Consider the following 57,671-nt stretch of genomic DNA (forward strand, 5'->3'; position numbering starts at 1 on the left):
GTTGCTATGAAAGCGGGGCGAGCTGGTGCCTATAAAGCTGGCCGTGGTTACCACCCTTTTATCCTGCTTTACAATGGCTTCTACTTTTTTTACTGCTGCCTCTGTAGCATGAATATCTGTGCCATTCTGCATCCATACCTCAATGTTAAACTGGTTGCGTTCAGCAGTAGGAAACAGTTCCTGATCGGCATGACTGCCAGCCACAACGGCCAGTACTACGGAGAGTATGCCGGCTATAAGCGTTGTTTTAGGCCAGCGGAAACAAAACTCTACCGCGCTGTTATAAGCATCCTGTAAATGATCCAGCACATTCTTTTTTGCGGGCCGGTTGCTTACTGTATGTTTTAATCCCTTTTTCAAAAAAAGAAAACACAGGTAAGGGGTAAGCAGCAATGCTACCAGAAAGGAGGCAAACAGCGCTACACCCACCGCCACAGGCAGGGCCTGAATAAATTCTTTAGCTATACCATTGAGGCAAAAGGCCAGCGGAAGAAAGGCAAAGATGATGGCAGCAGTGGCGGTGAATACCGGCACCATCAGCTGTGTGGCGCTTTGCCAGCCTGCTGTCCAGCGTGGTACGCCTTCATCCAGTTTTTCAATATAGTTATCTACAATTACAATGGCATCATCCACCACCATGCCCAGTACTATAATCATAGCCGCCAGGGTTACCTGATGAATTTCTATACCAATCATATTCAGTATACCAAAAGTAACCGCAACAGATACCGGCGCTGCAATGGCAGAAATGGTGGCAATGCGCAGCGGTAGCAGCAGCATTACTACAATAATTACCGAGGCAATAGCAATGGCAAACTCTACCATAAAATGGCTTACCCGCTCCTTCACCACTTCCGGTTGGTTTACAATAATGCTAACCTGCACATCTTCCGGCAGGGTGCGTTTTACTGCTTCCAGTTTCTTGTCCAGTTCTTCACCCAGGGCTACAATGTTGTTGCCCGGCTGCATTTCCACCGTAAGCATCATTACATTGTTGTTGTTTACCTGTATAAAGCTGTTCAGCTCTTCATACCGGCGTTCTATACGGGCCACATCTTTCAGGCGCACTACTTTTCCTTCCGGGTTACTGTAAATAATCTGATTGCCTATTTCTGCTTCAGAATGGTAGCGGCTGTTGGCAAATAGGGGAATGCTGCTGGCTGAGAGGGTAATATCGCCTGTACGGTTGGTTACATTTTGTGCCTGCAGTACGTTGGCAATGGTGGCAAAGTCAAAACCATACTGGCGCAGCTTTTCATCTTCCACTGTTACATACACCTGCTGGCGCTGCCCACCGTAGCGCTTTATTTTAGACACGGCAGGAATGGTTTTAATACCATCTTCCAGCTTGTCCAGATACTTCTCCAGCTCTGCATAGCTGCGGGCGGGGGCTGATACCGTAATCATCTGTGCCACCACATCTCCAAAATCACTGTTTACCATGGGGCCTTGTACACCTGCGGGCAATACGCCACGCATGTTAGTGTTAAGGCCGTGTTGCAGCGTACTCCAGAATTTTTTGGGGTCTTTTACATTCTCATTCAGTTCGGCGGTAATTACGGTAAGGCCTTCCCGTGTTTCAGACTTTGTTTTGGCTTTTCTTATTTCTTCAAAGCTGAACAGGTATTGCTCTATTTTATTGGTAACCTGCTGCTCCATCTGAATTTCATCGGCACCAGGGTAACTGGCTATTACCAGCCCCTGCCTTACGGTAATGCGCGGGTCTTCGCTCCGCGGCATGGTTAACAGGGCAATAATGCCGGTTATTACCAGCAGGCCGGTAATAATCAGCGTTATCTGCCGGTACTTCATCGCCGCCTCTATAATATTGATCTTTCTTTTCTTCATGGTTGTATAGAATAAGGGAATGAAAGTGGATTACAGACTTACAGACTGCCCGTCTTTTAACTGGGTTTGCCCCTGTACCACTACTTTGTCGCCGGTTTGCAGCCCTTGTGTAATCAGTACTTCATTGGCCGATAACCCTCCGGCCACTATTCTTTTGCGAATGGCTTTATGGGCTTCGTTTACCACAAATACATAGGTAAGGTCATCTGCATCTCTTATCACTGCTTCAGCAGGTACGCTAACCGCATTTACCTGTTTGCCGGTGTGTATGGTTATATCGCTCATCATACCAGGCAACAGGCGGCCGTTGGGGTTAGCCAGTCTTATTTTTACCGTAAAGGTGCGTGTAGTAGCATCTGCCTGTGGGTTAATAATGCTTATGTTGCCTTTACAGCTGTCGTTCAGTACCGGTATGCTTATACTGGCGTTTTTGCCTACGGTTAATTTTCCTATTTCACTTTCTGTAACGGCGGCTCTGGCATATACCACATCTGTTTTTAATAAGGTGAATGCGGCAGCACCGGGGGCAGCCAGTGTACCTTTTTCAATGCTTTTAACAGATATGATGCCTGCAAATGGAGCATACAGGCGCGTATCGGCCAGGCGTTTGGCAGCAGAGCTTTTATTGGCTATTGCCTGTGCCTGGGCTACTTTGGCAGTAATAAAATCGCGCTCAGGTAAACTACCTTTGCTATGCAGTTCTTCATAGCGTTTAAAGTTGTCCGTTGCCTGCTCCAGGCTGGCCGCAGCTATCTGCAACGCATTCTCGTATTCAGTGGTTTCAATGGTAGCCAGTAACTGGCCTGCATGTACATGCTCGCCTTCCTGTACGTTTACCTGTGTAACACGCCCGCTAACGGAAAAGCCCAGCGATACGGTGTTGTCTGCTTCTATAGTGCCGCTGTACGTAAGTGTTTCGGGTACACCTTGTGCAGCTATTTCTTTTACAATCACTTTAGGGGCAGGGCTGGCAGCGGCCGGCTTTTCTTCCTTATGGCCGCAACTGCTTAACAGAAGGATGCACAATGCTGCACAGGGCATGAAAGATAATTTCAATGCTGTCATAAATAATACTTGCTTTATATATTGTGTAAATGAATGCCGGAGATGGGCTAACTACAGGCGTATTGCTCCGGAAAGTATTGAAACAGCTGGTGGCTGTTTTCTGTTTGCCGGTGGTAGAGTTTAATAATATGGTCGCCGGTCATTTGCGGCGTGGCCGTATATGCGTCTGAACCTGCTACTGCAGGCTTTTCTGTAATCATATCTTTTACAAACAGGTGATAATACCTTATATTATAATTGCGCACTTCTTCTGATAGTATAACCGATAACTCCGTCTGGTTTTCTGTAAGCAGTCTTGTAAGAGAGGCGTAAGGCCGGTGTTCCAGCACATCCGCATTGCAAATGCTTACAAACATGCCGCACTGCTGCTCCTTCATCAGCTGCAGTGCCACCCGGCCGGTAATAAAGTGTGCCGTAATATTTTCATCTACCGCTTTCTGCCATTCCCGCAGATCTATATCCAGCAGGGGTTTGCTATGCTGGTTGTTGTTAAATGCTGCCACCACCAGGTGTACCCGGCCGTATAACTCCTGTATACAGTTTTTAATATCGTTTACCCGCCCGTAATCCATTACATCGGTAAGTATGGTTATCAGCTGGCCGCTGCTAACGCTTTCTGTTTCCTGCCGCAGTAGCCGTGCAGCATCGGCATCGGGTACGGGTGCTATTACCAGTGCGTTATGTAATAAAAAAGACTTCACTATTCCGGTTCCTATGGGCGTGTTTCCGCCTGTGACTACTGTAATAGCGCCGTTCATCTGCATGTTCATAAGTAATATGGACTATCTGTTATCTGTGGAGGATGACAGTGCAAAGCTGCTTACTATTCGCCAGCCTGAAAATGTCTGAATAGCTACGGAATATATCTAAAAGTCGTTTTTACTGTATATCAGAGTACAGAAGCTGCCTTACGGTATTCCGAGGGCGTAAGCCCCGTTTGGTTTTTAAAAAACTTGCTGAAGAAGAACTGATTACTGAAATACAGGTTCTCTGCCACCTGGGCAATGGTGTCTGAGCTGGTATGTAATAATACCTTAGCTTCTGTGGTTACCATTTCATCAATCAGTTCCCCGGCCGTTTTACCAATGGTTTCTTTAATGGTTTGTGTAAGATACTTGGGGGTAATAAATAGCTGGTCTGCGTAAAACTGCAGGCTGCGTTGTTCTTTAAAGTGCATATTCAGCAGGTTCAGAAAGGTGGCACTCAGTTCTTCCTTACGGGTTAGCTTCAACGGCATATGCTTTTGCTGGCGTGCAAAAAAAGAGGCTATTTCAAACAGCAGCAGACTAAAGCAGTGGGTAAGCCGTTCTATGCGGTAAGGGTTGTTTTCTTCCTCCATATTGCGCAGGTACACCATTTGCATCAGCTGATTCAGCATCAGTGCTTCGGCTTCCGTTAGTTGTATGTGGGGAGATTGTTTGGTAGATAGGTAAGCAGAGGGATCTACGGAACTTTTTGCAATGCCCGTTTTCATAATAAAGTCCGGTGTAAAACACATACAGGATATGTTCAGGTCTTCGCTCACCCTCACAAACTGCCGTATGGTATGGGGCGATATGAATAAAAACTGATTCTTCTGTATCCGGTGGTTCACCAGATTAATATTCAGTTCAGCTTCTCCGTTCAGTACCAGAAAGAACAGTGGAAAGTCCATACGGTGCGGATGCAGCACAGGTATTTCGGGTGCCGGACCGTGCTGTATAAAAATGTGTATGCCTTCCGGCTGCCGGGTTTGCCCCAGCGCTTCCAGCAATTCATTGCTCGTATGCCTTAACACTGCAGTGGTACTCATGAAGGGGTATGTTGCAGCAAAGCTACAACTGTTTACAATACCGTTAGTGCGGCTGCCCCTGGTGCGCTGCGCCGCCTTTTTTCTGAAAACTATAAATGAGGTAAAACAGGGCAGGCAATATAAACACACTACCCAGCAGTAAAGCCATGCCCAGCGCCTGCAGGGTTTTCTGGTGGCCATGATGCTCCATCAGCGAAAGATAGCCGCCGCCTTTCAGTATTACAATATTAGGGAAGTGCTTATACGTGGTGGTGATAAGTATCATGGTTACCTGAAAACCTGCCAGCACACGCAGTATCTGCGTTTTGCCTTTCTGCAGCCAGTACCATAACAAAAACAGCGAAATGCTGGCGGCAGCAATAGCGGTAATACCCACTGCGTTACCAAATATCCATTCCACCAACGGAACGTTTTCTACCTGAGCAGCAATAAATACCATAGCGCCAAATACTACGGCAGCAATATTGGCGGTACGGGCTTTTTGTATAAAACGGCGCTTTTCATCTTCCGTATCTGTTTCGCCAATCAGGTAAATAGCGGCCAGAAAGGCACAGATGGCTACGGTAAACAAACCTACTGTTACCGAGAACCAGCTGAGCCAGCTGAATACATAGGCATCCAGAAAATTAGTGGCTTGTGTATCAATAGTGCCGCTTACGGTGCTGCCCGCAATAATGCCCAGAAACAGCGGTGTAATAAGGCTTGACCAGGTGAAAATGCGGTTATACACCACCTGCCAGTCATCTACCACCGCATCATAGTGCCGGAAGGCAAAAGCTGTACCCCTGGCTATAATGCCCAGCAGCAATACCGTAAGTGGAATATGCATGTTGATAGACATGGTGGTATAAATAGCCGGAAAGCCCACAAACAATATTACAATGGCAATAATCAGCCACATATGGTTGGCTTCCCACACCGGACCAATGGCCTGGTACATGGTGTCGCGCGTTTTAGCCCGGTTGTTCTGAGAGGTGAACAACTCTAATATACCTGCACCAAAATCAGCGCCGCCTAACAGAAGATACAGCCATATCGATGCCCAGAGGAAACAGATAATTACGTACAGCATACAGCTTAGTGGTTGATGAGGAATGTGGATGAAGGAGTATCGTACAGTTTACCCACCATTTTAATCTGGCGGTATAACATAAAGGTTACAATTACCGCCAGTGATATATATACCGCACTGAACAGATAGAATGAGTAGTTAATACCCGGCATAGGCGTTACCGCATCTGCCGTGCGCATAATACCGTTGATAATCCAGGGCTGGCGGCCTACTTCCGTAACCGTCCATCCGGCTTCCACCGCAATAAAACCCAGCGGCGTGGCTATTACAAACAGCTTCAGCAGCCATTTGCTTTCCAGCCATTGCTTTTTCTTCCACAAACCTATAAAGTATAATACGCTTATCAGCAGCATTATCATACCCAGCCCTACCATTACCTGAAAGGCGTAGTGTGTAACAGCCACGGGTGGGTGATTCTCTTCTGGTATAGCATCTAACCCTTTTACTTCTGCATTAAAATCTTCTGCCACCATAAAACTCAGCAGGCCCGGTATTTTTACAGCATAGTCTACTTTCTTATTTTTCTCATCCGGTATACCACCTATAATCAGCGGTGCTCCTTTCTCTGTATGAAAATGGGCTTCCATAGCAGCCAGTTTAGCAGGCTGGCGGTGCGCCACATCTTTGGCAGATAAATCGCCACTCAATGGTTGCAATATAGCCGCTGCCGCAGCAAACACCGCTGCTATGCGGAAGGCTTTGGTATGAAAAGCCACGTGGCTGCCACGTACTATCATAAGCGCATGCACCCCTGCTACCGCAAAACCGGTAGCGGCAAAAGCAGCAATACACATATGTAACGCCTGCGAAAACCAGGCATCATTAAACATAGCTTTGATGGGATCAATATTCAGGTACTCGCCGTTGAGGTAATCAAACCCTGCAGGGCTGTTCATCCAGGCATTGGCGGCTACCACCAGTATGCCCGATACCAGGCCGCTAACACCTACCACTACACCAGTAAACCAGTGAAACCAGCGGTTAAAACGATTCCAGCCGTACAGGAAAAAACCCAGTGCTATGGCTTCAATAAAAAAGGCAGTGCCTTCCAGTGAAAAGGGCATCCCGAAAATAGGGCCGGCATGTTTCATGAACGTTGGCCACAACAGCCCCAGCTCAAAAGACAACACAGTACCACTTACCGCACCGGTAGCAAAAAAGATAGCCACGCCCTTACTCCAGGCTTTGGTAACATTCTTATACACATCCTTACCTGTTTTCAGATAGTAGTAGTGGGCTACGGCCATAAAAAAAGGCATTACCATTCCGATACAGGAGAACACAATGTGAAAACCGAGAGAGAGGGCCATTTGAGAGCGGGCTGCTAAAAAATCATTCATGAAATGATTGTTTTAATTCGGCACAAAGGTAGTGCTGCACAAATGGAAAGAATGCTATTTTTTACGGAATCTATGGTGTATATTAACCACCCCCTCTGTATACTATTATATACTACGTTCACGCATTAACCACTATTACAAATGGACAGAAGATCCTTTCTTAAAAACTCAGGCATCAGCACCCTGCCTGTTATTACAGGCCTTGGTGCAGCAGCCTTTCAGCCAGCAGCGGCCCCGGAAGCAGCTTTAAAAACCATCAACTTTGTACAGGACGGTATTGGTTTTACGCCTACAGAATATATTCAGCAGCTGGCTGAGATTGATAAGGTGCATGCTATTGAAAGAGATTACTATGCAGAGAAGGGCGTAGTGGATGCGTTGCTGAAAAAGTTTGCTGTCATTACCGGCAAAGAAGCTGCGATTTATATGCCTTCCGGCACCATGGCCAACCAACTGGCCATTCATGTGCTTTGCGGGGGCAGTACCAAGGTGTATGTGCAGGAAACCAGCCATGTGTTTCGCGATGAGGGCGATGCTGCACAGTCGGTGTATGGTAAGCGCCTGTTGCCGCTGGCGCGGGGAAAGCATTATTTTACTGCTGCGGAACTGGAAGCGGAGAATACTTACCTGGCGAACGGAGAATATTTTGCAGCTCCCGCAGGTGCAATCTCCATAGAAAACCCGGTAAGGCGTTGCCTGGGGCAGGTGGTGCCGTTAAGTGAGCTCAAAGCCATTGCCGCCTGGAGTAAAAAGAGAGGGTATAAGATGCATCTGGACGGGGCCAGGCTCCACCTGGCCTGTGCTTATTCCGGAGTAAGTGTAAAAGAATACGCAGACTGTTTTGATACGGTGTACATGTGCCTGTACAAATACCTGGGCGCCAACTCCGGTGCAGTACTGTGTGGCAGTAAAGCGGTGATAGATCAGATGCCGCACCTGGTAAAAATACACGGCGGAGGTATGTGGCAGAACTGGCACAATGCCGCTGTGGCGCTGCATTTTCTGGAAGGGATTGATGAAAGACTGCTGCGTGCGCGGGAAAGAGCAGCCTCGGTGTTTGCAAAGCTGAATCTGCTGCCGGGGGTGGAAATACTGCCCATACCGGAGGGTAGCAATGTTTTCCGGTTTCGCCTGGCAGCGCAGTACAATCCCCAAACGTTTTCCGGCACCCTGCGGGAGAAGTATGCCATACGTATTGCCGCCAGCCCTGAAGAGGATGGCTACGCACGCATACACGTAAACGAATCTATACTCCTGAGAGAAGAAAATGCTATCCTCAGCGCGTTTAAAGCTGCGCTGGGAGTGTAAATACCCGTTTTTGTTAACGGGATGCTAAAACCATGTACATTTGCCGCGTAAACGGTTCCGCTCCGGCTGTATGGCCGGAGGGATTAAAAGGGAAACCGGTGTAAACCCGGTGCTATCCCCGTAGCTGTAAGCTTAAGTGTTTGGCGTAGCCATACATGCCTGTTAAACAGGATACCACTGTTGTATAAGTACAACGGGAAGGTGTTAAACAGTAAGCGAGCCAGAAGACCTGCCGGGTACAAAATCCTTATAAAGAGCTTTCGGGTGAAAAGCTGCGGATGAAAACCATCTTACTGCAGAAGAGGCTTTCATTGCTGTCCGTATTCATGGTACCGAAGGCTCATAGTGAACAACTTAAATACTATGAGCATGAACAAATCAGTGCTTCCGCTGTCAGCATTACTGCTACTGGGCGTGAAGGCAGGTGCACAGGATTCCCTCCGCACCGCACGGTTGGACGAGGTAATTGTTACCGCCAACAAAATTGCACAAAAGCAAAACGCTACCGGCAAGGTAGTAAGCGTTATTTCCAGAGAACAGATTGAAAAAAGTACCGGCCGCACTGTAGCCCAACTGCTGAACGAGCAGGCAGGTATTACCATTAATGGTGCACTCAACAACCTGGGCACCAACCAGAGTGTATACATGCGCGGCGCTTCCTCTGGCCGTACCCTGATACTGGTAGATGGTATACCGGTGTACGACCCTTCTTTAAGCAACAGTGAGTTTGATTTAAACCTGCTGGCGCTGAACGATATTGAAAGAATAGAGATTTGTCGTGGTGCACAGAGTACTTTATACGGTTCCGATGCTATTGCCGGTGTTATTAATATTATTACCGTAAGGCAGGATGTAGATAAGCCTGTGAATGTAAAAGCATCCCTGGCGGGTGGTAGTTACGGCACCATCAGAGGCAATGCAAAGGTGTATGGCAAAGCAGGTAAGCTTAGCTATAACGCCGGATATGCCAAGCTGAAATCAGATGGTTTTTCTGCCGCTTATGACAGAACCGGTAATGAAGGTTTTGATAACGATGGTTATAATGGCGACGCCTTAAATGCATCGCTGCAATACCAGCTGAGCAATGAACTGCTGTTACGTGGTTTTAGCCGCTACAGCCGTTACAAAGCAGATATTGATAACAGTGCCTTCATTGACGAGAAGGATTATGTGCTGAAAAGCAAAAGCCTGATGACAGGTGGTGGTTTTACCTTTAAAAAAACAGGGGTAGTGTTGAATGGTAACTATCAGTACAGTGAGTTTACCCGTGGACAGATAGATGACAGTGTTTATATAAGCCCTGCAACCAAATACTTTAAACTGGATTATTTTGGTAAAGCGCAGTTTGCGGAGTTATTTGCCAATATAGAACTGGGTAAAGGCTTTAGTTTATTACAGGGGGCAGACTTCCGCTATAGCAGCATGAACAGCTACTCTTATTATATGAACCCCGGACCGGTAGATCCTTATAATCCTTCTGAGTCTACTTTTAAAGACACTTCTTTAAGCCAGTCTTCCCTGTATGGTTCTCTTCTCTACAGCGGTATTAATGGCAATCTGAATGTAGAACTGGGTGGCAGGCTGAATGTGCATTCCCGTTATGGCAGCAACCATACCTATACCTTCAACCCCTCTTACAGAATCAATTACCATTTAAGGGTATTCGGTAGTATAGCCACAGGCTTTAAAGCGCCTACATTGTATCAGTTATATGATGCATGGAGCGGGCAGCCCGATCTTAAGCCGGAACGTTCTACCAACTACGAAGGTGGTATACAATATCAGGCAAGAAACTTCCGCACCCGGGCTGTGTACTTTTACAGAGATATAAAGGATGGGCTGGATTACAATTACATCACTTACCGGTATTTTAATTTCGGCAGACAAAAAGTGGGTGGTATAGAACTGGAAGCAACTTTACAGCCGGCCAAAGGTGTTACGGTTACTGCTAATTATACCTGGCTGCATGCGCAGGAGCAGATTCAGAATCGTGTTAACCAGCAGGATACTACCTATAAGTACTTGTTAAGAAGACCTGACCACAATGTGAATGTAACCATTGGGTACAATGCAGGCAGTCGTTTATATGTAAGCGTAAGCGGTAAGTATGTAAGCAAGCGCTATGACATAGGCGCAGGAAAAGATGAGAAGCTGGATCCGTACTTTCTGTTAGGTGCTTACGCCGAATACAAATACAACAGCCACATTAAAATTTTTGCCGATGCGCAAAACCTCACCAACAAAAAGTTCTTTGATGTGCTGGGCTACCGCTCCATACCATTTATGTTTAATGGTGGTGTGGCTATCAACTGGTAATGTTATAAATTGTGTAACGAAAAGCGTATAAAGTATATGTCACTCACCAAATTTAATCCCCGCACCACCGTATTGCTGGTTACCATGCTGGTAACAGCAGTAATTCGTGTGTTATTAAGCTGGCAGCCTGGTATTTCGCCCATGTCTAATTTTACACCGGTAGGTGCTATGGCATTGTTTGGCGGTGCTTACTTCAGCAAAAGTTATAAGGCATACCTGTTTCCGGTATTAACCCTGTTTCTGGGAGATATTGTGCTGAACAAACTCGTTTTCTATCATGAATGGCGTTTGCTGTACGATGGCTGGTACTGGACCTACGGCTCTTTTGCATTGATGGTATTAACCGGCCAGCTGATGATTAAAAAGGTTTCGGTTACAAACGTGGTGCTGGCAAGTGTGGTTGCCACGCTGATACACTGGATCGGTACCAGTCCGGCCTGTATCTTTTTCCCCGGTTCTATGTATCCGAAAACTTTCAACGGCTGGCTCACCAGCCTGGTAGCCGCTATTCCGTACGAGCGCAATCTGCTGCTGAGTACACTTATCTTCAGCGGTATTCTGTTTGGGGAATTTGAGTGGCTGCAACGCCGGTTTACTGCTTTGCAATTAAAGCCTGCTTTATAAACAGGTATAACCAATAAACAACGGAGGGAGTGCTTAGTCGCTCCCTCTTTCTTATATACCATTCATATGATAGCATCCTCTTTTTTACCCGCTGCCACCCAGATGATTTACGATATGGGTTTGCAGCATTTATTACAGGGCATCACGTTTGAATGTCCGCCACAGGCGCTTACAGAAAAAGAAAAAGTAGTACGCTGTGTGCTGGAAGGAAAACAGTACAGCAGTCAGGAAATTGACCGTATATTCTCCGCTTCCAAAGCACAGGGTAAAAGCCTGTACTATGTAGATGATGCCTTATTACAAAGCATAGCACCGGATGTAATTTTTACGCAGGATGTATGTGAGGTATGCCAGATTGATACCGCCTGCACCGCAGCCGCGGTAGCCCGTTTGGCAAAACAACCCCAATTGGTAGCGCTTACACCCAATACGCTGAACGATGTGCTACAGACGGCAGTAACCATTGCCACCGCACTGGGGCAGGAAGAGGCGGCCTATAGCTATCTCTCCGGCCTGCAACAGCGTATGGATGCGGTAACAGATACCCTGCGTAAACACCGCGCACCACTGAAGCGGGTAATGATAATGGAATGGATGGAACCTATTTACAACTGCGGCCACTGGATACCCTATCAGGTAGCGTATGCCGGTGGGGTAGATATGCTGTCTAACCCCGGCGGCGACAGTATTGTTACACCCTGGGAAAAAGTAGTGCGTTATAACCCCGAAGTGCTGGTAATTGCCCCCTGCGGTTTTACCACTGCCAGAACCCGGGAGGAGTTATACCTGCTGACGCAGAAAAAAGAATGGGCAAACCTTACGGCGGTGCAGAACAATGCAGTATTCCTGGCCGATTATGATCTGTTCACCCAGCCCAGCGCGGGTACATTGGTAGATGGTATAGAGCTGCTGGCAGCCCTGTTTCACCCGGAAATATTTACCGTACCTGCACACCTGCAATCTAAATACGCATTACCTGAGCAAATGGGAGAACTGATTCATGCCCGCTAATATCATATTTATAACCGGCGGCGCCCGCAGTGGTAAAAGCCGTTATGCACAGCAACTGGCATTGCAGCACAGCAACGAACCGGTATATCTGGCCACCGCCCGCCATTGGGATGCGGAGTTTGAACAGCGTATTCAAAGGCATCAGGCAGACAGAGATGAACGCTGGACGAATATAGAAGCAGAAAAATTCATCAGTAAGGCTGCTATAGCAGGCAGGGTAGTGGTAATAGATTGTGTAACCCTATGGCTCACCAATTTCTTTACCGATCTGGAATACAATACAGAAGCCAGTCTTACCGCCTGCCGCCACGAAATTGATCAGCTGCTTACCCTGCCCGGCACTTTTATTATCATCAGTAATGAAATAGGTATGGGCGTACATGCGGAAACGGAAATCGGCCGCAGGTTTACCGATCTGCAGGGGTGGGTGAATCAATACCTGGCTGAAAAAGCCGGTAAAGCCATTCTGATGGTAAGTGGTATACCTGTAGTAATTAAAGATGTGGTTGTATGAGCAAAGCGTATATGAACTGGAGCGGCGGTAAAGATTCCTCACTGGCACTGCACCGGGTGTTGCAGCAACAGCAATATCAGGCAGGCTGCCTGCTTACCAGTGTTAACGCTACGCACAACAGAATATCCATGCACGGCGTAAGGCGTAGCTTGTTACAGCAACAGGCGCAGGCTATAGGGCTGCCCCTTACTACTATTGAATTACCGGAACATCCCTCTATGGAGGCGTATGAATCCACACTACTAGCCAAAGTACAGGAGCTGCAGCGGCAGCAATATACACACGCCTTATTCGGCGATATTTTTCTGGAAGACCTGCGTAGCTATCGTGAACAGCAGCTGCATAACGCAGGTATTACAGCCGTCTTCCCCATCTGGAAAGAAGATACCGCAATGCTGATGCAGGAGTTTTTACAAACAGGCTTTAAAGCAGTAGTGGTATGTGTGAATGAGCAGCATTTGCCTGCTGAGTTCTGCGGCCGTATTATAGATGAAGACTTTGTGCGCGACCTGCCTGCCGGTGTAGATATCTGTGGCGAGAATGGCGAGTACCATTCCTTTGTGTTTGATGGCCCCTTGTTCCGCCACCCCGTTGTTTATACCAAAGGAGAGGTGGTATATAAAACTTACCCCGGCCCCGGTTCTTCCGATTATGGGTTCTATTTTTGCGACCTGCTGCCTGCCTGATGAAGTGGGCGGCTGATGAATATGAATACTATCCACTCTTTACAGCAACAGCTGCAACAACTGATTGATGAGAAAACCAAACCTGTTGGCGCACTGGGTGTGCTGGAGCAGATTGCATTACAGGCAGGCCTTATTCAGCATACTACAAAGCCCGCTATAATTAAGCCGCACATACTGGTGTTTGCTGCCGATCATGGTATTGCACGCACCGGATTGGTAAATCCTTATCCACCCGATGTAACCGCCCAGATGGCGCTGAACTTTATTAACGGTGGTGCCGCTATCAATGTATTCTGCCGTCAGCATCAGATTGCTTTACAGGTAATAGATGCAGGTGTACAATCAGACGTAGCTGCTGAAACCGCCACTTTTATCGTTGCCAAAATGGGCTATGGCACGGCCAGTTATCTGGAAACAGAAGCCATGCCGGAAGCCACCGCACTGGCTGCTATTGCCAAAGGCAGAGAGCTGGTAAAACAGGTAGCCGGCACCGGATGCAATTGCATTGGCTTTGGCGAAATGGGTATAGGTAATACTTCCTCCGCCAGTCTTATTATGAGTGCTGTTACCGGCGAATCAATTGCAGCCTGCACCGGAAGGGGTACCGGTGTAAATGATGCGCAGTTGAGTATTAAAATAAAAACCCTGGAGCAGGTGGCTGAAAAGCATCAGCTGGCTACGTTTGCCCATAACCCGGTAGCGCTTTTAAGCAAAGTGGGTGGTTATGAAATAGCCATGATGGTGGGTGCTTATCTGGAAGCGGCTGCTCAGAAAATGATAGTGGTGGTAGATGGCTTTATCGCTACTGCTGCGTTGCTGCTGGCGAAAGGGTTACAGCCCGATGTACAGGCCAGCTGTGTGTTTGCCCATACAAGTGGCGAGCAGGGGCATGAAAAAATGCTGCACTGGCTAAACGCAAAGCCGCTGCTGCAACTGGGCATGCGCCTGGGCGAAGGTACTGGTGCAGCACTGGCTATTCCGCTGATACAATCGGCCGTATTGTTTTTACAGGAAATGGCTTCTTTTGCTTCGGCAGGTGTTTCTGAAGCGCATAACGCATAAATTGGCTATGGTGAAAAAAGAATTACGCATCTTCTTTACGGCGCTCATGTTTTTAACACGGTTGCCCGTGCCACGCTTTGCAGATCATTCGCAGGAATATCTGGAAAAGTCTGCCCGTTATTTTCCGCTGGTAGGCTGGATAGTGGCGGCAATCAGTGCAGCAGCTTATTTCCTGTTCCGCGAACTGGCCGGGGCAGATATCGGAATCTTTGCCTCCATCATCGCGGGCATTTTTACCACCGGTGCTTTTCATGAAGATGGGTTTGCAGATGTGTGTGATGCCTTTGGTGGTGGTTGGACCAAAGAAAAGATTCTGCTGATTATGAAAGACAGCCGCCTGGGTACCTATGGGGTAACAGGTTTAATTGCCATACTGGGCGCTAAGTTTCTGCTGCTGCGTTCCCTGCCGGTTCAACGGCCGGAGCAGTTTATATTGCTGCTGCTGGCGGCACATGGCTTCAGCCGTTTTATGGGGGTGCTTACTATTACTTTGTTCGATTATGTAACCGATACAGATGGCAGTAAATCCAAACCGGTTACTGCCCGTAAACCCACACCGGGCATGTTGGTTGCAGCGGCAGTATTTGCGTTGTTACCACTGGCAGGGTTGCATTGGCACCTGTGGCTGGCGTTACCGGTAATACTGCTGGCAGGCTATCGGCTGGCACGGTATTTTAAAAAATGGATAGGAGGGTATACGGGCGATTGCCTGGGCGCTATGCAGCAGGTGAGTGAGCTTACCTTTTACCTTTGTGTACTCATCATTGAAAAATATTATCCACCGGCTTTCTAAAAAACAGATGATATGGCTGTTTATCTGATAAGGCATACTGCCCCCGCTATTGAAAAAGGCATCTGTTACGGACAGGCCGATATTGGTGTGCTGGACACCTTTGAAGCAGAAGCAGCCATTATCAGCAGGCATTTGCCACAGCACATTACACGTATTCACAGCAGCCCGTTACAACGCTGCCGACGCCTGGCAGATCATCTGTTTCCGGAACTGACTATTGTAAACGAGCCACGCCTGAAAGAGATACATTGCGGAGAATGGGAGCTGCAACATTGGGATGCTATACCCAAAGAGGTGATAGACCCGTGGATGAATGATTTTGTAAACGTGCAGATACCCGGTGGTGAAAGCTATGTGCAGATGCATGAAAGGGTAGTGAATTGTTTTAATCAGCTGGCGGCGCAGGAGGGTACAGTAGTGCTGGTAACGCATGGCGGTGTTATCCGAAGTATTTTATCACACATTACACAAACCCCGCTACAAAACTCTTTTGGTGTATTTGCCATTCATTATGGCTGTGTAATAAAACTGGAAAAGCATAACGGCGTGTTTACTTATGAATCACTTTCCAATATACCCACCGGAAAAGAACAGCACAAGCCCTCTGCTAAATAGACTGCTGCTGAACTGGTAGCTGTTATAAGCCGTTTACTGCTGCATACGCTACAGGCTGTTTGTGTAACTAACCAGTATCAGTACGGGATAAAAAAGAGCCGGTGATTAAACCGGCTCTGAAAATGAACTATTTGAAGATGGTAGCAAAGAATGCTTTCATATCGTTAAACGAAGCGGTATCCGCTGCGCCATTGTAAGTAATAGGCATGTTAAACTTCTTGCCTTTTTCGGTAGCATTCGGGTTGGTAAATGCGTGCGTAGCCCCTTCATATACTTTAAAAGTATAAGCAGTACCGGTTGAGTCCATCTGCTTTTTAAAGGTAGCCACCTCAGCCTCAGGTACAAAGTTATCAGCACCACCGTGGCATACCAGTATCTGTGCTTTGGTTTGCCCTTTTACAGGGGTAACACCTGCCAGTCCGCCATGGAAGCTTATTACGCCATTTACCGGTAAACCCAGTTTGGCGCAGTTAAGTACCGCTGCACCACCAAAGCAATAGCCAATAGCGGCTGTTTTGGTAGTATCTGCCTGCGGGTAGGTTTTAGCTTTAGCCAGTGCAGCCTGTACGCGTGTATACCACAGTTGCGGGTTTTTATAAAAAGGAGTAGCCAGTGCGCCTGCTGTCTGCGGGTCTTCTGCCAGCTGGCCATTACCATACATATCTATACCAATAGCCAGGTAGCCCATCTCTGCCAGTTGTCTGGCACGGCCTTTTACATAGCCTTCCAGGCCCCACCACTCAGGTACAATCAATACAATCGGCTTTTTAATGCTGGTATCGCTGCTGTACGCAACAATGCTCTTCAGTACCGTAGTGTCTGCCTGAATGTTAATGTTTTCCTCAATAATAGTGGCTGTTGCCTTTGCGCTGTCTTTGCCACCGGTTGCTTCAGAAGAGTTGCTGTTGTTGCCACAGGCTGCAAAGCAAAGTGCTGCACCCAGTGCGGCCAGAAATGTTACTGGTTTGTGTTTCATTGTGTGTTTTGTTATAATGTCAATAGGAATGGCCGCAAGTTAGTGCACTTTACCGTGCCGCCAGTTTGTTAAATCCGGCAAAGAATTGGGGAAATTGCAGGCAATGAAGTTTTTCATATAGGGTATCTTCGGCATCCAATAAACAACATGAAGCGTTTGAAAACCCTATTCGTATCAGCCCTGATGTTGCTCGCAGCAGTAACCGTACAGGCGCAGTCTGGCCCGGCCGGCACTTTTACCACCGGTAAAAATACTTTTTTGCTCAATGGAAAGCCCTTTGTGGTAAGAGCGGCAGAATTGCATTATCCCCGTATTCCCAAAGCCTACTGGGAGCACCGGATACAATTGTGCAAGGCCATGGGCATGAATACCATCTGTATCTACCTGTTCTGGAACTATCACGAGCAGCAGGAAGGTGTGTTTGATTTTGAAGGCCAGAAAGACGTGGCAGAATTTGTAAAGCTGATTCAGAAGAACGGCATGTATTGCATTGTACGTCCCGGCCCTTATGTATGTGCCGAGTGGGATATGGGCGGCCTGCCCTGGTGGCTGCTGAAAAAGCAGGACCTGAAAGTGCGTACCAACCAGGATTCGCTGTTTATGGCCCGCACCATCCGTTATATGAAACAGGCCGGTAGGCAACTGGCCCCGCTACAGATACAGAATGGCGGTAACATTATTATGGTGCAGGTAGAAAATGAATATGGCGTATGGGGCAATGATGAAGTGTACATGAGTGCCATCCGCGATAATATACGCGCAGCAGGCTTTGATAAGGTACAGCTGTTCCGGTGCGACTGGAGTTCTAATTTCCACCGCTACAAGCTGGATGGCGTAGCCAGCACCCTCAATTTTGGCGCAGGCTCTAATATCGACAACCAGTTTAAGAAGTTTAAGGAAATGAACCCTGATGCACCGCTGATGTGTAGTGAATACTGGACTGGCTGGTTTGATCAGTGGGGCAGACCGCATGAAACACGGGATGTAAACTCTTTCATAGGCAGCCTGAAAGATATGATGGACCGCAATATTTCTTTCAGCCTGTATATGGCGCATGGCGGTACTTCTTTTGGTCAGTGGGCCGGTGCCAATGCGCCACCCTATGCACCTACTGCTACCTCTTACGATTACAACGCACCTATTGATGAAGCGGGTAATACTACAGAGAAGTTTTTTGCCGTACGCGATCTGCTGAAAAATTACCTGCAGGAAGGAGAAAAGCTGGGCGAAATTCCGGCTAATCCGGAAAAAGCCATCACGCTGCCTGCTATCCAGTTCACCCAAACCGCCGCTTTATTTGAAAATCTGCCAAAGCCGGTTAAGAGTGAAGATATTCAGCCTATGGAGGTGTTTAACCAGGGCTGGGGCCGTATTTTATATCGTACCCAATTACCTGCTGGTAGCGCACGCCGCAAGCTGGTGTTACAGGAGGTGCATGACTGGGCAACCGTGTATATTAACGGAAAACCGGTGGGCAAGCTGGACAGGCGCCGCGGCGATAATACGATAGATATACCTGCAACCACTGCCAGTGCACGCCTGGATATACTGGTAGATGCTACAGGCAGGGTAAACTACGGACAAGCTATTATTGACCGTAAGGGTATTACCAAACAGGTGTTGGTGGTAGAAGGGGCTGATAGTACCGTGCTGCGCAACTGGCTGGTTTATAATTTTCCGGTAGAGGCTGCTTTTCAGCGCAGTAAAGTCTGGAGTAAGAAGAAACTACAGGGCCCAGGCTGGTATAAAGGCAGTTTTACCGTTACCAAAACCGGCAATACGTTTATAGATGTAAGTAAAATGGGTAAAGGCATGGTATGGGTAAACGGCTATAATCTGGGCCGTTACTGGAAAATAGGCCCCCAGCAAACCCTGTTTTTGCCAGGTGCCTGGCTTAAAAAAGGCAGTAACGAAATAATAGTACTGGATGTTGATCAGCCTGCTGCCGATGTTGCTGTTGCAGGCCTGGATAAGCCTATACTGGACAAAACCAGTCAGGACGAATCATTACTGCACCGCAAACCTGGCCAGCAACTGCGCCTGGAAGGCGTAACACCTGTATATACGGGTACGCTGCCGGCAGGCAATGGCTGGAAGGCAGTACAGTTTGACGCAGTAAAACAAGGCCGCTATTTTTGTCTGGAAGCACTGAATAGCCAGAAAGAGGGCGACCCCGTTACTTCACTGGCCGAAATGGAAGTGCTGGATGAAAACGGCAACGTAATATCCACTTTATCCTGGAAGGTATTGTATGCCGATAGTGAGGAAGTTACTGCTGCCAATAACGCGGCTGATAAAGTTTACGATGCACAGGAATCATTGATCTGGCAAACACAAACTACCGGTGGTAAGCCTGCGCATCCACACCAGTTGGTAATTGATATGGGGGCTGTGGTAAATGTAAAAGGAATACGCTTATTACCACGCTCAGACAAAAGCACGTCTGGCATGATTAAAGACTTCCGTTTTTATCTGCAAACTGCTCCGTTCCGTTTTTAATAGTATTAAAATAACAACTGATTGTTACGGTGACTTTTGGTCACCGTAACAAGATCAGTGTGAGAACAGCTATTAGGCTGTTCCTGTTATAAAAGGTAAGCTGTTACCTGTTGAATGGTTGGTTTATAATCTCTTCTGCATGGCTTTACAAGGCCGGTTGCAAAATTAACGCTCCATTTTTACGCTGCAACCCGTACTGTCTGTTTACATTATCAGGTGCTGAACCATTTTTTTACTACCGGTTTACCGTTACATAAACCGTTTTTGCTGCCATTCCCTGGTTTTGTGGCATAGAATATGCTGATATGCGGAAAACTTTCTCCCTGCCGCTACTTGTATTATTTATTAAATAATAAATATATTTTGTAATTTTAGCAGATTGTTGCGGATTAGCTGCATTGAAACGTAGATAAGATATACGAAAGGGAACTCTTGTCCGGAAAGGAACACTTCTGCCTGAATACATCACTGCTTTTAATATTCATTGCTTATGAATAAGGCTACCCTGTTGGTTATTGTTGCTACGCTGTTATCCTGCAATAGCGGCAACCCTCTTTTACAAAACCGTGAACAACCTGCGGAACAGCCGGCTGGTACCCATAAAGCAGACGATGCAGAAACTGTGCAGGCACTGCATGATGCATATGTAACTGTGTATCCGCTGGTGCTGATGGAAATGGCGCGCCGTTCTTTTGCCGGTGTAATGCGGGCATCTGCTAATAGTACAGCATGGCTTAACCATTTTGTGCATACCAGCGTGTACTCAGGTATGGCGCCGCAGCGCGTGGCTGAACCGGATGTAGACATGGTGTATTCCTCTGCCTTTACCAATGTAGCTGCTGAGCCCATGGTATTGCACGTGCCGGATCAGATGGGGCGTTATTATATGTTATTGCTGGTAGACGACTGGGGGCATGTGTTTAACACAGCAGCCACCCCCGGGGCAGCCAGCTTTTTAATTACCGCACCGGGCTGGCAGGGCACTGTGCCTGCGGGTATGAGCCACATAGCGGCGCCCTCTGCAAACGTATGGGTTGCAGGGCGCACACAGGTAAATGACCGTACGGATGCCGTAATTGTAAAATCGTTGCTGAACCGCTATTCCCTTACGCCTTTAAGTAGATGGGAGAAAGGAAAACAAGCGTCAGATGATAGTGAAATAACCACTGCAGCAGTTACTGCGCCTGAGAAGTTATTGCTGAATATGACACTGGAAAATGTGCTGCAACTGGCTAACGGGTTGATGCAGAAAACACCCCCTCACTGGGATGCTGAAACCCGTAGCCGCATGGCTGCTGTGCAGGTGGGGCCGGGAAAGAACTTTGCATTACCAGCCTGCAACAGCCAGTTAAAAGGCGCGCTGGCAGCTATACCTGCACAGGTGCAACAGGAAATGAATATAGCGGTGGCAGACAGCGGCAGCAATGGCTGGCGCACCATAAAACCCACCCTGTTGCAGCTTTTGCGTAGTATGGGGGCCGGTGCAGGCAGCAACTGTGTGTATATGGCCACCGGCTGTGATGCAGCGGGAAAAAATCTGCAGGGCAATAATGATTACCGGCTGCATATTGCAAAAGACCGTATACCTGCAGGCAGAGCTTTCTGGAGTATAACCCTGTACGGAAAAAATCATGAACTGATATCGAATAATATACAACGCTTTGCCATTGGCGATAGAGATAAGCTGCTGTATAACGAAGATGGCTCACTGGATATTCTTATACAACACCATGCCCCTGCTGCTGCCTGGCAGCATAACTGGTTACCTGCGCCGGAAGGCTTGTTTACGCTCAGCTTCCGGATATATGGGGTGCATAGCCAATCTGCAACAGAAAGCGCTTATATGCCGGCAGTAGAAAAGGTGTCAGACGCGCTTGCCTCTCGTTCGGGTACAGAAGCCCGCAGATAAAGGAGCTTTTGTGTAACCGTAACAAGTTGCTGGCTAAAGTATATAAAATTAATTTTATTAGTGTTTTACCGGAAGTTGGGTGGTACCTCTGGGGGTTGAGTTCGCCCGTTTCACCGTTCCCTGGGTTTTCATAGTCAAATAATACCTGCCTGGCATAATCCTGTGCCGGGCATGCTTTTATTGCCCCGATGTCAGAAACCTGACATCAGAATCTGCAATAATGACAACTCTGTGCCTGCACTGCTGCTGGATCACTTTTTGTAAATTAGCATAGCGAAAGAAATGACAAGTATGGCAGACTTTATTGATTATTATAAGATTCTGGGGTTGGATAAAAGTGCAACGGATGAGGATATTAAAAAGGCCTACCGTAAGCTGGCGCGTAAGCACCACCCGGATCTGAACCCGGGCAATGCTGAAGCGCAGAAGAAATTTCAGCAGATTAACGAAGCCAATGAAGTACTGAGCGATCCGGAAAAGCGTAAAAAATACGATCAGTACGGCGAAAACTGGAAACATGCCGATCAGTTTGAGCAGGCCCGCAGCCAGGGCGGCTATGGAGGGCAAGAATTCGGAGGTGGCCAGGGGGGCGGTTTTGAGGGCTTTGGAGGTTTTGAACAGGGCGGCAGTGGCTTCTCCGACTTTTTTGAGAACCTTTTTGGCAGAAGCCGTGGCGGCGGAGGAAGAGGCGGTAATGGCCGTTACCGCGGAGAAGACATGAATGCCACCCTGCAACTGAACCTTACGGAGGTGTATGCTACTCAGAAACAGGTAGTTACCATCAACGGTAAAAGCCTCCGTATTACCATTCCCGCCGGAGTGGAAGACGGGCAGGTGATTAAGCTGAAAGGACATGGCCATCCCGGTGTTAACGGCGGCCCTTCGGGCGATTTATATATTACCTTCCAGATATTAAACAACACTACTTTCAGCCGTACCGGAAACGATTTGCAAACCACAGTAGAATTGCCGTTGTATACTGCAGTGTTGGGAGGGGACGTGATGCTGGATACTCCGGGCGGAAAAATCAAACTGAAAGTGCAGCCCGAAACACAGAATGGCACGAAAATACGCCTGAAAGGAAAAGGCTTTCCGGTATATAAACAGGAGGGCAGCTTTGGAGATCTGTTTGTAACCTATTCTATAAAAATACCCGTTGGCTTAACGGAGCAGCAGAAAGAGTTGTTTCGTCAGCTGGCGGCTTTGTAAAACCGCAGATTATGGAAAATGCAGATTGGATACCGGCCGATGATTTCTGTAGTTACCACCAGGTGTCACTGGCTTTTGTGAGTGAGCTGGCCTATGCCGGACTGATAGAAATAACCGTAGTTGACCAGCAGCAATGTATACCTGTTAACCAGCTGCGTGAACTGGAAAGGTTTACCCGCCTGCATGCGCAACTGGGTATTAATGAAGAGGGGGTGGAAGCTATTGCTCACCTGCTGCACCAGGTAGATGTGTTGCAAAAAGAAGTACACCAGCTGCGTCAGCAACTGAACTGGTATCAGCAGGGTGGGTTACCGCACTAGCGCACACTAACTCACTTTTACTATCCTGGCGCAGCCTTTCCCTCTTTCAGCTTTAATACTGCCGTTGTTACCCGGCTGCCCCATTTCCATTCCTATTGAAATTATCAGGGCTTCGTCATCGGCAGGCACCGCAAGGGCCTGTAGCTGCAACACCTGAGCGGGCATTGCCTGGCCGGTTTTATACCAGGCAGTTGTATGCAACGGAAAATGTGCATGCAGCGGCTCTGTTGCGCCTGCAAACCGGTTGTTTTGCCAGGTAACATCTTTTGCTGTTGACAGTGTAGCCACCACGCGGAACATTGGGTTATTCCAGGGAATATGAAAATTCAAACCCGGCATCAGTGCGGGCAGGTGTATTGCAGCCTCTCCGCTTTCACGGTTTACCACGCAGGCTATGCCTGGTTTTATAATATCTCCCAGCCGATGGGTTTTATTCAGATCAAACCCTTCCAGCATAGCGCCGTAACGGGTAAGCAAAATAGCCCGTTGCCCCAGATCACCTTCCGTATTCAGCTGCTGCAGTTTACGTACTGCCCCGTTCAGGTGCGGTGCAAAATTGTGGTCGCTTAAATGTTTCAGCGATAGCAGGGCGCGGTGCAACGCTTTACCAGCTATTACACAGCCGGAAAATTCAGCGCAATTGCGGCGCGTCATCTCAAACTGCGGGGCTGTTTTAATTTTTTCTTTTGTTGCACCGCCTTTGGTGCGTAAAATAATTCCGCTCGCGCCCTTCATGGTGTAGGCAGAAACATCTCCTAATCTGCCCTTAAAAAGAATCTCACTGGTTAGTTTAGCCATGGCAAGGTATGTTTTGATACTACCCTCGGTAACACTTCACTGCACCAAAATGTTCAGATAACCCATAAATAAGCCGTAGGTAAGGCAGAGATAACCCAGTTATTAAAAGACTGGGTTATCACCGGGTTATTACTGGGTTATCACTGGGTTATCCTCTTTAAAAAGCACCTTTTGCCTATAGCGGAGGCAGATAATAGCAGGGGGCTTATATTTGTGCATCACCAATTATATAACCATGAAATATTTGTTTGCTGCCGTTTGTGGCCTGATGCTCGTTAGTTGTAACGGAAATAACAGCGGGCAGGAAGCGGCAGCTACCCAGGCAGATTCCACCACCAGCGCAGAAAAAACACCGGAAGTAGAGCAGGTAGCAGTAACCCCACAGGATAAACCCGCAGAAGGGCAATATTGCTTTATTGAAAAAGTGTATGAAAAGGAAGGGGTGGCATATATAGATGCCGACTATATTCAGTTTCTGATGGGCAAGGCGGCCGTTACAGCGGCCCGTAAGAAAGGAGATGCAGAGCCACTGGTACGCAATGGCGATACTACCTGGTCGGTACCCAACGATTATTATATTCTGAATGAAAACAGGAAAATAAGAACGCTGGCGTTACAGCCCGGTTTCCGGTTGGTTACCGTAAAACAACCCGGAGATGTTCCGGGAGTGGAGTATCTGAAAAAATATGCAAAAGACGCAGTGTTTATACTTACACTGGATGCTGCAGACAGTACTGTTACGCAGATAAAAGAGCAGTATCTGCCATAAGCCAGGCCTAAAGGCTGGCTTATGGAGCCCGCAGGTGCGACTGTTAAAACTAAGCCGGTTTTACTGAAACAGCCTGTGGGCCTTTATGCCCCATAGTTACTTCAAAATTTACTTTGCTGCCTTCGGCTATGCGACCCTGTACATCGTTTACATGCACAAAAATGCTTTCCTGTGTAAGGGAGTCTTTAATAAAACCGTAGCCTTTAGAACCGTTGAAGTGGGTTACTGTTCCCGTTCTTACCGTGGGCAGTTCTTCCGTGTCTTCCTGACGCGACACGCCTATCTGAATTTCTTCCAGACTTACTTCTTTTCTTTTAGATGGATCGGGTGGGGTATCAATGATATTCCCGTTCTCATCAATATAGGCCATCATATCTTCCAGGCTTTTTCCTTTTTGAGAATTGGCCTGACGTTCAGCTTTCTTTTCCTGTTTTTCCTGTAATTTCTGGGCTTTCTTTTTTTCTTTTTCTTTTTTGTTGAAGGATTCCTGTGATCTTCCCATGTTTTATTGTACTGTTTTTGGTTTAAATTGTTTAACACCGCCGGTAACTACATTGTTGTAATTGCCGGAGTAGACAATGCATTCAGGTTTCATCCTTTGTCAGGTGACTGTGGCAAAAAGCAGGAGTTCAGGAAAGTTGACGGTTAGCCAGCAATCAGTCACTTACAATATGCCGATACATTACTACGGGATACAATAAAAATAGTTCAAAAAAACGGGATGGCGTTATTTTTTAGTAAACCAGAACAGAACGGCCAGCCATACCAGGCCTTTTATCAGAAAAAACAGGAATCCCCAGAAACCGATCCGCTTTAGCCAGAGCGTAAAACGGCTTTTCGGTTGTTCTTGTACTTCGGACATGATTATCTGTAAATTTTATGTAAGGTACAATTGTCATAGAAATGTCATAAATCCGGAAGGGAAAAGAATTTACCTTTTCGGGAAAAATCCGCACCTTAAAAAACGCTTCTGTATAAAGGATTGGTTAACAGGGTACGGAATGCATTTTGCTGACCTATCTTTATTAAGAACAAACACCAAAAAGTGCAGTTATGAAAGTATTTGTTACCAATGTTATTCCACAGGTTGGTGTAAACCTGCTGGAAGAGGCCGGGTTGGAATTAACGCAATGGACGGAAAAACGGAAATTATCGGGGGAGGAGCTGGTAGCACATTGTAAAGGGTATGATGCGGTGCTTTGTGTAAGCAATCAGCTGGACGCTGCTTTTTTTGAAGCCTGCCCGCACCTGAAAGTGGTGGCGTTGCATTCAGTAGGTTATGATAATGTAGATGTACAGGCGGCTACCCGGGCCGGTATTCCGGTAGGCAATACCCCGGGCGTACTCAGCGATGCTACTGCCGAAACCGCTTTTTTACTAATGATAGCCACTGCGCGCAAAGCATTTTATCTGCATAAGAAAATTCTGAATGGTAACTGGGGCTTTACAGAGCCTACGGCCGATCTGGGTATATCGCTGGAGGGCAAAACCTTAGGGGTATACGGACTGGGTAAAATAGGATTTGTAATGGCACGTAAATGTGCGGCTGCTTATAATATGAAGGTAATTTACCACAACCGCCACCGGAATGTAGAGGCCGAAGATGCACTGAAGGCGGTAAAGGTTTCTTTTGAAGAGTTGCTGGAGCAGAGTGATGTATTATCGGTGCACACCGCACTAACGCAGGAAACCAAAGGCATGTTTAATAAGCAGGCTTTCGGGCGGATGAAGCCTTCAGCCATATTTATTAATACTGCACGGGGAGGTATTCATAACGAAGCAGACCTTACAGAAGCTTTGCAGAAAGGTATTATCTGGGGGGCGGGGCTGGATGTAACCAACCCGGAGCCTATGGATAAAGATAATCCGTTGCTGCAAATGCCTTCTGTATGTATATTGCCGCATATAGGGTCGGCTACGGTAGAAACACGGGATGCCATGGCTACCCTTGCCGCCCGTAATATAATTGCCGGGTTACGTAACGAGCGTTTGCCATACATTGTTAATCCGGAGGTGTATACCCATACACCTGCTAATTCATAAAACTTGAACAAAGAATATACGCGCAGCAGGTATTTTTTTCTGATTTTAATACTGGGCTCGCTTACTGCCCTGGGGCCTTTTTCTATTGATATGTATCTGCCGGGTTTTCCGGCTATTGCCAAAGATCTGCATACCGATGTGGAGCGGGTGGGCTTGTCTTTATCCAGTTATTTTATCGGTATTTCTGCGGGGCAGTTGCTGTATGGCCCGCTGTTAGACCGGTTTGGACGTAAAAAGCCGCTGTATGCCGGGTTGGTACTGTATATACTGGCCACCTGGGCCTGTATGTTATCCGGCTCGGTTGAAAACCTGATTGCCGTACGTTTTATACAGGCGATTGGCAGTTGTGCAGCAGCGGTTACTGCCATGGCTATGGTGCGCGATTTGTTTCCGGTAAGCGAAAATGCAAAAGTGTTTGCGTTGCTGATGCTGGTGGTGGCAGCCTCGCCTATGATTGCCCCAACAGTGGGTGGTTATGTAACCAATGCTTTTGGCTGGCATGCTGTTTTTGGCGTACTGTTGTTACTGGGTGCAGTAATACTGGTGGCTGTGTTTTTCTTTCTGCCGGAGAGTTATCCGCCAGACCCTTCTTACTCCCTCAAACCAGGGCCTATACTGGCAAGTTTTCGTACGGTAATAAAAGAGCCGCAGTTTTATACGTATGCTTTTACGGGTGCTATAGCGTTTTCCGGGCTGTTTGCCTATGTATCCGGCTCGCCCAAAGTATTTATGGATATTTACCGGGTGTCTGAAAAGGCATACGGGTGGATTTTTGCAGGTTTATCTGTGGGCCTTATCGGTGCCAGCCAGGTAAATACCCTATTACTACGCTGGTTTCGCAGCCAGCAGATTGTACTGGCTGCGCTGGCAGGGCAGGTGGTAACAGGTGCTGTGTTTGTGGTGGCGGCTGCGGCTGGTTGGTTGCAGCTGGAAAGCACGCTGGTATTGCTGTTTTTGTTTTTATGTTGCCTGGGGCTGGTAAACCCCAATACTGCGGCGCTTACCCTGGCGCCTTTTACCCGTAATGCCGGCAGCGCCTCGGCGCTGATGGGGGCGCTGCAAATGGGCGTGGGTGCGCTGGCCTCCGTAGGGGTAAGTGTGTGGAAGGCGCATTCGTTAATACCTATGGCTGCTATTATGGCCGTTTCTGCCGCGCTGGCGCTGGGTACCCTGCTGGCCGGGCGCCGGAAAATTACACAGGAAGTGGATGGCGGCAGCGGAACCGCAGTATTGCATTAACAAATTGGATAATTCTCGTTAACTTGCCGCCCTGGCAGGCTTTTGAGAACCCTAATCCAACATTAAATTACCTGGTATAACAGATGTCCGTTGAAATTGATGACATAAGAATAGAACAACTGGTAGCTGCCTATCAGAAAACAGAAGATTCTATTGTAGAGGAAGCGGAAAACGATCCCCTTTTATTGCTGGATATTCAGGAGAACCTGGAGCAGTTGATACTGCTTACTGCTGAACTGATGGAAGGCTGGGATGCGTTTTTTGAGAATCTGGACGATCATGAAACCACAGAGTACTTTATAAAACTTTCTCCTGCGCTGGAAGCTTCTGAGCAGATTATGGAGTTGATTCAGAAATACCATCTGAAACGTGGCGACATAAAAACCTTTTACCGCCGCCTGAAACCAGAGGTAAAAGATTTTGCCAAAGCCATGAAAAAGCTGCTGAAAGACACTATTAATCCCGATGATATAGAGGATGAGGACGACGAAGACGAATAGTGGTTTTTATGATGTGTTGTTAGTTGGTTCTAACTTGTGTATTTGATATAACTATCCTGCTCTGTCCCGGAAACGTTTGCGTAGAATTTCGTAGGAAGTTGTTATAAAATTGCTAACTCTGCAATCGGTTGTTGCTTCTACTCTTATAGCCATATGAGCTGACTGCAAACCAAAACTTTCTAACTTAATCGCTTGTTGTATGAAAAAATCGACCTTGCTTGTCGGGTTTATTCTATTTACGTGTGCGCTATATGCACAAACACGCTCTCTGAAAGGAAAAGTTACCGACGAAAAGAATGCTCCGCTTCCCGGCGTAAGTGTGGTACTTAAAGGTGGTGGTACTGGTACCCAAACCAATGATTCCGGAGAGTTTACTTTAAAAACTTCAAAAACAGGAACGGTAGAGCTGGTGTTCAGTTACACAGGCTACAAAATGATTACTGTACCTACAGACGGTTCAAAAGATGTTTTTGTTAAGCTGGACCGTGAGGCCAACGATCTTAACGACATTGTGGTGGTAGGTTACCAGACGGTAAGAAGAAAAGACCTTACTGCCTCTGTATCTTCTGTAGGTGCCAAAGATCTGAAAGACATTCCGGTGAACTCCGCAGCAGAAGCACTGGCAGGCCGGCTGGCAGGTGTACAGGTAAGCGTATCAGAAGGTGCTCCCGGTGCGGATGTAGATATTTATGTTCGCGGCCGCAACTCTATTACACAAAGTGGCTCTCCTTTATATGTAGTAGATGGTGTGCAGATGGAAAATGCCCTGAACGTATTATCTCCGCAGGATATTGAGAGTGTAGACGTATTGAAAGATGCGGCTTCTACCGCTATTTATGGTGCCAGAGGTTCTAACGGTGTGGTGATTATTACCACCAAAGGCGGCAAAAATACAGGTGGTAAAACCACTGTTACCTATAATGGTTTTGTAGGTATGAACAAGCTGAGTAAAAATCTGGATATGATGGACCCGTATAACTTTGTACTGTATCAGTACGAAAGGGCGAAGTATACAGAGAATCCTACTGATACCAGCATAGCAGCACAGTACATCAAAAGAATGGACAACTACGATACCATTGCACGTACTTACAGCAATTATGTTAATCCTATTGACTGGCAGGATAAAATGATGGGCAGAAATGCGTTGTTTACTTCACACAACATCAGCGTATCGGGCGGTACTGCTACAACACAATATAACCTCAGTACTACTTATAATAAGCAGGAAGGTTTGCTGTTGAATTCTGATTTTACCAGAAAGCTGCTGAACTTCCGCTTTGATCATAAGGCGAGTGAAAAGGTAAAAGTAGGTTTTAATGTAAGATATAACGATCAGTCTGTTACAGGCGCAGGTACTTCGGATGTAGGCGGGGCAGGTTCTAACAGACTGCGTCAATACACCCGTTACCGTCCGCTGGTATTACCCGGCCAGACCGAAGATTTTTACGATGCTACGCTGGATGCTAACAACCCTGGTAATGGCTTAAACCTGCTTAACCCCATTCAGTTAATGAATGCGGAGTATCGCAGAAGAAATACAGTAGCGTATAACTTTAACGGTTATGTAAATATCAGTTTAAGCAAAAGGTTATCATTCAGAAGCACTTTTGGGTATGATGTAAATGCGCCTGAAACAAAGTCGTATGATGATACGCTTACTGCCAATGCCAGAGCCTGGAGTCGTATGCCTATTCTTACATGGACCAACGCTACCATTAAAACCATTAACAACTCTAACGTATTCACGTATAGCAATCCTTCGTTGTATAATTCCAAACATGGTTTAGATGTATTGGCAGGTCAGGAAATTTATGAATATAAATACGCGGTTAAAAGCCAGGAAGTCCGTTATTTTCCTGTAGGCACCAAGCCTGATATTGCGTTTGCCAACCTCACGCTGGCAAGCCCTCCATCTGGTTTTGCACAGCCTAAACCTTCCAGTTCGGAGTACACCAACAGGCAATTATCTTTCCTGTCAAGGATTAACTATAATTACAATAAAAAATATCTGTTAACCCTTAACTTCCGTGCAGATGGCTCTTCGCTGTTTGGGCCTAACTATTCCAGCGTGGTAGCGCTGTCTGATTCTACCAACAGAAAGTGGGGGTACTTTACATCCGGTTCGGTTGCCTGGAGAATTTCGCAGGAGAAGTTCTTCCAACCGCTTACGTTTATTAATGATGCCAAAATCCGCTTTAGTTACGGACAGGCCGGTAATAACCGTATTAACCCCTATGGCTTTACTACCGGTTATGTGGTACCCACCAGTGCCGGCTACGGTTTAAATGATGTACTGGCTTATACTTTAACGCCGCCCAACCGTTTGGGCAACACCAATATTACCTGGGAAACTACTATTTCACGTAACCTGGGTTTTGATCTGAGCTTTCTGAACAACAGGGTTAACCTAACTGTGGATATGTATGTAAATACTACCAACAGGCTGTTGGTAGACAACGCTATCCCTGCTACATCGGGTTATAGTACCCAATATCAGAACGTAGGCAGCACCCGTAACAAGGGCCTGGAAATTCAGTTGAGTGGTACTGTGATGCGTAAGAAAGATTTTAACTGGAACTCTACCTTCAATATCTCTTTCAACAGAAACAAAATTACCAGCCTGGGCAACCAGAAACAATTCCTGGCCAACTCCGGCTGGTTCAGCAGCACCGGTAACCCGGCAGATTACCTGCTGAGAGTAGGTGATGAAGTGGGTTCTATGTATGGTTTACAGGTGGATGGTTTTTACACAGTAGATGATTTTGATGCAACACCTTATACCGGTTCGTATGCTGCCAACTATCCTAATCTGGGTTATCAGTACACGCTGAAAAAAGGATTACCCAACCCGGCAGCTGTATTGGCTGATTTTGTACAGCCCGGTCAGATTAAATACCGCGATGTAAACGGAAGTGGCGCTGTTACCCTGGATAGCGATCGTGTGGTAATTGGCCATGCGCTGCCTAAATTTACCGGTGGTTTTAATCAGCAGTTTACCTGGAAGAACTTTGATATGAGTGTGTTTGTAAACTTTGTATATGGCAACAATGTATACAACGCCAACAAGCTGGAGTATTCCAACGCTTATGGTGTAGATGCAAACATGCTGGCAACTATGAACGACCGCTGGAGGGTGATTGATGGTAGTGGTAACCTGGTGCAGAAGCAGCCTACGAGCGGCCTTGTAATTGGTGTAGCGCCGGAACAGCTGAGGGCTTTGAATGCCAATGCTAAAATATGGACGCCTATCAGAACCACTACGGGCTTCTACCCAAGTTCTTATGCCATTGAAGATGGTTCATATCTGCGTATCAATAACATAACGCTGGGTTACACCTTACCCAGGAGTATACTGAACAGGGTTAAGCTGGCGTCCGTTCGCTTTTACGGCACCCTTAATAACGTAGCTACTATTACAGGTTACTCCGGCTACGATCCGGATGTAAGTACCAGAAGAGGCAATCAGCTTACTCCTGGTGTTGACTATGCGGGTTATCCGCGCGGCCGCAGTTATATTTTCGGTGTAAACGTATCCTTCTAACTTGTTCAAATTGCCAGAAAATGAAAAAGATTCAATTCTCCATAAAAAATTGCCTGGTACTGCTGGTTGCAGCAGGCCTGCTTACCACCTCCTGTAAAAAATATTTATCACCCGAGCCGCTGTCCACCTTTGACCCCAGTGTAGCTTTTGGCAGCATGGTAAATGCAAAAGCATCTTTAATGGGCGCTTATCTGTCGCTGGCGGGTGATTATGGTTACGGTATCCGTGCCAGTGTGTATTACCCGTATGATACAGATGAAATACTGGGAGGCGGTGCAGGGCGCGATCAGTCGCGCCACCAGATTGCGCACTATCTGCTGGCAGCTGGTAATGCAGATATTGTTAACTCGTTTAACCAGTTTTATGTAGGTATAGAACGGGCCAATCAGTGTATTTACTATATTCCCCGCATGCCGGAGTACAATGGTGGAGGCACTGCCGACAAAGCAGAGTTGCGTAGAATGCTGGGAGAAGCACTGGTTTTGCGTGCCCAGTATTATTATGAAATTGTAAGAAACTGGGGTGATGTGCCTGCGCAGTGGTTCCCTTCTGCTATTACGCCCAACCTGTTTATTGACCGGACTGACAGGGATACTATTTATGGCCGCATATTAGGCGACCTGGCAGAAGCTAAAGGCCTGATGCCCTGGCGTACTGCCGCAGCAGCAGATGAACGCTTTACCAAAGGTGCGGCTATGGCGTTACGTGCAAAGGTGGCCCTGGCGCGCGGTGGATACTCTTTACGCATGAACGGTAATATGGAGCGCCGCCCCGATTACCTGGACTATTATAAAATTGCGCGCGACGAGTGTGCAGAGCTGATGAGCAACCGCAGTCAGCACACGTTGCTGCCTAGTTATGTAAGCATCTGGAAAGATTATATTGATGCTCATAAGGCTACCGATGCAGCCGGCGAGATTATTATGCAGGCCGCTATGGCCAACGGTACTGCCAGCGACAGTAAGCTGGGTATTCAGAATGGTACCAGAATTAACGGGGTAGGTGGTGCGTTAGGACAGGTATTACCCACCTTCTTTTACCAGTTTGATTCCACCGATGTACGCCGGGATATTACCTGTGTACCTTTTGAAATAATACAGGATGTATATGGCAAAGGACGTGCGAGTAATGGTATTTATGATGGTAAGTTTCGCAGAGACTGGGTTACCAACCCAAGCTTCTACTTCAGCTCCGGTGTAACTACCGGTACCGTACCTGTTACACTTACCGGTGCTTCCAACTCTTCTTTACAGAATATGCAGATAAACTGGCCTTTGATACGGTTTGCAGATGTGTTGCTGATGTATGCGGAGGCAGTGAACGAAATTAATGGTGCGCCTGATGCAGATGCTATTGCAGCATGGCGCGAGGTGAGTCTGCGCGGGCATGGCGGTAACGCTGCCCTGCTGCCTGCGGTACCTGGTGATAAAGAAGGCTTTTTTAAACTGCTGGTAAGAGAGCGTTTACTGGAGTTTGGTGGCGAAGGCATTCGTAAGTATGATCTGATTCGCTGGAATATGCTGGGTAAAGCACTGAGCGAAACCAAAAGCAACCTGGCAGCACTGGCAGCCGGTACAGCTATGACGGCGCCTACTTATATGGCAGCGCCTCCGGCTTATACTTTAACAGGTGCTCTGCCGCAGTATATGTATTACTATACATATCGCAGGGTTGCAGGAGACAGTGCAGTACAGGCTTCCAGGCTCTGGGCTCATTCTTTCTACAAACCCACTCCTTCCCCTGTTCCTAAAGATTCAACGGTGGCAGGCTTTCCCACCTTTACTAATAGCAACCGGGTTAACTGGACTAAAACTGCCAATCTTACTACCAGCTTTGTAGATTATTTAGGAGCAGGTTTTGTTACTGGTAAGAGTGAGTTGTTCCCCATACCTACAGCTACGCTGGATGCGAATCCTGCTTTGCAAAACAAAAACAATCCTGGTTATTAAACCGGATGTTTCTGAAGCTGTCAATATATCACATCGCCGGGCTGTTATTGCCCGGCGATGTATTTTAATATAAATCTCACTATATGCAGATTGGTATTTCAAAGAAATGGATGGGGGTATTACTGTTGGCGCTTTGCGCGTTTGCGCTGCCGCCAAAACAGAAGATAAGACTGTGGATGATTGGCGATTCTACGATGGCCAATAAACAACCGAAAGCGTATCCTGAAACGGGATGGGGTATGGCATTGGGACAGTTTTTTGATGAAACAGTAGAAGTGCATAACCATGCGCAGAATGGCCGCAGTACGCTTTCGTTTATCAATGAAAAACGCTGGCAGGCGGTGCTGGATAGCATGCAGGAAGGAGATTATGTGTTTATTGAGTTTGGCCATAACGATGAAAAGATAGACAAGCCCGGTGTGGGAGTAACCCCGGCGGATTATGGTATAAACCTCAGCCGTTTTGTACAGGAGGCCAGGGCTAAAAAAGCCATACCGGTATTGCTTACCCCTATTATGCGCCGCAGCTATAAAGAAGGTGTGCTGTTTGATTCACATGGGGCTTATCCGCCTGTAGTGAGAAGAGTGGCAGACAGTCTGCGGGTGCCGCTGATTGATATGCACCTGAAAAGCGAAGCACTGATTAACGGTATGGGAGAGGAAGGCGCCAAAAAGCTGTTTAACTATGTGGAGCCTGGCGATAAAAACTATCCCAACGGTAAAAAAGATGATACGCATTTCAGTGTGTTTGGTGCTACCGCCATGGCAGAGCTGGCCGTACAGGGAATGAAAGAGTTAAAGCTGGACCTGGTAAAAAGGCTGGTGAAAAAGAAGTATGATTTTGTGGTGGCAAAGGATGGTAGCGGCCAGTTTTCTACCGTACAGGAAGCGATTAATGCTGTGCCGGATATGCGTAAAAGCGAAACGGTAATTTTTATTAAAAACGGCGTGTATAAAGAAAAGCTGGTGCTGGCAGAAAGTAAGAATATGGTAACGCTGATAGGGGAAAGTACAGACAGTACTATTATTACCAATGATGACTATGCCGGTAAAAAGAATATACTGGGTGAACCCATGGGTACTTCCGGTTCCTCCGGCTTTTATATTTACGGCAAAGATTTTACCGCCAGCAATATCACCTTTCAAAATTCAGCCGGTCCGGTAGGGCAGGCGGTAGCGGTGTTTGTGGCGGGAGACAGGGCGCGGTTTAACAACTGCCGCTTCCTGGGCTTTCAGGATACCTTGTATACCTATGGCATAGAAAGCAGGCAATACTATAATCACTGTTATATAGAGGGTACGGTAGATTTTATTTTTGGCTCCTCTACCGCGGTGTTTGATTACTGTACCCTGTACTGCAAAAAGGGCGGCTATATTACGGCAGCCTCTACGCCGCAACAAAAGCCTTATGGTTATGTATTCAGGCATTGCACCATTACCGGCAGCGCAGGTGCAGGTACCTATTTGCTGGGGCGGCCGTGGCGGCCTTATGCCAGAACAGTGTTTCTGGAATGTAACATAGGTAACCAGGTAAAAGCGGCCGGATGGGATAACTGGGGCAAGGCCGAAAACGAAAAAACAGCGTACTATGCTGAATTCCGGAATACGGGTGAAGGGGCAGCCACCGCGCAGCGGGTTGCCTGGAGCCATCAGCTTACCGATGCAGAAGCAAAATTGTATTCTTTGAGCAATATTTTTGGCGATTGGGTGGTGGAAAATGCCAATTAGGTTGAATAACTGGTTAATCTGCTTTGAATAGCCATGCGGCTTTCTCTGTTAATTTGTGAGCCTTTACTGCGTAAAGGCTTTATTTTTAGGGATATCATCCCTATTTTATAACATTGCTATATGAATAATAAAAAGAACCAATACCTCTTCCCCCTGATACTGATTACCTCCCTGTTTTTTCTGTGGGGAATAGCACACAAATTCAATCCTATTCTGATACCGCATTTGAAAAGAGCTTGTCAGCTGAACGATTTTCAGTCTTCCTTAATTGACTCTGCTTTTTTTATTGCTTACTTTCTGATAGCCATTCCTGCTTCGCGTATTATGCAGAAGATTGGGTATAAGGGGGGCATTATCATTGGGCTGTTGCTGTTTGCCAGTGGCGCCTTTTTGTTTTATCCTGCAGCGGCATGGCGTAGCTACAGCTTTTTTCTGTTTGCGCTGTTTGTAATTGCCAGCGGTTTAACGTTTCTGGAAACTGCTGCCAACCCCTATGTAAACGAACTGGGCGATCCGGCTGGCGCTACCACCCGTATCAACTTTGCCCAATCGTTTAACGGACTTGCACAGTTTGTGGCTCCCTTTCTGGGCGGCCTTTTTATATTAACCGGTAACCATTTAACCGATGCGCAAATGAAGGCCATGCCACCGGCAGAACTGGATGCGTATTTAACCCGGGAAGCCTCTACCGTTCAGGTGCCTTACCTGATAATAGGCTTTGTGGTGTTGCTGGTGGCTATTTTGTTATGGAGAACCAAACTGCCGGAAATTAATGAGGAAGCAGATGCAGACCTGGAGGTAAAAGGTTCTATTCTGAAAGAGAAAAACCTGGTGTTTAGTGTAGTTGCGCAGTTTTTTTACGTGGGTGCGGAAGTGGGCGTTTCCAGCTTCTTTATCCGTTATGCAGGTTATACCAATGGTATTGAAGAAAAGGCCGCCGCACACCTGCTGGCTGGAGCATTGGTAGGCTTTATGGCCGGCCGCTTTATAGGTACCTTTCTGATGAGTTATGTTAAACCTTATGTATTACTGGCTATTTACAGTGTTGCCAATGTGGCTTTGCTGATAGTGGCATTTACTGTAGGCGGTAAAATGGGGTTATATGCGCTGATGGGTGTACAGTTCTTTATGTCAATCATGTTCCCCACCATATTCTCACTGGGTATACGTGGGCTGGGTAATAAGCGCAAACAAGGTGCTTCGCTGATTATTATGGCTATTGTGGGCGGCGCAGTCATTCCTGCAGTAATGGCGCAGGTATCAGATGCCAATAATGGAAATATTCAGCTGGCTTATAGCATTCCTGTAATCAGCTTTATTGTAATACTGTTGTTTGCTTTAAGTCAGGCTAAAATTAAAACGGCTGACGAAGGCAAGGTGCAAATGGCGCATTAATATACTATGCAGAAACATTGTCTGGCGCTGGACCTGGTAGATGATCCGGTGCTGATTGCAGAATACGATGCCTGGCATAAGGCAGTGTGGCCGGAAGTACTGGAAAGTATTACGGCGGCGGGTATAACGGAAATGGAAATATACCGTGCTGGTAACCGCTTGTTTATGATAATGACAGTGGCGGATGATTTTGATGCAGCAAAAAAAGCGGAGGCAGATGCTGCCAATGCGAAAGTGCAGGAGTGGGAGGCGCTGATGTGGAAATACCAGCAGGCAATACCGGTGGCAAAGCCGGGAGAGAAATGGGTTACTATGCAGCAGATTTTTTCGCTGGCAGTACAACGGAAATAACAACGATATAAAAAGCGAGATATGGCAGGAACCATTTTCAGTTTACACAACAAGGTAGCGGCGGTTACCGGAGGCGGAAGCGGAATAGGAAAGGCGGTTGCTTTATTGTTTGCAGCCCAGGGCGCGCATGTGCACGTACTGGACCTGAATGAGGAGAACGCAGCGGCAGTGGTAGCAGAAATTACAGCAGCGGGTGGCCAGGCAACCGGGCATGTAGTGAATGTAACAAAGCAGAAAGAGGTGATTGCGGTGTTTGAGAAAATTGCCACGCCACATATACTGGTAAACAGTGCCGGTGTATCGCACATTGGTAAACTGGAAAATACGCCGGAAGAAGACTTTGACCGTATTTATGAGGTAAATGTAAAGGGTACTTATAACTGCCTGTATGCAGCGGTACCGCTGATGAAAAAAGCAGGTGGGGGTGCTATTCTGAATATGGCTTCTATTGCAGCGGCGGTAGGTATACCCGATCGCTTTGCTTACTCTATGAGCAAGGGAGCGGTGTATGCTATGACACTTTCGCTGGCCAAAGATTATATTAAAGATGGCATCCGTTGTAACTCTATTTCTCCGGCAAGGGTACATACACCGTTTGTAGATGGTTTTCTGGCTAAAAACTATCCGGGTAAGGAGCAGGAAATGTTTGAAAAATTATCGCAGACGCAGCCTATTGGCAGAATGGCAAAGCCGGTTGAAATAGCTGGTTTAATTCTATACCTGTGTTCTGATGAGGCTTCTTTTATTACGGGATGTGATTACCCTATTGATGGTGGATTTATTAAACTGAACAATTAAAAGCGATAGATACATGAAACTGATTCGATTCGGCGAACTGAATAAGGAAAAAGCAGCGGTGCTGCTGGATGGCAAAGTATATGATGTATCGGCCATTAACGAAGATTACAATGAGCAGTTTTTTGAAACAGGTGGTCTGGAGCGATTGAAAGCTTTTGTTGAAAAGAATCGTGCTTCCTTAGTGGAAGTACCGGCTGGTGTGCGCCTGGGTAGCCCTGTAGCACGCCCTTCCAAAATAGTATGTATTGGCTTAAACTATGCCGACCATGCTAAGGAAACCGGTGCTGCCTTGCCTCCGGAGCCGGTAGTGTTTATGAAATCTACTACGGCCCTTTGCGGTCCGCAAGACAATATTATGATTCCCCGTAATTCCGTAAAAACCGATTGGGAAGTGGAACTGGCGGTAGTAATAGGAAAGAAAGCTTCTTATGTAGACGAAGCAGAGGCGCTGGATTATGTGGCCGGATATACATTACATAACGATGTAAGCGAAAGAGAATTTCAGATAGAGCGCAACGGTACCTGGGATAAAGGGAAAGGTTGTGATACGTTTGCCCCTATGGGGCCCTGGCTGGTTACTAAAGATGAAGTGGCAGATGTGGATAGCCTGCGTTTGTGGCTTACGGTGAATGATGTGAAGATGCAGGATGGCAACACTTCCAACTTCATTTTCAAAATACCTTTTCTGGTATCGTATGTGAGCCAGTTTATGACGCTGTTACCGGGTGATGTAATTTCTACCGGTACCCCTGCTGGTGTGGGCCTGGGTATGAACCCTCAGGTATACCTGAAAGCAGGTGATGTGGTAAAGCTGGGCATTGATGGCCTGGGCGAAGCGGAACAGAAAGTAGTGGCCTGGAAAAAATAAAGCAACATGTCTTTACGTATAGATGCGCATCAGCACTTCTGGCAGTTTGATCCCGTACGGGATAGCTGGATTACCGATGATATGAAGGTGATACAGCGGGACTTTTTAGCAAAAGACCTGCACCCGGTGCTGGAAGCGAACGGGTTTGACGGCTGTGTACTGGTACAGGCGGATCAGTCAGAGGCCCAGAACGATTTTATGCTGCAGCAGGCTGCCAATGCACCTTTTATCAAAGGCATTGTGGGTTGGGTAGATTTACAATCGCCCGATGTACAGCAACGGCTGGAGTATTACCGTCAGTTCCCGCTGATAAAAGGATTCAGGCATGTATTACAGGGCGAGGCTGACAGGCAACTGATGCTGCGCCCGGCTTTTATGAAGGGTATAGCAGCTTTACAGTCGCATCCCTATACGTATGATATATTAATATTTCCTGATCAGCTGCCTTATATCCCTCAACTGGTAGAAGCCTTTCCCCATCTGCGTTTTGTAATAGATCATATCGCCAAGCCGCTGATAAAAAAAGGAGAGGTGGCAGACTGGAAAAAAGATATGGAAGCCGTGGCCCGCTACCCGAATGTATATTGTAAAGTATCGGGCATGGTAACAGAGGCCGACTGGCAACGCTGGACGGAAGCTGATTTTACACCTTATCTGGATGTAGTAACCGGTGCATTTGGAATGCAGCGGTTGCTGTACGGATCTGACTGGCCGGTGTGCCTGGTGGCAGGTTCGTACGAAAGAATGCTGGGTATTGTGCAGGCTTATTATGCACGCTTTTCTGCAGAGGAACAGGCGGCATTTTTCGGCGGCAACGCTACCCGTTTTTATCAACTAGCTTAATCAGATCAGTTATGGATCTTCAATTAAAAGATAAAGTCATCATTGTAACCGGTGGCGCCAAAGGAATAGGAGAAGGTATTGTAAAAGTACTGGCGGCAGAAGGCGCTATTCCCGTGGTAGTAGGCCGTAAGGCAGAAGACAACCTGGTAGTAGTACGCGCCGTAGAAGCGGCTGGTGGCAAAGCTTACCAGGTAGCTGCGGAACTGAGTGTGCCGGCTGAGTGCGAGAAAGCCGTAAAAGAAGTGATTGCACAGCTGGGGCGTATTGATGGCCTGGTGAATAATGCGGGTGTAAACGATGGGGTAGGCCTGGAGCATGGTAATTATGAGCGGTTTATGGAAAGCTTGCATAAGAACGTGGTGCACTATTATCTGATGGCGCATTATGCTTTGCCTGAGCTGAAAAAAACAAAAGGTGCTATTGTAAATATTACTTCCAAAACAGCAGAAACCGGCCAGGGTAATACCTCTGCGTATGCTGCTGCCAACGGAGGCCGTAATGCTTTAACCCGCGAGTGGGCAGTGGAACTGCTTAAATATGGTATACGTGTAAACGCAGTAGTGGTGGCTGAATGCTGGACACCTGCTTATGATACGTGGATTAAAACCCTGAGCAATCCGGAAGAAAAGCTGAAAGAGATTAACGGTAAAATTCCGTTGGAAAACAGAATGACTACTGCAGAAGAGCTGGCTAATACCACTGCTTTTCTGTTATCAGAAAGATCCAGTCACACTACCGGTCAGCTGATACATGTTGACGGAGGATATGTGCACCTGGACAGGGCACTTGCAAACGCATAGAAAACAGAAAGGAGAGAAATTAGTATGAAGGCTTTAGTCTGCACCACACCCGGCAGTTTTGAATATCAGGAAACAGCTGTACCGGTACCTGCCCCGGGCGAAGTATTGTTACGTATTAAACGTATTGGCATTTGCGGTACCGACCTGCATGCTTTTGAAGGTACGCAGCCTTTTTTTGCATACCCGCGTATACTGGGCCATGAGCTGGCTGCGGAGATTGCAGATGCCAATGGTGCGGAAGGTTTTGCACCCGGTGATGCGGTAACGCTTATTCCTTATTTTAACTGCGGTAACTGTATTGCCTGCAGACGAGGTTTACCCAATTGCTGTACCAGCATTAAGGTGTGTGGCGTACATATAGATGGTGGCATGCGGGAATACCTGAACGTACCTGCTTATTCGCTGATTAAAGGTGAAGGCCTTTCGTTTGATGAACTGGCTCTGGTAGAACCGCTGGCTATTGGTGCCCACGGTGTACGCCGTGCCGGTGTGGAAGCCGGTGAGTTTGTACTGGTAATTGGTGCCGGCCCCATTGGTTTAGGCATTGCTGAGTTTGCATGTATTGCAGGCGGGCAGGTAATTGTAATGGATATTAACGAAAACCGTTTACAGTTTTGTAAAGAGAAACTGGGCATTACCCATGTGGTAAACGCTGCCGCGGCAGATGTAACAGAACAGTTGCAGCAGATTACCGGTAATGATATGCCTACGGTGGTAATAGATGCTACCGGTAGCTTAAAGGCTATTAATAATGCTTTTCAATATATGGCACATGGCGCGCGGTATGTGCTGGTAGGTTTGCAAAAAGGCGATATCAGTTTCAGTCATCCTGAATTTCATAAAAGGGAGGCCACGCTGATGAGCAGCCGTAATGCTACCCGTGAAGATTTTAATCATGTAATGGCCTCTATGAAACAGGGCCTGGTTAACCCCGCTACCTATATAACCCATCGTGTTGATTTTGAGCAAACTGCACAGGAGTTTGCCGGTTGGTTAAATCCGGCGAACGGTGTAATTAAGGCGATGGTTACCTGCTAATCGCCGCTTTTTAGCGGTGATGGCAGGATGCAGCAGGACAGTTGAAGAAAACCCGACTCCTATCTTTACTTTGTCAAGGAAATGTTATAAATATGAATTTGACGGTATTCGATTGCGATTGTGAGACCCAAACTATTTCTTAACTGCTTTATCAACTGTTTTGCTGTATGAATTGTAAAAGTACTTCCCGAACAAAGAATGAATGGCTGATAAGGTCGTCGTACAGGCGATGCTTTTCTGTTTCCGTAATGGACTATAGCGGCCGGAACTGCTGTTAAACCTGCGCAGGCAGGTGTTGCAGTTTATTGCTACCCCGTAGTGAAAAGGGATTGTTGTGCGTATGACTGAGGGTATTCCGTATGCCGTCCTGGCAATGTTGTGTACTTATACTATCAATATTTCAATTTTTACACTGTTTGCATTATGAACAGATTTTTCCGAAGCTTGCTGTTGCTGTCAGCCATATCCTGTTTGGCGGTAAACTGCCGTAAGAAGATATGGGATGACTACTACGGCCGCCCTGAATCCCTGGAGCCTCCTATTTACCAGGTACTGCAATCCAAAGCAAATTTTAAAACTTTACTGGCCTGTATAGACAAGGCAGGGTATACCAAAACCTTAAACAGTGCGGGATACTGGACCTTGTTTGCGCCCACCGATTCTGCTTTTGCCGTGTATCTGCAGCAGTCTGGCATTGGAAGCGTTGACAAGATGACGGAAGCCACTGCACAGCAGATTGTGCGTTTTTGCCTGGTATACAATGCTTTTAACACCGACCGGCTGGATGATTACCAAAGTAACGCAGGTTGGGTGGCAGACAATGCCTTCCGCCGCCGTACTGCTTATTACGATTTGTTTGATACGGTGGTGCTGAACGGTACCAGCATGGTTACTGTTGCTTCTAACAGAAATGCCGGTTACAGTTCTGCAGATAATAACAATAAGTATATTACTTATTTTACCGATGCTTATTTTAAAGCAAAGGGCATAACAGATGCTGATTATAAATACTTCTATCCCAATTCAGTTTACAGGGGATTAAACGTAATGGATGCTGCTATTACGCAAACCAATATTCCTGCTGAAAACGGGGTGATTCACGTGGTAGATAAAGTGTTGCAATCGCAACCCTCTATTGAGCAGCACCTGGAAGCGCAAGGCAGATACAGCGTGTTCCGCGGTCTGCTGGAGCGCTATACTACCAGCTATGTGGAAAGCCTGGAAGCAACCGACCGCTACAATGTGCTGTATGGCGGAAACAGTAAAGTATCTATTAAATTTTACACGCCTTTGCTGGGCTTTTCTCCCAATAACGAAAACTATCTGAAAGCGCAGGATAACGACGGACAATCTAACTGCTGGACAATGTTTGCGCCGGAGAATGATGTACTGGTGCCTTACCTGAAGAATGTAGTACTGGAGCATTATAACCGTGATACGGCCAATTTAAACAGAGTACCTATAAATGTGTTGCTTGATCTGTTAAACTCCTACATGTATCAGATGCCTGTATGGCCTACCCAGTTTGCCAAGTCAGGTAACTTTTTAGGGGAAGAGCCACGTTTTAACTCCGCTTCTGATATTATAGAAAAGCGGGTTTTAAGTAACGGATTTTTTTATGGAACTAAAAAGGCGCAGGAAACCAATAACTTTTCTACGGTGTTTGGCCGTCCTTACCTCGATCCTTCCTACTCATTAATGTCGCGCTTACTGGAGGGGGAACTGAAACAGCTGATTACCAACCCTAAGATAAAATACGATTTATTTATGATGTCGGATGCGGCCATCCGGAATCTGGGTTTTGACTGGGACTCCAAATCGAATGCGTGGGTAGCTACCAGAACAGGTATGCTGGGCGCAGGCGATCCTAAAGGTACGCTGATGCGTATTATTAATCATTGTGTGGTGCCACGTCGTTCACGTCCGTTCAATCCGCTTTCCGGTCAGGGTATTGTAGAAGGTAATGGCGGTGAAATGTTCCGTTACGACAATGGTAAAGTATATGCGGCAGGAAACATAGACAGCAGCCGCCCGGTTACTATAACCCAAACGGTACCCATGAATAACGGGAATGTATATTATACCGATGGGTTGCTGTACTTCTCTGCCAAGCCTGTAGGTAAAAGGCTGGAAGAGCTTGCGGCCTCTCCCTCTTCTCCTTACTACAGTTTTTTTCAGTATCTGAAAAATTCAACTTTATATAATGCCGGCACTTCTGCTATATCAGGCGTTGCACTGGGCTTTATAGGGTCTTTCCTTATTCCGGATAATGCCGCTATTGCGGCGGCTGTAAGCGACAAGCTATTGCCGGCAGTAGTTAACCCAACGGATGCAGCAGATAAAGAAAAGGTGGCCCGGTTTATTCAATACCACATTATTAAAAAATCGGTGATTGCCAATGGCACACAGGATGCCAGCAGCGCAGAAACATTGTACCGCTCACTGCAAACAGATAGAGTAGGGTATGTGGTAATACACGATCCTGCAAATGACGCCAGCCTTTCGTTTACCGATGACCGCGAACGTAATATCAGTATTGACCCGGCTAATAGCTATGTGCTGGCTGACAGGATTATCATTCATTCGTTGAAAGGTTACCTGTATTATCAAAATTAATTACTCAGACAACATTCGGATATGACTAAAATATTTACCACTGCTGTTTGTTTGTTATTGCTGGTGGCGGAATCCAGGATGGCGGTTGCGCAGACAAACCCCTCTGCAACCCAGGCTGCCTTTATAGTAAGGGGTAAGGTAACGGACGGTAAGGAGAAAACACCCATTGAAGGTGTACTGGTGGCCGAGATGGATAAGGAAGATCGCATAGTTAAAGGTGTTACCACGGATATTGAAGGTAACTATGCGCTTAAAATGTCTAATCCTAAAAACCGTATTTCTGTTTCTTTTATTGGTTATAAAACGGAAACGTTTGCAACAGGCGGTAAAACAGTACACAATATATCCTTGAGCCATACCGGCAAAGACATGGATGAAGTAATTGTGGTATCTGACAAAAAGACCAACAACGGTATGATGTCGGTTTCTGATAAATACAGAACCACTGCTGCTGCTTCTATCAGCGCCAAGGAAATGGAAGAGATGCAGGCCAGCTCTATAGATCAGGCTTTACAAGGGCGTTTACCAGGTGTGGATATCACGGCTTCTTCCGGTGATCCGGGTGCAGCATTGTCTATTAAAATACGTGGTACTTCTTCCATTAACTCCAGCGATAATCCGCTGATTGTGGTAGATGGTATGCCTTACGAAACTACCGTACCGCCCGATTTTAACTTTGGAACAGCAGATGAACAGGGCTACGCTGCGTTATTAAATATTGCGCCTTCGGACATTAAAGATATTACCGTATTAAAAGATGCTGCTGCAACCGCTGTATGGGGTTCGCAGGCAGCGAGCGGTGTATTGATTATCAATACCAAAAGAGGTACAGTGAGCCCCCCCACACTTACCTACACCATGAAGGCGTCTATCAGTAAAGCACAGAAGAATATTCCCATGCTGAATGGCGATCAGTATTCTATGCTGGTGCCTGAAATGGTGATGAACAGAAATGGTGTGCCGTTGAATACACAAACACAGAAAGAGTTTTCTTACGATCCTACTGATCCTTACTGGTATTACAACTACAGTAATAATACCGATTGGGTAAAGGCAGTGACCCGTTTGGGTACGGTGCAGGATCATAACCTGAGTATGACAGGTGGTGGCCAGAAAGCGCGTTACTTTGTATCAGTAGGTTATTTTGACTACAAGGGTGTAACGGTGGGCACCGGTTTATCCCGCATCAATACCCGTATTAACCTGGATTATAACGTGAGCGACCGTATTAAGTTCCGCACCGATCTGGCGTATACGCATACCGATAACGCACGCAACTACGTAAACAGCAACGATAACGCAGATAACATCCGCAACATCGCCTATCTTAAGTTGCCTAACATGTCTATTTACGAATATGACAAGTTTGGTAACCTTACACCTAACTATTTCTCTCCACCAGGCAATATACAAGGGCAGTATGCGGGCACATATAACCCGGTTGCCATGGCTAATGCGGCAGTTAACAAAATCATCAGCCAGAGAGTAATTCCGCACTTTAATATCACCTACGATATCATTCCAAAAAAGCTGATGCTGACCAGCGATGTGCAGTTTGATATCAGCAACAATAAAAACAACTCGTTTCTGCCGCAGGTAGCTACCGGCCGCCCATGGACAGAAACAGTAGTAAACAGGGCTTACGATGGCGATGCAGATGGTTTTAATGTAATTACCAAAACCAACCTGAGCTATACGCCCGTATTACCAGACAAGCATAACCTGATTATGTTTGCCTCTTTAATTACCAATGATAACAAATACGTTTCGCAGCAAGCCATTGTGTCTAACCTGGCATCGTCTGTATTGCAGGATCCTTCTGTACCCGGCCGTACTTCGGGCAATGGCTTAAACGTAGGCTCCAGCATTACGCAAACCCGTTCGGTGGGTTTACTGCTGAACAGCCAGTACAGTTTTCTGAACCGTTATATTATTAACGCAAGCATCCGTGGCGATGGTAACTCCCGTTTCGGTCCTAATCACCGTTATGGCCTCTTCCCGGCAGTATCTACCCGCTGGCGTGCGGCTGACGAGCCTTTTATGAAGCCGACTAAGAAATGGCTGGACGACTTAAGTGTGCGTGGTAGTTATGGCCATTCCGGTCGTGCACCCCGGTACGACTATGGATTTTATAACGCTTATTCTGCCTATGGTTATACGTACCTGGGCGAATCGGGTGTGTTTCCGGCATCTATGCGTTTGAACAACCTTACCTGGGAAACCAATAAGGGGCTTAACCTGGGCTTTAACCTGGTGGTATTGCAGCGCAGGTTAAATGTGGATGTAGATTTTTACAGAAACCGCATTACGGATATGTTTTATAGCGGCTTACAGATATCCTCTTTCACTGGCTTTAATGCAGTGGATATGAACGTGGGTACCATGGACAACCAGGGCTGGGAAGTAGGACTTACTGCTACCGTAATAAAGAAGAAAGATCTGATGGTGGATCTGAATTTCAACATATCGCACAACGATAACCTTATACGTGAGATATCTGAATTTTATCCGAGAGAGCGCGGAAATATTGAAGCCAATGGACAATATAAGGCGTTACTACAGGAGAACAACCCTTTCGGTTCTTTTTATGGATTTAAGTTTAAGGGCGTATACAAAGACCGCGAAGCTACTATTGCCCGCGATAAAAGTGGTAAGCCTATTGTAGGCCCCAACGGTCAAACTGTTTACCAGCGCTTTAACTATCCTAAGGTGGACTATGTGTTTCAACCGGGTGATGCTATGTATGAGGATATTAACCACGATGGTAATATTGATTACATGGATGTGGTTTACCTGGGTAACAGCAACCCTAAGTTTACCGGTGGATTTGGAACTACTATTACGTATAAAAAGAATCTGAAACTAACGTTCTTCTTTAACTACCGTATGGGTGGCGATCTGATAAACGGCACCAAAATGAGTACTACTGCTATGTATAACTATAATAACCAGAGCACAGCAGTACTGAGAAGATGGCGTAAAGAAGGCGATATTACTGATATTCCAAGAGCATTGTATGGTACCGGTTACAACTGGCTGGGTAGCGACCGGTATGTAGAGGATGGTTCTTTTGTACGCTTCCGTACGGTTACCATGCGTTATACACTGCCTAAAACAGTAACAGACCGGCTGAGGCTGAAAATGGTGAGCGCTTACCTTACTGCGGAAAACCTGTTTACGTTTACCCGCTATAGCGGCCAGGACCCTGAGGCTTCCCTCAAAGGCAGTGATCCGTTCCGTGTGGTAACAGATTACAGTATGACTCCACCTCCTTTTGTACTCACATTTGGTTTAACCACTACTTTCTAATTAACAAGTTCTGAAAATATGCGTACGTTTTTATATAAAAGTTTACTACTGATTGCACTTGCGGGTACGTTGGGCTCGTGCAGCAAATGGCTGGAATTGCGGCCTGCTGATGGTATTGTAGGTGATGATTACTGGAAAACCAAAGAACAACTGGCTGCTGCTGTTACAGGTATTTATGCTTCTATGATAGGGCTTCCCTCTGGTGTGAGCGATCGTTTGCAGGTAGAATATCTGTTTATGTGGGGAGAAGCACGGGCGGATATGATAATGCCTACAACCAATGCCGGTAATGAAGACATTGATATATACAATGTAAACCTGCTTTCTACCAACTCTATCTTCAGCTGGCGTAGTTTGTACCGTACTATTAACTATTGCAATACGGTAATTGTAAATGCACCGGATGTGCCGGCTAATGACCCTACGCTTACGCAGGAAAAGCTGAATAACTATTTGTCTGAAGCTTATGCCATAAGGGCGTTGATGTATTTTTATCTGGCCCGCAGCTTTGGTGATGTGCCTTTGAAGCTTACCGCTACTACCAGTGATGATGATCTGGTGCAACTGCCCAAAACACCACAGGCAGATATATTAAAACAGGTGGTAGCTGATCTGGCAAAAGCAGAACCTATGGCAGTGCTTACTTTTGGCAACAGAGCCTCTGATAAAGGAAAAATAACCCGTTATACTATCAATGCCATTCAGGCTGATGTGTATTTGTGGATGGAACAATACACGGAGTGTATTACTGCCTGTGACAAAATCATCAGCTCCGGTAAGTTTGGTTTATTAACCGGTGTTAATTTACCTAACCTGTTTTCCAATGGTGGCAATACCAACGAATCTATTTTTGAACTACAGTTTGATGCGCAGGCGCAGAACCCTTTTGTAGGTATGTTTACCAATTCCCGCCGCCGTTATCAGATTACGCCCGCGGTAATGGAAACTATTTATACCGTAGATTATGTTAATTCTGACAGTATTGACTATCGTGGTTCGTTATGGGTTAACTCCGGAGCCAATGCCGTTGTAAAATATTCTATTAATGCCACGGCAGATGCCTCATACAATCACTGGATGATGTACCGTTATGCAGATGTACTGCTGATGAAAGCAGAAGCACTGAATCAAACCGGCAGCGGCAGGCAGGCGCTGGATATTTTGTATACTGTAAGAAGAAGGTCGCATGCGCTGGAACAAACCGATTTAAACCCATCGGAAGAAGACACGGATGGCATAGCCGATTTTATATTACAGGAGAGGGGGCGTGAATTTGCATTTGAAGGAAAGCGCTGGTATGATATACTGCGTAATGCCAAACGCGAAAACTACCGGAGGCTTAGCCAGGTATTGCTGAGTATGGTAATAAGTACCGTACCGCCTGAAAGGCAGCAAACTGCTCTTAACAAATACAGAGATTTCAACAGTCATTATTTCCCGATTCATATATATGAGCTCCAGACTGATAAAAATCTGGTGCAGAACCCATTCTATCAATAAACCAATAAAACCTGCACATATGAAAATAAGAATGCTTAAGCCGGTTTTTGTAATGGTGGTAATACTTACTGCCGGCATCTTCAGTTGCCAGAAGATAAATATTGTTACTACTACTACTACTGCTACCAACCTGGTAGGGTATATGGAGAAAGATCCTGCTACTTATTCTGAGTTTCTGAAGATTATTGAACGTTCGGGAACCTCTTCTTATCTGAATGCTTATGGTGCTTATACATTGTTTGCACCCAATAATGCGGCTGTTAAAACTTATCTGCAGCTGATAGGTAAAACCTCGGTAGAAGAAATTGATCCTGACCAACTGAAATTACTGGTGAAGTATCACCTGCTGTCAGATACTATAAGAACCCCACAGTTTACGGATGGGAAGTTGCCTGTGCCTACTATGCATGGCGAGTATCTGATTACCGGTGTTAAAAATACAGATGGGGTATCGCGCTATGTGGTTAACAGGTCTGCGGTAGTACTAACGCCGGATGTACGTGTGGGTAACGGTATACTGCATACCACCGATCATGTACTGATTCCTGCGCAGAAAACTATTGCAAAGCTGCTGGAAGAAAATACTTCCTACAGCATTTTTACCCAGGCGTTAAAGGCTACCGGCTATTTTAAAACGCTGGATACACTGGTATATTTAAATGATACAACGGCCCGTTGGTTAACTGTGCTTGCACAGAAAGATGCGGTATTTCAGGCGGCTGGTATTGCCAGTTATGAAGCGTTGAAAGCCAGATACAGTAATCTGGGCGATCCTATGCAGCCTAAAGATAGTTTGCATTTATATGTAGGATATCATATTCTTTCCGGCCTGAAATATGTGGCCGACCTGGTAAGTGCACCGGCCCATGAAACACTGGCTCCGCAGGAAGTAGTATTAACTGCACTGAGAGGTGATACATTAAGGATAAATGAGGAAACTGTGGCAGGTGTGTTTGAAAAGGGGGTGGATGTGAACCGCAATAGCAGTGATTTATCTGCTACCAATGGCGTATTGCACGATGTATCTGCCGAGGTGTACATTAAAGTACGCAAGCCTACGCCTGTTTACTTTGATGTGGCTGACCAGCCTGAGATAAGGAAGCTTACCGCCAAGTTCAGAAAGGTGGGCAACTTTGTAACTTTTAACCTGGGCGACCTGGCGGATATTACCTGGAGTGCCGGTACTGTAACCTATAACTGTTATGCACCAGACCCAACCAAGGGTGCTTATTACTGGAATGACTGGATTACCCCATCTTCTCTGCGTACGCGTGCCGGACAGAATAACTGGATACAGTTTAAAACACCAGTAGTTATTAAAGGTAAATACAAAATATGGGTGTCTTACCGCCGTGATGCCGGTGGCATTAACTGCCAGGTATACTTTAACGATGTGCTGATGCCGCGCCTTATCAACTTTAATGATTACCGTTATGGTGCAAGCACCATTACTGACGAAGAATTACAATCTCAGGGCTGGAAAAGATATTCTGCTACTGCTGCATTTAACAATACCGTAATGGGTTGTAAAATGGTAGGTACGGCAGACGTAACCACCACCGGCAGACATCTGATCAAATTTGTTCCTACGGGTGATGTGGGTGGCAATACCAACATTGATATGATTCATCTGATTCCGGAAGACATGGATCAGTTTAAACCGCGTTTTGCTTCAGATGGCAGCCTCGTGTATTAATTAATAAGTGCCGAAATAGAATTGACAATGTTGACGAACACAAGTTGGATAAAAAGTATAATGGTGGTTACCTGTTTGCTTGCAGCGGGATGTACCCGCAAATGGGAAGAGCATAATGCGCCGGGTGATGCTATTTACGTACATAATAACCTTTATCAGCAGATAGCTGCCAATGCTTCTCTCAGCCGTTTTGCAGGCTTTCTGAAGCAAACCGGTTATGCTGATACTATCAGTTTGTCCCGCACGTTTACCGTATGGGCACCTACTGATGAAGCCCTTAAAAACCTGGATGCTTCTGTTGTAAACAACGCTGCCAGTTTAAAGAAATTTGTGGCGCACCATATCGCTGCTTTTTCTTTCCGCACCAGTGATGTACAGAAAGCAGCTGTAAGGGTAGGGCTGATGGATGGCAAGTATGGTTCTTTTGCGGTTGACAGTTTTGAAGATGCTGCCATAGTTGCTGCTAACGGAGTAGCTGCTAACGGTATATTTCATACCATTTCTGCGGCAGCGGCTTCGCGCGGCAATTGCTGGGATTATGTAGATAGTTTAAAGGCAGGCGGGCTTGCTATGGCAGCTTATCTGCGCGATAACCAGTACAGAGCACAGGATCTTACCAATGCGGAACAGATTGGTGTTAACCCTGATACCGGTGAGCCGATTTATAAGCCCGGTACCGATTCGGTATGGCGTAATAAGTTTACCAATGAGGTATACGATCTGAAGCGCGAGGATTCTGTATACACTGTGTTTGTACTGGCAAATACTGCTTTTGATGCGGAACGCGTTCGTTTTTCGCCCTTTTATGCTACCGGTACTACCGACAGTACTACCAATCTGGCCCGGTGGAATACGGTAAAGGATCTGGTGGTGCCGGGTGCGTATGCACCGGAGCAGCTGCCGGATACCATTGTATCTAAGTACGGCGTAAGGATAGGCGTTAAAAAAAGCGCTGTTACCAGCTGGCATAAAACAAGCAACGGTTATGTATACGTAGTAAATGAAATGCCGGTTACGCTGGAGCAGAAGTTTCCGGATTTTATTGTACAGGGCGAAAACTATAATATGGCCCGTGTAATGCCTTCTGCTTCTATATTCACCAGAACCCTGGTGGACAGCTTTGCAGGAGGTACTTTTAAAGATGTGTTTGTGTACAGGCATGGTATAAACCAGTTTTATGTAGGGTACCGTTTAAATAATGTATATACCACTACGTATAAGGTATACTGGCGGGTAATTAATAACACAGGCTTACTTGCGCATCCTTATGTACAGCGCCTGGCAATGGGGCGTATTGACAATACTGCCACCTTCCCTTATACCAACATAGTACCTTATAATTATAATGAAGTATACCTGGGAGAGTATAAGGTAACCAATTATGGCAACGGAGTATTAAGTATGTATCTGGTAAGTGCCAACATTACGCCATCGGGTTCTAACCATAACCAGAATGCGTTATTGCTGGATTATCTGCGCCTGGTGCCTGCACGTTAACAAGAATCATTTTTACCGACTGTTTACTATATCACTATCATGCAATTGACTACAACTATAACCTGGCGGAGTGTTTTACTGGCAGCGGCGTTAAGTGTTACTTCCGCGGGAGCATTTGCGCAGGATAAGGCCGGGAGTGCCAAAGCAGATACTGCGGTGCTGAAAGCATCGGGTGTTATTAAAGATGCTGCCACCGGCAAACCGCTGGCTGGTGTTAACGTTTCTATTCCTACGTTTTCTGCTGCTATTACTGATGATAAGGGGCGATTTACTATTAAGGTGCCTGATTATAATGTTACACTTTTTGTAAGTGCCGAAGGGGTACAAACCCGGCAGGTGCCATTACGTGGCAAAAAGGAAATAGCTGTTCGTTTGTACGACGAAAGTTTTGAATCTTATTATGCACCTGCGGTATCAGCGGTATCACGCAAAGCAGCTGTGAGTATGGTGGCTCCGGTTACTACCATTGATCCGGAAGGAGCATGGGCGCGCAACCAGGAAACTACAGACAGTTACCTGCAGGGCCTGGCTGGTGGGCTTACTGCCATACGTAAATCCGGCACACCCGGCATTGGCGCTTCTTTGTTTATGCGTGGTATTTCTTCGCTGTATACTACCAATAAACCACTGATAGTGGTAGATGGTGTTATTTATGATAACAAAGAATTTAATAGTTCGCTGATATCCGGACACAGCAGCAATCCGCTGTTGATGCTGGACATACAGGATATTGACAATATTACGGTTATTAAAGACGGCTCTTCTACCTATGGTACCAAGGGTGGTAACGGAGTAATTGTAATTACTACTGCTACCGCCAGGCAAAAAGCCACCCGTATTGATGTAGGTGTGTATGCAGGAGTAAACTTTGCGCCTAAACAATTACCGGTAATGAATGCAGCGCAGTACAGGCCTTACCTGGCAGACATGCTGCAATCCAAAGGACTTACACAGCAACAGATACTGGCGCAGCCGTATATGACTGATGACCCTGCTAACCCTGATTACGCACGTTATCATTACAATACCAACTGGCAGGATAAGGTATTACAGGGTGGTGCAAGCAGCAATGCCTATCTGAAGGTGAGCGGTGGGGATAATATTGCTACATACGCTTTATCTATGAACTATGCCCGTAATGAAGGCGTTATTAAAAATACTGACTTCAGCCGTTTGGGAACCCGTTTTAATGCAGAGTTGAACCTGAGCAAAAAGCTGGTTGCCCGGTCGGGTTTGTCTTTTTCCTACGCAGAACAGAATCTGCAGAATACAGGTATTGCACCTAAAGTGAATCCTGTTTACGCGGCGTTGGTAAAATCGCCTTTTATGGCGCAGAACGATGTGAGCGATAAAGGCGATGTTTCGCCCAACTATGCCGATACAGATACACTGGGTTACAGTAACCCGGTATCTATTGTGGAAAAGTTGATGGCTATTAATAAAACCTATCGCTTCTTTGGCTGGCTGTCATTTGACTATCAGCTTAACAGTGCTTTCAGCATCAGCACCCGCGTGGGGCTTACCAACGATAAAGTGCGGGAAAACTTTTTTGTACCCAGTAAAGGTATAGTGCATGATACCCTGCAAACAGCTATTGCCAACAACCGTTCTGGTACACAGGTGAAAAGATTATTGTCGGTTTATAACGATACCCGTGTAGCTTATAAGAAAACATTCAGCCGCATTCATTTTCTGGAGGCACAGGCAGGTGTGCGTTTTCAGCAGCAAAAGTTTGAGCAGGATTATATTCTGGGCTTTAACTCTGCTACCGATGAGCTGATTAACGTAGGTTACGGTGCAGCTACCCTGCGCCAGGTAGGTGGCGACCTTTCTAAAAACCGCTGGCTGAATACATACATCAATGGTGATTACAGTTTTGATAACCGCGTGTTTATAAACGCAGGTGTTACCATAGATGGTTCTTCCCGTTTTGGAGAGAATGCAGATGGAGGGATGCGCTTAAATGGTGTTAAGTATGCAGTACTGCCTTATGCCGGCGTAGCCTGGTTACTTTCATCTGAGCAGTTTATGAAGCAGCTGCCCTGGGTAAGTATGCTGAAACTGCGTGCGGGATATACACTGGCCGGAAACGACGATCTGGGAGATTATACTGCCAGACAGTATTACACTTCTCAGAACCTGTATGGTATGCAGGGGCTGGTGCGTGCTAACATTGCCAACCCACGTTTACAGTGGGAGGTGAACCGCAAGATGAATCTGGGCGTTGATATGGGCTTTTTTGATGATCGCCTGCGTGTAAGTGCTGATGTTTATCAGAATACTACGGATAGAATGCTGGTACGCGAATCAACACCTGGTGGTACAGGTATTGACTACTTCTATTCCAACTCTGGTAAAATGCGTACCAGAGGCGGTGAGCTGGCTGTAAATGCCCGTGTTATTAATAGCCAGCAATTGAAGTGGGATCTGGGCTTTAGCCTGGCTGCCTACCGCAATACTGTAGTAAAGCTGCCACAGGGTGATATTGTAACACCTTTTGCCGGCGGAGAAATTCTTACCCGTGAGGGAAAAGCGGCAAACCTGTTTTACGGTTATAAAACCAATGGTGTATATGCTACTGATGCAGATGCAGCAGGTGATTCTACAATTAATTCAGGTGGTGCACTGGCTGCTTTTGGTGGTGGTGATATGCGTTTTGTAAATATCAATGGCGACAAACGCATTGATAAAAACGATCGCCAGGTAATAGGTAACCCCAATCCTGATTTTACGGGAAGCATTACTACAGTACTTAACTGGAAGCGCTTTACCCTGAATGCCCTGTTTACTTTTAGTAAAGGCAATGATGTATACAACTATACCCGTTCTCAACTGGAATCGGGTGCTGGTTATAACAATCAGTTGTTAAGTATGCTTAACCGCTGGAGGGTGCAGGGGCAGGTAACCCATATTCCTAAAGCTACCTGGGGCGATCCGCTGGGCAACGCACGTTTTTCTGACCGTTGGATTGAGGATGGTTCTTACTTCCGTTTAAGGAATATTTCGCTGGCTTACAATGTGAAAATTAAAACCGGCTTTTTACAGTATATGACGGTGTATGTAAGTGCGAACAACGTGTTTACCATTACCCGCTATCTGGGATATGATCCGGAGTTCAGTGCTACTGAATCGCCATTGGGACAGGGTGTAGACATAGGGCTGCAGCCGCAGATTAAATCTGCACAGGCGGGTATACGTTTAGGACTGTAATTCATTAAGAACTTATTGAAGTGATTATTATGAAATCATTGGTTAGAAAAAAGCAGATTTATATAGTGGCATTACCCGTGATGCTGTTGCTGGGCAGCGGGTGCAAAAAGATGTTTGATATTCAGCCTGAGCAAAACCTGGACAGGGAGCAGATGTACCGCGATGTATATGATGCAGATGCGGCCGTGCTGGGCTTATACGGTAAGCTGCTGAACCTGGCAGAACAGCAGGTGGTGCTGAATGAATTACGCGCCGATCTGATGGATGTTACCTCCAATGCCAGTGAGGTGCTGAAAGAGGTGAATGAGCATACCGTTACATTGGAGAACCCGTATGCGAATCCAAAGCCTTTTTTTGAAACAATTCTGAACTGTAATGATGTGATTAAGAATTTTCGCATCATGTATACAGATAAAAAATTGTCAACAGAACAGTTTCAGCAGCGTTATGGCGATGTGGTGGCATTGCGTTCGTGGGTATATCTGCAGGCGGGCATACAGTTTGGTACCGTGCCTTACATTACAGATGCGCTGGAAACAGTGGATGCCGTAAAAGATGAAAGCCGCTTTACGCGCCTGGGGCTGGAGCGTTTGATAGATACCCTTATAAAAACCACGGATTCTATTCCTTATAAAGACCCTTATACTGCAACCACCAGCCTGGTAACCATTGTAGATGGCTATAACACATCTAAATTCTTTATTCATAAAAAGTGTTTGCTGGGCGATCTGTATCTGTGGCGCTCTGCTTTTACCAAATCGGCAGCAGATGCCCGTACAGCTGCGCAGTATTATAAAGATGTAATGAATACCGATAAATCGGATGCAGGAGAAACTTACCGGGTAAAGTATTCTGAGGTACTTAGCAATAGTGACCTTGCTATTGGATATTACAATGACGGACGTGTGAACCAGTACAATGAAAATGCGCTGGTGAACAGCAACAGCCTGGGCTGGCGCTCTATGTTTGCACGTGCACAGGATGGCTTGTATAACCAGGAATGGATATGGATGTTATATTTTGATAAAAGCTTTGCACCAAAAAATCCTTTCATTAACCTGTTTTCTAACAGAGGGGGCAGCTATCTGGTAAAGCCTTCACAAACAGCTATCACTGCCTGGAATAGCCAGGTGCAATCGGAAAATAATTTCCGTTTTGATGGTCGTGGCAAGCTTACTTATACCATGCTGGATGGTCAGCCGGTGATTATGAAATATCTGTATAATTACCTGGATGAAACCACTTCTATACCTGTAAGGCCATTGGAAAAGCCGGGTAAATGGTTTTTGTACAGAGCTGCCTTGCTACACCTGCACTATGCAGAAGCAGCCAACCGTGATGGCCGGCACAGGTTAGCTTATGCCCTGGTAAACGATGGAATAAAAGCGAACTATACTGATCCGGCACTGCCTACAGATGTAACCAACAGCCAGCAGACTTTTGATGTAGAACCTTATGCTTTTGATGCCCGTTTGGGCGAAGTGCCACGTTTCCGCTCCGCATGGTATAAGAATGCAGGCATCAGAGGGCGTGCGCACCTGAAAGTGAATCCGGTAGCGGCTGGTAGCGATAGTACGCTTGCCATTGAAAACCAGATTATTGATGAACAGGGGCTGGAACTGGCATATGAAGGGCATCGTTGGGCAGATTTGCTACGCATATCTATCCGCAGAGATGACCCTGCTTTTATAGCTGATAAGGTATATGAAAAGTTACAGAAAGGCGGTAATGGAAAAGCAGCTGAAGTAAGAGCCCGTTTGATGGCCAGAAACTGGTTTCTGCCGTTTAAATGGTAACGATACCACAGAGAAACCGCCGTAAATCTGTATACAATATTGCGCCCTGTAAACGGGGTGTACCTTTTGTTTGTATGTTATATTAGGTAAGAAAACCCTGCCTCTTCAGGCGGGGTTTATTTTTTCAGGGATGACTCTCTTATTACTAATTCGGCAGGCAGCACGGTATGCGCAAATTCTGTTACCGGCCTTCTGGCTTCAATCAGCTGTAGCAGCATTTCTGTGGCGGAACGGCCAATTTCAAAAGCGGGCTGCTTTACCACCGTTAATGGTGGATGCAGCAGCTCGGTAAGGTCTGAATTAGAAAAGCCTGCCAGGGCAATATCGTCCGGTACCTTAATGCCATTTTTTTGCAGGTAGCGCAGGCAGTTGGTGGTAAGTTTATCGGCTGCGGCAAGTATAGCATCTGGTTTTTCGGGCAGGGCC

At 46.5% G+C, this 57,671-nt stretch carries 44 protein-coding genes and 1 riboswitch (2 of these 45 only partly in view); of the genes, 34 read left to right on the plus strand and 10 right to left on the minus strand.

Going from position 1 to position 57,671, the window contains the following annotated elements:
• The 6 genes from IEY13_RS01035 to IEY13_RS01060 all read right to left on the minus strand — a co-directional run.
• Positions 1-1,848 carry the 5' portion of an efflux RND transporter permease subunit gene (locus IEY13_RS01035; protein ID WP_188949806.1) on the minus strand. It extends 1,284 nt beyond the left edge of the window, so 1,848 of the gene's 3,132 nt are visible here — the first part of the coding sequence; its start codon is at positions 1,846-1,848; its stop codon lies off the left edge, out of view.
• A 30-nt stretch (positions 1,849-1,878) separates the two neighbouring features.
• Entirely contained in the window at positions 1,879-2,913 is a 1,035-nt protein-coding gene (locus IEY13_RS01040; protein WP_188949808.1) for an efflux RND transporter periplasmic adaptor subunit, read from the minus strand.
• Positions 2,914-2,960: 47 nt separating this feature from the next.
• The gene (locus tag IEY13_RS01045) at positions 2,961-3,683 is read right to left on the minus strand and encodes an SDR family oxidoreductase (protein WP_188949810.1); all 723 of its coding nucleotides are present in this window, start codon (positions 3,681-3,683) and stop codon (positions 2,961-2,963) included.
• Between the two features lie 119 nt (positions 3,684-3,802).
• Positions 3,803-4,705: a helix-turn-helix domain-containing protein gene (locus tag IEY13_RS01050; protein ID WP_188949812.1), complete on the minus strand. Its 903-nt coding sequence runs from the start codon at positions 4,703-4,705 to the stop codon at positions 3,803-3,805.
• 43 nt (positions 4,706-4,748) lie between these two features.
• Positions 4,749-5,777: a cytochrome d ubiquinol oxidase subunit II gene (locus IEY13_RS01055; protein WP_188949814.1), complete on the minus strand. Its 1,029-nt coding sequence runs from the start codon at positions 5,775-5,777 to the stop codon at positions 4,749-4,751.
• 5 nt (positions 5,778-5,782) lie between these two features.
• Positions 5,783-7,117, minus strand: coding sequence for a cytochrome ubiquinol oxidase subunit I (locus IEY13_RS01060; RefSeq protein ID WP_188949816.1), 1,335 nt, complete (start codon positions 7,115-7,117; stop codon positions 5,783-5,785).
• 141 nt (positions 7,118-7,258) lie between these two features.
• Between IEY13_RS01060 and IEY13_RS01065 the strand changes: the two genes are divergently transcribed.
• The 9 genes from IEY13_RS01065 to cobC all read left to right on the plus strand — a co-directional run bounded on the left by IEY13_RS01065 (position 7,259) and on the right by cobC (position 16,046).
• Complete coding sequence (locus IEY13_RS01065) at positions 7,259-8,425, plus strand: threonine aldolase family protein (protein ID WP_188949818.1); 1,167 nt, start codon at positions 7,259-7,261, stop codon at positions 8,423-8,425.
• 35 nt (positions 8,426-8,460) lie between these two features.
• Positions 8,461-8,676, plus strand: a riboswitch (cobalamin riboswitch).
• Positions 8,677-8,794: 118 nt separating this feature from the next.
• Positions 8,795-10,741 (plus strand): TonB-dependent receptor plug domain-containing protein, encoded by a 1,947-nt coding sequence (locus tag IEY13_RS01070; RefSeq protein ID WP_188949820.1) that lies wholly within the window; start codon positions 8,795-8,797, stop codon positions 10,739-10,741.
• A gap of 36 nt (positions 10,742-10,777) precedes the next feature.
• Positions 10,778-11,365 carry a DUF6580 family putative transport protein gene (locus IEY13_RS01075; protein ID WP_188949822.1) on the plus strand — a complete coding sequence of 196 codons (588 nt, stop codon included), beginning with the start codon at positions 10,778-10,780 and terminating at the stop codon, positions 11,363-11,365.
• 66 nt (positions 11,366-11,431) lie between these two features.
• Positions 11,432-12,376 carry an ABC transporter substrate-binding protein gene (locus IEY13_RS01080; RefSeq protein ID WP_188949824.1) on the plus strand — a complete coding sequence of 315 codons (945 nt, stop codon included), beginning with the start codon at positions 11,432-11,434 and terminating at the stop codon, positions 12,374-12,376.
• Positions 12,366-12,890 (plus strand): bifunctional adenosylcobinamide kinase/adenosylcobinamide-phosphate guanylyltransferase, encoded by a 525-nt coding sequence (locus tag IEY13_RS01085; RefSeq protein WP_188949825.1) that lies wholly within the window; start codon positions 12,366-12,368, stop codon positions 12,888-12,890. The genes IEY13_RS01080 and IEY13_RS01085 overlap by 11 nt, the downstream gene beginning before the upstream one ends.
• Positions 12,887-13,576, plus strand: coding sequence for a Dph6-related ATP pyrophosphatase (locus tag IEY13_RS01090; RefSeq protein ID WP_229687664.1), 690 nt, complete (start codon positions 12,887-12,889; stop codon positions 13,574-13,576). The genes IEY13_RS01085 and IEY13_RS01090 overlap by 4 nt, the downstream gene beginning before the upstream one ends.
• A 15-nt stretch (positions 13,577-13,591) precedes the next feature.
• Positions 13,592-14,638 carry a nicotinate-nucleotide--dimethylbenzimidazole phosphoribosyltransferase gene (gene cobT, locus IEY13_RS01095; protein ID WP_188949827.1) on the plus strand — a complete coding sequence of 349 codons (1,047 nt, stop codon included), beginning with the start codon at positions 13,592-13,594 and terminating at the stop codon, positions 14,636-14,638.
• 7 nt (positions 14,639-14,645) lie between these two features.
• The gene (locus tag IEY13_RS01100) at positions 14,646-15,431 is read left to right on the plus strand and encodes an adenosylcobinamide-GDP ribazoletransferase (RefSeq protein WP_229687665.1); all 786 of its coding nucleotides are present in this window, start codon (positions 14,646-14,648) and stop codon (positions 15,429-15,431) included.
• A gap of 12 nt (positions 15,432-15,443) precedes the next feature.
• Positions 15,444-16,046, plus strand: coding sequence for an alpha-ribazole phosphatase (gene cobC, locus IEY13_RS01105; RefSeq protein ID WP_188949829.1), 603 nt, complete (start codon positions 15,444-15,446; stop codon positions 16,044-16,046).
• A 127-nt stretch (positions 16,047-16,173) separates the two neighbouring features.
• Here the strand turns inward: cobC and IEY13_RS01110 are convergent, their stop codons facing one another.
• Positions 16,174-17,022, minus strand: coding sequence for a dienelactone hydrolase family protein (locus IEY13_RS01110; protein ID WP_188949831.1), 849 nt, complete (start codon positions 17,020-17,022; stop codon positions 16,174-16,176).
• A gap of 147 nt (positions 17,023-17,169) precedes the next feature.
• Between IEY13_RS01110 and IEY13_RS01115 the strand changes: the two genes are divergently transcribed.
• The 4 genes from IEY13_RS01115 to IEY13_RS01130 all read left to right on the plus strand — a co-directional run bounded on the left by IEY13_RS01115 (position 17,170) and on the right by IEY13_RS01130 (position 22,959).
• Complete coding sequence (locus IEY13_RS01115) at positions 17,170-19,521, plus strand: glycoside hydrolase family 35 protein (protein WP_188949833.1); 2,352 nt, start codon at positions 17,170-17,172, stop codon at positions 19,519-19,521.
• A gap of 490 nt (positions 19,522-20,011) precedes the next feature.
• Positions 20,012-21,430 (plus strand): DUF1254 domain-containing protein, encoded by a 1,419-nt coding sequence (locus IEY13_RS01120; protein ID WP_188949835.1) that lies wholly within the window; start codon positions 20,012-20,014, stop codon positions 21,428-21,430.
• Between the two features lie 291 nt (positions 21,431-21,721).
• A complete protein-coding gene (locus tag IEY13_RS01125) occupies positions 21,722-22,639 on the plus strand; it encodes a DnaJ C-terminal domain-containing protein (RefSeq protein WP_188949837.1) in 918 nt (305 codons plus the stop codon).
• Positions 22,640-22,650: 11 nt separating this feature from the next.
• Positions 22,651-22,959 carry a chaperone modulator CbpM gene (locus tag IEY13_RS01130; protein WP_188949839.1) on the plus strand — a complete coding sequence of 103 codons (309 nt, stop codon included), beginning with the start codon at positions 22,651-22,653 and terminating at the stop codon, positions 22,957-22,959.
• A gap of 6 nt (positions 22,960-22,965) precedes the next feature.
• Here IEY13_RS01130 and IEY13_RS01135 read toward each other — a convergent pair whose 3' ends face one another.
• Positions 22,966-23,757: a hypothetical protein gene (locus tag IEY13_RS01135; protein WP_188949841.1), complete on the minus strand. Its 792-nt coding sequence runs from the start codon at positions 23,755-23,757 to the stop codon at positions 22,966-22,968.
• Positions 23,758-23,992: 235 nt separating this feature from the next.
• Here IEY13_RS01135 and IEY13_RS01140 point away from each other — a divergent pair, with 235 nt between their 5' ends.
• Entirely contained in the window at positions 23,993-24,526 is a 534-nt protein-coding gene (locus tag IEY13_RS01140) for a hypothetical protein (RefSeq protein WP_188949843.1), read from the plus strand.
• A gap of 49 nt (positions 24,527-24,575) precedes the next feature.
• On the opposite strand, the gene IEY13_RS01145 is transcribed toward IEY13_RS01140, so the two are convergent.
• Positions 24,576-25,028 carry a cold-shock protein gene (locus tag IEY13_RS01145; protein ID WP_188949845.1) on the minus strand — a complete coding sequence of 151 codons (453 nt, stop codon included), beginning with the start codon at positions 25,026-25,028 and terminating at the stop codon, positions 24,576-24,578.
• 551 nt (positions 25,029-25,579) lie between these two features.
• On the opposite strand from IEY13_RS01145, the gene IEY13_RS01150 reads away from it, so the two are divergent.
• From IEY13_RS01150 to IEY13_RS01245, 20 genes are all read left to right on the plus strand, one after another.
• Positions 25,580-26,569, plus strand: a complete 990-nt coding sequence (locus tag IEY13_RS01150) for a 2-hydroxyacid dehydrogenase (RefSeq protein ID WP_188949848.1) — start codon at positions 25,580-25,582, stop codon at positions 26,567-26,569.
• Positions 26,570-26,572: 3 nt separating this feature from the next.
• Positions 26,573-27,808: a multidrug effflux MFS transporter gene (locus IEY13_RS01155; RefSeq protein ID WP_188949850.1), complete on the plus strand. Its 1,236-nt coding sequence runs from the start codon at positions 26,573-26,575 to the stop codon at positions 27,806-27,808.
• Between the two features lie 83 nt (positions 27,809-27,891).
• Entirely contained in the window at positions 27,892-28,308 is a 417-nt protein-coding gene (locus IEY13_RS01160; protein WP_188949852.1) for a hypothetical protein, read from the plus strand.
• A gap of 199 nt (positions 28,309-28,507) precedes the next feature.
• Complete coding sequence (locus IEY13_RS01165) at positions 28,508-31,852, plus strand: SusC/RagA family TonB-linked outer membrane protein (RefSeq protein ID WP_188949854.1); 3,345 nt, start codon at positions 28,508-28,510, stop codon at positions 31,850-31,852.
• Between the two features lie 20 nt (positions 31,853-31,872).
• A complete protein-coding gene (locus IEY13_RS01170; RefSeq protein WP_188949856.1) occupies positions 31,873-33,801 on the plus strand; it encodes a RagB/SusD family nutrient uptake outer membrane protein in 1,929 nt (642 codons plus the stop codon).
• A gap of 83 nt (positions 33,802-33,884) precedes the next feature.
• Positions 33,885-35,528 (plus strand): pectinesterase family protein, encoded by a 1,644-nt coding sequence (locus tag IEY13_RS01175; RefSeq protein WP_188949858.1) that lies wholly within the window; start codon positions 33,885-33,887, stop codon positions 35,526-35,528.
• Between the two features lie 120 nt (positions 35,529-35,648).
• On the plus strand, positions 35,649-36,923 hold the full coding sequence (gene fucP / locus IEY13_RS01180; RefSeq protein WP_188949860.1) for an L-fucose:H+ symporter permease: 1,275 nt from the start codon (positions 35,649-35,651) through the stop codon (positions 36,921-36,923).
• Between the two features lie 6 nt (positions 36,924-36,929).
• Positions 36,930-37,274: an L-rhamnose mutarotase gene (locus IEY13_RS01185; protein WP_188949862.1), complete on the plus strand. Its 345-nt coding sequence runs from the start codon at positions 36,930-36,932 to the stop codon at positions 37,272-37,274.
• A 21-nt stretch (positions 37,275-37,295) separates the two neighbouring features.
• The gene (locus IEY13_RS01190) at positions 37,296-38,072 is read left to right on the plus strand and encodes an SDR family NAD(P)-dependent oxidoreductase (protein WP_229687667.1); all 777 of its coding nucleotides are present in this window, start codon (positions 37,296-37,298) and stop codon (positions 38,070-38,072) included.
• A 13-nt stretch (positions 38,073-38,085) separates the two neighbouring features.
• The gene (locus IEY13_RS01195) at positions 38,086-38,940 is read left to right on the plus strand and encodes a fumarylacetoacetate hydrolase family protein (RefSeq protein WP_188949864.1); all 855 of its coding nucleotides are present in this window, start codon (positions 38,086-38,088) and stop codon (positions 38,938-38,940) included.
• A gap of 6 nt (positions 38,941-38,946) precedes the next feature.
• Complete coding sequence (locus IEY13_RS01200) at positions 38,947-39,783, plus strand: amidohydrolase family protein (protein WP_188949866.1); 837 nt, start codon at positions 38,947-38,949, stop codon at positions 39,781-39,783.
• 11 nt (positions 39,784-39,794) lie between these two features.
• Complete coding sequence (locus tag IEY13_RS01205; RefSeq protein ID WP_188949868.1) at positions 39,795-40,583, plus strand: SDR family oxidoreductase; 789 nt, start codon at positions 39,795-39,797, stop codon at positions 40,581-40,583.
• Between the two features lie 24 nt (positions 40,584-40,607).
• Complete coding sequence (locus IEY13_RS01210; protein ID WP_188949870.1) at positions 40,608-41,621, plus strand: zinc-binding alcohol dehydrogenase family protein; 1,014 nt, start codon at positions 40,608-40,610, stop codon at positions 41,619-41,621.
• Between the two features lie 423 nt (positions 41,622-42,044).
• The gene (locus IEY13_RS01215; protein WP_188949873.1) at positions 42,045-44,237 is read left to right on the plus strand and encodes a fasciclin domain-containing protein; all 2,193 of its coding nucleotides are present in this window, start codon (positions 42,045-42,047) and stop codon (positions 44,235-44,237) included.
• A 21-nt stretch (positions 44,238-44,258) separates the two neighbouring features.
• The gene (locus tag IEY13_RS01220) at positions 44,259-47,546 is read left to right on the plus strand and encodes a SusC/RagA family TonB-linked outer membrane protein (protein WP_188949875.1); all 3,288 of its coding nucleotides are present in this window, start codon (positions 44,259-44,261) and stop codon (positions 47,544-47,546) included.
• An 18-nt stretch (positions 47,547-47,564) separates the two neighbouring features.
• Positions 47,565-49,046 carry a RagB/SusD family nutrient uptake outer membrane protein gene (locus IEY13_RS01225; RefSeq protein WP_188949877.1) on the plus strand — a complete coding sequence of 494 codons (1,482 nt, stop codon included), beginning with the start codon at positions 47,565-47,567 and terminating at the stop codon, positions 49,044-49,046.
• 19 nt (positions 49,047-49,065) lie between these two features.
• Positions 49,066-50,742, plus strand: coding sequence for a fasciclin domain-containing protein (locus IEY13_RS01230; RefSeq protein WP_188949879.1), 1,677 nt, complete (start codon positions 49,066-49,068; stop codon positions 50,740-50,742).
• Positions 50,743-50,769: 27 nt separating this feature from the next.
• Entirely contained in the window at positions 50,770-52,239 is a 1,470-nt protein-coding gene (locus IEY13_RS01235) for a fasciclin domain-containing protein (protein WP_188949881.1), read from the plus strand.
• 39 nt (positions 52,240-52,278) lie between these two features.
• A complete protein-coding gene (locus IEY13_RS01240; RefSeq protein ID WP_188949883.1) occupies positions 52,279-55,449 on the plus strand; it encodes a SusC/RagA family TonB-linked outer membrane protein in 3,171 nt (1,056 codons plus the stop codon).
• A gap of 29 nt (positions 55,450-55,478) precedes the next feature.
• Positions 55,479-57,245, plus strand: coding sequence for a RagB/SusD family nutrient uptake outer membrane protein (locus tag IEY13_RS01245; protein WP_188949886.1), 1,767 nt, complete (start codon positions 55,479-55,481; stop codon positions 57,243-57,245).
• A 116-nt stretch (positions 57,246-57,361) separates the two neighbouring features.
• On the opposite strand, the gene IEY13_RS01250 is transcribed toward IEY13_RS01245, so the two are convergent.
• On the minus strand, positions 57,362-57,671 hold the end of the coding sequence (locus IEY13_RS01250) for a LacI family DNA-binding transcriptional regulator (RefSeq protein WP_188949888.1). The gene runs 722 nt beyond the window's last position; 310 of the gene's 1,032 nt are visible here — the last part of the coding sequence; its start codon lies off the right edge, out of view — the gene reads right to left on this strand; the stop codon is at positions 57,362-57,364.

The sequence above is a fragment of the Filimonas zeae genome, from assembly GCF_014641615.1.
GTDB lineage: Bacteria > Bacteroidota > Bacteroidia > Chitinophagales > Chitinophagaceae > Filimonas > Filimonas zeae.

Bases quoted from the DNA above. Each gene is read 5' to 3' on its own strand.
- IEY13_RS01040 (WP_188949808.1), bottom strand. From the start codon at position 2,913: ATGACAGCATTGAAATTATCTTTCATGCCCTGTGCAGCATTGTGCATC.
- IEY13_RS01045 (WP_188949810.1), bottom strand. From the start codon at position 3,683: ATGAACATGCAGATGAACGGCGCTATTACAGTAGTCACAGGCGGAAAC.
- IEY13_RS01050 (WP_188949812.1), bottom strand. From the start codon at position 4,705: ATGAGTACCACTGCAGTGTTAAGGCATACGAGCAATGAATTGCTGGAA.
- IEY13_RS01055 (WP_188949814.1), bottom strand. From the start codon at position 5,777: ATGCTGTACGTAATTATCTGTTTCCTCTGGGCATCGATATGGCTGTAT.
- IEY13_RS01060 (WP_188949816.1), bottom strand. From the start codon at position 7,117: ATGAATGATTTTTTAGCAGCCCGCTCTCAAATGGCCCTCTCTCTCGGT.
- IEY13_RS01065 (WP_188949818.1), top strand. From the start codon at position 7,259: ATGGACAGAAGATCCTTTCTTAAAAACTCAGGCATCAGCACCCTGCCT.
- IEY13_RS01070 (WP_188949820.1), top strand. From the start codon at position 8,795: ATGAACAAATCAGTGCTTCCGCTGTCAGCATTACTGCTACTGGGCGTG.
- IEY13_RS01075 (WP_188949822.1), top strand. From the start codon at position 10,778: ATGTCACTCACCAAATTTAATCCCCGCACCACCGTATTGCTGGTTACC.
- IEY13_RS01080 (WP_188949824.1), top strand. From the start codon at position 11,432: ATGATAGCATCCTCTTTTTTACCCGCTGCCACCCAGATGATTTACGAT.
- IEY13_RS01085 (WP_188949825.1), top strand. From the start codon at position 12,366: ATGCCCGCTAATATCATATTTATAACCGGCGGCGCCCGCAGTGGTAAA.
- IEY13_RS01090 (WP_229687664.1), top strand. From the start codon at position 12,887: ATGAGCAAAGCGTATATGAACTGGAGCGGCGGTAAAGATTCCTCACTG.
- cobT (WP_188949827.1), top strand. From the start codon at position 13,592: ATGAATATGAATACTATCCACTCTTTACAGCAACAGCTGCAACAACTG.
- IEY13_RS01100 (WP_229687665.1), top strand. From the start codon at position 14,646: ATGGTGAAAAAAGAATTACGCATCTTCTTTACGGCGCTCATGTTTTTA.
- cobC (WP_188949829.1), top strand. From the start codon at position 15,444: ATGGCTGTTTATCTGATAAGGCATACTGCCCCCGCTATTGAAAAAGGC.
- IEY13_RS01110 (WP_188949831.1), bottom strand. From the start codon at position 17,022: ATGAAACACAAACCAGTAACATTTCTGGCCGCACTGGGTGCAGCACTT.
- IEY13_RS01115 (WP_188949833.1), top strand. From the start codon at position 17,170: ATGAAGCGTTTGAAAACCCTATTCGTATCAGCCCTGATGTTGCTCGCA.
- IEY13_RS01120 (WP_188949835.1), top strand. From the start codon at position 20,012: ATGAATAAGGCTACCCTGTTGGTTATTGTTGCTACGCTGTTATCCTGC.
- IEY13_RS01125 (WP_188949837.1), top strand. From the start codon at position 21,722: ATGGCAGACTTTATTGATTATTATAAGATTCTGGGGTTGGATAAAAGT.
- IEY13_RS01130 (WP_188949839.1), top strand. From the start codon at position 22,651: ATGGAAAATGCAGATTGGATACCGGCCGATGATTTCTGTAGTTACCAC.
- IEY13_RS01135 (WP_188949841.1), bottom strand. From the start codon at position 23,757: ATGGCTAAACTAACCAGTGAGATTCTTTTTAAGGGCAGATTAGGAGAT.
- IEY13_RS01140 (WP_188949843.1), top strand. From the start codon at position 23,993: ATGAAATATTTGTTTGCTGCCGTTTGTGGCCTGATGCTCGTTAGTTGT.
- IEY13_RS01145 (WP_188949845.1), bottom strand. From the start codon at position 25,028: ATGGGAAGATCACAGGAATCCTTCAACAAAAAAGAAAAAGAAAAAAAG.
- IEY13_RS01150 (WP_188949848.1), top strand. From the start codon at position 25,580: ATGAAAGTATTTGTTACCAATGTTATTCCACAGGTTGGTGTAAACCTG.
- IEY13_RS01160 (WP_188949852.1), top strand. From the start codon at position 27,892: ATGTCCGTTGAAATTGATGACATAAGAATAGAACAACTGGTAGCTGCC.
- IEY13_RS01165 (WP_188949854.1), top strand. From the start codon at position 28,508: ATGAAAAAATCGACCTTGCTTGTCGGGTTTATTCTATTTACGTGTGCG.
- IEY13_RS01170 (WP_188949856.1), top strand. From the start codon at position 31,873: ATGAAAAAGATTCAATTCTCCATAAAAAATTGCCTGGTACTGCTGGTT.
- IEY13_RS01175 (WP_188949858.1), top strand. From the start codon at position 33,885: ATGCAGATTGGTATTTCAAAGAAATGGATGGGGGTATTACTGTTGGCG.
- fucP (WP_188949860.1), top strand. From the start codon at position 35,649: ATGAATAATAAAAAGAACCAATACCTCTTCCCCCTGATACTGATTACC.
- IEY13_RS01185 (WP_188949862.1), top strand. From the start codon at position 36,930: ATGCAGAAACATTGTCTGGCGCTGGACCTGGTAGATGATCCGGTGCTG.
- IEY13_RS01190 (WP_229687667.1), top strand. From the start codon at position 37,296: ATGGCAGGAACCATTTTCAGTTTACACAACAAGGTAGCGGCGGTTACC.
- IEY13_RS01195 (WP_188949864.1), top strand. From the start codon at position 38,086: ATGAAACTGATTCGATTCGGCGAACTGAATAAGGAAAAAGCAGCGGTG.
- IEY13_RS01200 (WP_188949866.1), top strand. From the start codon at position 38,947: ATGTCTTTACGTATAGATGCGCATCAGCACTTCTGGCAGTTTGATCCC.
- IEY13_RS01205 (WP_188949868.1), top strand. From the start codon at position 39,795: ATGGATCTTCAATTAAAAGATAAAGTCATCATTGTAACCGGTGGCGCC.
- IEY13_RS01210 (WP_188949870.1), top strand. From the start codon at position 40,608: ATGAAGGCTTTAGTCTGCACCACACCCGGCAGTTTTGAATATCAGGAA.
- IEY13_RS01215 (WP_188949873.1), top strand. From the start codon at position 42,045: ATGAACAGATTTTTCCGAAGCTTGCTGTTGCTGTCAGCCATATCCTGT.
- IEY13_RS01220 (WP_188949875.1), top strand. From the start codon at position 44,259: ATGACTAAAATATTTACCACTGCTGTTTGTTTGTTATTGCTGGTGGCG.
- IEY13_RS01225 (WP_188949877.1), top strand. From the start codon at position 47,565: ATGCGTACGTTTTTATATAAAAGTTTACTACTGATTGCACTTGCGGGT.
- IEY13_RS01230 (WP_188949879.1), top strand. From the start codon at position 49,066: ATGAAAATAAGAATGCTTAAGCCGGTTTTTGTAATGGTGGTAATACTT.
- IEY13_RS01235 (WP_188949881.1), top strand. From the start codon at position 50,770: ATGTTGACGAACACAAGTTGGATAAAAAGTATAATGGTGGTTACCTGT.
- IEY13_RS01240 (WP_188949883.1), top strand. From the start codon at position 52,279: ATGCAATTGACTACAACTATAACCTGGCGGAGTGTTTTACTGGCAGCG.
- IEY13_RS01245 (WP_188949886.1), top strand. From the start codon at position 55,479: ATGAAATCATTGGTTAGAAAAAAGCAGATTTATATAGTGGCATTACCC.